Annotated in this window: 48 protein-coding genes (2 of these 48 running past the window's edge); 30 read left to right on the top strand and 18 right to left on the bottom strand. The window is 71.8% G+C overall.

Translation table 11 applies throughout. The annotated features are described in order from the left end of the window. The 3 genes from ACU6WY_RS13290 to arfA all read left to right on the top strand — a co-directional run. Positions 1-4,493 carry the 3' portion of an alpha-L-arabinofuranosidase C-terminal domain-containing protein gene (locus tag ACU6WY_RS13290; protein WP_483820114.1) on the top strand. 1,012 nt of this gene lie to the left of the window's left edge, so 4,493 of the gene's 5,505 nt are visible here — the last part of the coding sequence; the start codon falls outside the window, past its left edge; its stop codon occupies positions 4,491-4,493. A 138-nt stretch (positions 4,494-4,631) separates the two neighbouring features. Next, complete coding sequence (locus ACU6WY_RS13285; protein WP_483820113.1) at positions 4,632-8,261, top strand: aldehyde dehydrogenase family protein; 3,630 nt, start codon at positions 4,632-4,634, stop codon at positions 8,259-8,261. A 247-nt stretch (positions 8,262-8,508) separates the two neighbouring features. Further along, entirely contained in the window at positions 8,509-10,026 is a 1,518-nt protein-coding gene (arfA, locus tag ACU6WY_RS13280; RefSeq protein WP_483820112.1) for an arabinosylfuranosidase ArfA, read from the top strand. 61 nt (positions 10,027-10,087) lie between these two features. Here the strand turns inward: arfA and ACU6WY_RS13275 are convergent, their stop codons facing one another. Continuing rightward, positions 10,088-10,669, bottom strand: a complete 582-nt coding sequence (locus ACU6WY_RS13275; RefSeq protein ID WP_483820111.1) for a 1,2-dihydroxy-3-keto-5-methylthiopentene dioxygenase — start codon at positions 10,667-10,669, stop codon at positions 10,088-10,090. Positions 10,670-10,885: 216 nt separating this feature from the next. Here ACU6WY_RS13275 and ACU6WY_RS13270 point away from each other — a divergent pair, with 216 nt between their 5' ends. From ACU6WY_RS13270 to mtnK, 4 genes are read left to right on the top strand one after another with little or no spacing between them, the layout of a single operon-like run. Then, positions 10,886-11,980: a substrate-binding domain-containing protein gene (locus ACU6WY_RS13270; RefSeq protein ID WP_483820110.1), complete on the top strand. Its 1,095-nt coding sequence runs from the start codon at positions 10,886-10,888 to the stop codon at positions 11,978-11,980. After that, positions 11,977-13,536: a sugar ABC transporter ATP-binding protein gene (locus ACU6WY_RS13265; RefSeq protein WP_483820109.1), complete on the top strand. Its 1,560-nt coding sequence runs from the start codon at positions 11,977-11,979 to the stop codon at positions 13,534-13,536. Before ACU6WY_RS13270 ends, ACU6WY_RS13265 begins: the two co-directional genes overlap by 4 nt. Further along, entirely contained in the window at positions 13,533-14,585 is a 1,053-nt protein-coding gene (locus tag ACU6WY_RS13260) for an ABC transporter permease (RefSeq protein WP_483820108.1), read from the top strand. The genes ACU6WY_RS13265 and ACU6WY_RS13260 overlap by 4 nt, the downstream gene beginning before the upstream one ends. Continuing rightward, the gene (gene mtnK, locus ACU6WY_RS13255; protein ID WP_483820107.1) at positions 14,582-15,784 is read left to right on the top strand and encodes an S-methyl-5-thioribose kinase; all 1,203 of its coding nucleotides are present in this window, start codon (positions 14,582-14,584) and stop codon (positions 15,782-15,784) included. Before ACU6WY_RS13260 ends, mtnK begins: the two co-directional genes overlap by 4 nt. Positions 15,785-15,787: 3 nt before the next feature. Here mtnK and ACU6WY_RS13250 read toward each other — a convergent pair whose 3' ends face one another. Together ACU6WY_RS13250 and ACU6WY_RS13245 are read right to left on the bottom strand one after the other, a co-directional pair. Then, a complete protein-coding gene (locus ACU6WY_RS13250) occupies positions 15,788-16,294 on the bottom strand; it encodes an N-acetyltransferase family protein (RefSeq protein ID WP_483820106.1) in 507 nt (168 codons plus the stop codon). Beyond that, positions 16,291-16,641: an ArsR/SmtB family transcription factor gene (locus ACU6WY_RS13245; RefSeq protein WP_483820105.1), complete on the bottom strand. Its 351-nt coding sequence runs from the start codon at positions 16,639-16,641 to the stop codon at positions 16,291-16,293. Before ACU6WY_RS13245 ends, ACU6WY_RS13250 begins: the two co-directional genes overlap by 4 nt. Before the next feature lie 101 nt (positions 16,642-16,742). Here ACU6WY_RS13245 and ACU6WY_RS13240 point away from each other — a divergent pair, with 101 nt between their 5' ends. Then, the gene (locus ACU6WY_RS13240; protein WP_483820104.1) at positions 16,743-18,056 is read left to right on the top strand and encodes an FAD-dependent oxidoreductase; all 1,314 of its coding nucleotides are present in this window, start codon (positions 16,743-16,745) and stop codon (positions 18,054-18,056) included. Positions 18,057-18,106: 50 nt separating this feature from the next. Here ACU6WY_RS13240 and ACU6WY_RS13235 read toward each other — a convergent pair whose 3' ends face one another. Continuing rightward, the gene (locus ACU6WY_RS13235; protein WP_483820103.1) at positions 18,107-18,508 is read right to left on the bottom strand and encodes an arsenate-mycothiol transferase ArsC; all 402 of its coding nucleotides are present in this window, start codon (positions 18,506-18,508) and stop codon (positions 18,107-18,109) included. A gap of 17 nt (positions 18,509-18,525) precedes the next feature. Then, complete coding sequence (locus tag ACU6WY_RS13230; RefSeq protein WP_483820102.1) at positions 18,526-19,200, bottom strand: arsenate reductase/protein-tyrosine-phosphatase family protein; 675 nt, start codon at positions 19,198-19,200, stop codon at positions 18,526-18,528. Between the two features lie 46 nt (positions 19,201-19,246). Between ACU6WY_RS13230 and ACU6WY_RS13225 the strand changes: the two genes are divergently transcribed. Both ACU6WY_RS13225 and ACU6WY_RS13220 read left to right on the top strand, forming a co-directional pair. Further along, on the top strand, positions 19,247-20,005 hold the full coding sequence (locus ACU6WY_RS13225; RefSeq protein WP_483820101.1) for an aquaporin: 759 nt from the start codon (positions 19,247-19,249) through the stop codon (positions 20,003-20,005). Positions 20,006-20,014: 9 nt separating this feature from the next. Continuing rightward, positions 20,015-21,400: an FAD-dependent oxidoreductase gene (locus tag ACU6WY_RS13220; protein ID WP_483820100.1), complete on the top strand. Its 1,386-nt coding sequence runs from the start codon at positions 20,015-20,017 to the stop codon at positions 21,398-21,400. Positions 21,401-21,622: 222 nt separating this feature from the next. Here the strand turns inward: ACU6WY_RS13220 and mtnB are convergent, their stop codons facing one another. The 5 genes from mtnB to ACU6WY_RS13195 all read right to left on the bottom strand — a co-directional run bounded on the left by mtnB (position 21,623) and on the right by ACU6WY_RS13195 (position 26,190). Continuing rightward, positions 21,623-22,255: a methylthioribulose 1-phosphate dehydratase gene (gene mtnB / locus ACU6WY_RS13215; RefSeq protein WP_483820099.1), complete on the bottom strand. Its 633-nt coding sequence runs from the start codon at positions 22,253-22,255 to the stop codon at positions 21,623-21,625. Further along, positions 22,252-22,953, bottom strand: a complete 702-nt coding sequence (gene mtnC / locus ACU6WY_RS13210; RefSeq protein WP_483820098.1) for an acireductone synthase — start codon at positions 22,951-22,953, stop codon at positions 22,252-22,254. The genes mtnB and mtnC overlap by 4 nt, the downstream gene beginning before the upstream one ends. After that, positions 22,950-24,134 carry a translation initiation factor eIF-2B alpha/beta/delta subunit family protein gene (locus ACU6WY_RS13205; protein WP_483820097.1) on the bottom strand — a complete coding sequence of 395 codons (1,185 nt, stop codon included), beginning with the start codon at positions 24,132-24,134 and terminating at the stop codon, positions 22,950-22,952. Before ACU6WY_RS13205 ends, mtnC begins: the two co-directional genes overlap by 4 nt. Positions 24,135-24,216: 82 nt before the next feature. Continuing rightward, on the bottom strand, positions 24,217-25,068 hold the full coding sequence (locus ACU6WY_RS13200; RefSeq protein ID WP_483820096.1) for a hypothetical protein: 852 nt from the start codon (positions 25,066-25,068) through the stop codon (positions 24,217-24,219). Positions 25,069-25,914: 846 nt separating this feature from the next. Next, entirely contained in the window at positions 25,915-26,190 is a 276-nt protein-coding gene (locus ACU6WY_RS13195; protein WP_483820095.1) for a hypothetical protein, read from the bottom strand. Positions 26,191-26,639: 449 nt separating this feature from the next. Between ACU6WY_RS13195 and ddaH the strand changes: the two genes are divergently transcribed. Further along, a complete protein-coding gene (gene ddaH / locus ACU6WY_RS13190; protein WP_483820094.1) occupies positions 26,640-27,524 on the top strand; it encodes a dimethylargininase in 885 nt (294 codons plus the stop codon). Beyond that, positions 27,521-28,735: an ornithine--oxo-acid transaminase gene (rocD, locus tag ACU6WY_RS13185; RefSeq protein WP_483820093.1), complete on the top strand. Its 1,215-nt coding sequence runs from the start codon at positions 27,521-27,523 to the stop codon at positions 28,733-28,735. Before ddaH ends, rocD begins: the two co-directional genes overlap by 4 nt. Before the next feature lie 60 nt (positions 28,736-28,795). Here rocD and ACU6WY_RS13180 read toward each other — a convergent pair whose 3' ends face one another. Together ACU6WY_RS13180 and ACU6WY_RS13175 are read right to left on the bottom strand one after the other, a co-directional pair. Continuing rightward, positions 28,796-30,346 carry a molybdopterin-dependent oxidoreductase gene (locus ACU6WY_RS13180; RefSeq protein ID WP_483820092.1) on the bottom strand — a complete coding sequence of 517 codons (1,551 nt, stop codon included), beginning with the start codon at positions 30,344-30,346 and terminating at the stop codon, positions 28,796-28,798. Between the two features lie 103 nt (positions 30,347-30,449). Further along, positions 30,450-31,385, bottom strand: coding sequence for an SDR family oxidoreductase (locus tag ACU6WY_RS13175; RefSeq protein ID WP_483820091.1), 936 nt, complete (start codon positions 31,383-31,385; stop codon positions 30,450-30,452). Positions 31,386-31,529: 144 nt separating this feature from the next. Here ACU6WY_RS13175 and ACU6WY_RS13170 point away from each other — a divergent pair, with 144 nt between their 5' ends. From ACU6WY_RS13170 to ACU6WY_RS13145, 6 genes are all read left to right on the top strand, one after another. Beyond that, the gene (locus ACU6WY_RS13170; RefSeq protein ID WP_483820090.1) at positions 31,530-32,369 is read left to right on the top strand and encodes a helix-turn-helix transcriptional regulator; all 840 of its coding nucleotides are present in this window, start codon (positions 31,530-31,532) and stop codon (positions 32,367-32,369) included. A 29-nt stretch (positions 32,370-32,398) separates the two neighbouring features. Further along, positions 32,399-33,556: an alpha/beta fold hydrolase gene (locus ACU6WY_RS13165; RefSeq protein WP_483820089.1), complete on the top strand. Its 1,158-nt coding sequence runs from the start codon at positions 32,399-32,401 to the stop codon at positions 33,554-33,556. A gap of 71 nt (positions 33,557-33,627) precedes the next feature. Continuing rightward, entirely contained in the window at positions 33,628-34,674 is a 1,047-nt protein-coding gene (locus ACU6WY_RS13160; protein ID WP_483820088.1) for an acyl-CoA dehydrogenase, read from the top strand. Beyond that, a complete protein-coding gene (locus tag ACU6WY_RS13155; protein ID WP_483820087.1) occupies positions 34,668-36,041 on the top strand; it encodes a PIG-L family deacetylase in 1,374 nt (457 codons plus the stop codon). The genes ACU6WY_RS13160 and ACU6WY_RS13155 overlap by 7 nt, the downstream gene beginning before the upstream one ends. Then, positions 36,038-36,757, top strand: coding sequence for a glycosyltransferase family 2 protein (locus ACU6WY_RS13150; protein ID WP_483820086.1), 720 nt, complete (start codon positions 36,038-36,040; stop codon positions 36,755-36,757). The genes ACU6WY_RS13155 and ACU6WY_RS13150 overlap by 4 nt, the downstream gene beginning before the upstream one ends. Positions 36,758-36,851: 94 nt before the next feature. Next, entirely contained in the window at positions 36,852-38,027 is a 1,176-nt protein-coding gene (locus ACU6WY_RS13145) for a zinc-dependent alcohol dehydrogenase (protein ID WP_483821928.1), read from the top strand. 72 nt (positions 38,028-38,099) lie between these two features. Here the strand turns inward: ACU6WY_RS13145 and ACU6WY_RS13140 are convergent, their stop codons facing one another. After that, positions 38,100-39,323: an ATP-grasp domain-containing protein gene (locus tag ACU6WY_RS13140; RefSeq protein ID WP_483820085.1), complete on the bottom strand. Its 1,224-nt coding sequence runs from the start codon at positions 39,321-39,323 to the stop codon at positions 38,100-38,102. Between the two features lie 103 nt (positions 39,324-39,426). Here ACU6WY_RS13140 and ACU6WY_RS13135 point away from each other — a divergent pair, with 103 nt between their 5' ends. The 3 genes from ACU6WY_RS13135 to ACU6WY_RS13125 are packed head-to-tail and all read left to right on the top strand — an operon-like array spanning position 39,427 to position 42,919. Further along, positions 39,427-41,151: a circularly permuted type 2 ATP-grasp protein gene (locus ACU6WY_RS13135; RefSeq protein WP_483820084.1), complete on the top strand. Its 1,725-nt coding sequence runs from the start codon at positions 39,427-39,429 to the stop codon at positions 41,149-41,151. Next, positions 41,145-42,077 carry an alpha-E domain-containing protein gene (locus ACU6WY_RS13130; protein ID WP_483820083.1) on the top strand — a complete coding sequence of 311 codons (933 nt, stop codon included), beginning with the start codon at positions 41,145-41,147 and terminating at the stop codon, positions 42,075-42,077. The genes ACU6WY_RS13135 and ACU6WY_RS13130 overlap by 7 nt, the downstream gene beginning before the upstream one ends. Then, positions 42,074-42,919 carry a transglutaminase family protein gene (locus tag ACU6WY_RS13125; RefSeq protein ID WP_483820082.1) on the top strand — a complete coding sequence of 282 codons (846 nt, stop codon included), beginning with the start codon at positions 42,074-42,076 and terminating at the stop codon, positions 42,917-42,919. The genes ACU6WY_RS13130 and ACU6WY_RS13125 overlap by 4 nt, the downstream gene beginning before the upstream one ends. Here ACU6WY_RS13125 and ACU6WY_RS13120 read toward each other — a convergent pair. Beyond that, a complete protein-coding gene (locus tag ACU6WY_RS13120; protein ID WP_483820081.1) occupies positions 42,903-44,522 on the bottom strand; it encodes a DHA2 family efflux MFS transporter permease subunit in 1,620 nt (539 codons plus the stop codon). The two genes, ACU6WY_RS13125 and ACU6WY_RS13120, sit on opposite strands and share 17 nt — an antisense overlap. 124 nt (positions 44,523-44,646) lie before the next feature. On the opposite strand from ACU6WY_RS13120, the gene ACU6WY_RS13115 reads away from it, so the two are divergent. Next, positions 44,647-46,074 carry a helix-turn-helix transcriptional regulator gene (locus tag ACU6WY_RS13115; protein ID WP_483820080.1) on the top strand — a complete coding sequence of 476 codons (1,428 nt, stop codon included), beginning with the start codon at positions 44,647-44,649 and terminating at the stop codon, positions 46,072-46,074. A 15-nt stretch (positions 46,075-46,089) separates the two neighbouring features. Here the strand turns inward: ACU6WY_RS13115 and ACU6WY_RS13110 are convergent, their stop codons facing one another. After that, positions 46,090-47,460 (bottom strand): MFS transporter, encoded by a 1,371-nt coding sequence (locus ACU6WY_RS13110; protein WP_483820079.1) that lies wholly within the window; start codon positions 47,458-47,460, stop codon positions 46,090-46,092. Then, positions 47,457-47,918, bottom strand: a complete 462-nt coding sequence (locus tag ACU6WY_RS13105) for a MarR family winged helix-turn-helix transcriptional regulator (protein ID WP_483820078.1) — start codon at positions 47,916-47,918, stop codon at positions 47,457-47,459. Before ACU6WY_RS13105 ends, ACU6WY_RS13110 begins: the two co-directional genes overlap by 4 nt. Positions 47,919-48,014: 96 nt before the next feature. Between ACU6WY_RS13105 and ACU6WY_RS13100 the strand changes: the two genes are divergently transcribed. Genes ACU6WY_RS13100 through ACU6WY_RS13080 form a run of 5 tightly spaced genes read left to right on the top strand, consistent with a single transcriptional unit; the run spans position 48,015 to position 51,990 of the window. Continuing rightward, positions 48,015-48,863, top strand: a complete 849-nt coding sequence (locus tag ACU6WY_RS13100) for an alpha/beta fold hydrolase (protein ID WP_483820077.1) — start codon at positions 48,015-48,017, stop codon at positions 48,861-48,863. Positions 48,864-48,918: 55 nt separating this feature from the next. Continuing rightward, positions 48,919-49,968, top strand: a complete 1,050-nt coding sequence (lplAB, locus tag ACU6WY_RS13095; RefSeq protein WP_483820076.1) for a lipoate-protein ligase LplAB — start codon at positions 48,919-48,921, stop codon at positions 49,966-49,968. Next, complete coding sequence (locus ACU6WY_RS13090; protein WP_483820075.1) at positions 49,965-50,933, top strand: DNA-methyltransferase; 969 nt, start codon at positions 49,965-49,967, stop codon at positions 50,931-50,933. The genes lplAB and ACU6WY_RS13090 overlap by 4 nt, the downstream gene beginning before the upstream one ends. Before the next feature lie 46 nt (positions 50,934-50,979). Then, complete coding sequence (locus ACU6WY_RS13085) at positions 50,980-51,285, top strand: DUF2470 domain-containing protein (RefSeq protein WP_483820074.1); 306 nt, start codon at positions 50,980-50,982, stop codon at positions 51,283-51,285. 51 nt (positions 51,286-51,336) lie between these two features. Then, entirely contained in the window at positions 51,337-51,990 is a 654-nt protein-coding gene (locus ACU6WY_RS13080; RefSeq protein WP_483820073.1) for a biliverdin-producing heme oxygenase, read from the top strand. Here ACU6WY_RS13080 and ACU6WY_RS13075 read toward each other — a convergent pair. Beyond that, positions 51,978-52,949 carry a WxL protein peptidoglycan domain-containing protein gene (locus tag ACU6WY_RS13075; protein ID WP_483820072.1) on the bottom strand — a complete coding sequence of 324 codons (972 nt, stop codon included), beginning with the start codon at positions 52,947-52,949 and terminating at the stop codon, positions 51,978-51,980. The two genes, ACU6WY_RS13080 and ACU6WY_RS13075, sit on opposite strands and share 13 nt — an antisense overlap. Before the next feature lie 64 nt (positions 52,950-53,013). Next, positions 53,014-54,831: a hypothetical protein gene (locus ACU6WY_RS13070; RefSeq protein ID WP_483820071.1), complete on the bottom strand. Its 1,818-nt coding sequence runs from the start codon at positions 54,829-54,831 to the stop codon at positions 53,014-53,016. 151 nt (positions 54,832-54,982) lie between these two features. On the opposite strand from ACU6WY_RS13070, the gene ACU6WY_RS13065 reads away from it, so the two are divergent. The 3 genes in view from ACU6WY_RS13065 to ACU6WY_RS13055 are tightly spaced (each overlapping or abutting the next) and all read left to right on the top strand, a layout consistent with a single transcriptional unit that may run on beyond the window. Continuing rightward, complete coding sequence (locus tag ACU6WY_RS13065; protein WP_483820070.1) at positions 54,983-56,080, top strand: heme/hemin ABC transporter substrate-binding protein; 1,098 nt, start codon at positions 54,983-54,985, stop codon at positions 56,078-56,080. Then, positions 56,077-57,204 (top strand): FecCD family ABC transporter permease, encoded by a 1,128-nt coding sequence (locus tag ACU6WY_RS13060; protein WP_483820069.1) that lies wholly within the window; start codon positions 56,077-56,079, stop codon positions 57,202-57,204. Before ACU6WY_RS13065 ends, ACU6WY_RS13060 begins: the two co-directional genes overlap by 4 nt. Beyond that, positions 57,201-57,671 carry the 5' portion of a heme ABC transporter ATP-binding protein gene (locus ACU6WY_RS13055; protein ID WP_483820068.1) on the top strand. 336 nt of this gene lie beyond the right edge of the window, so 471 of the gene's 807 nt are visible here — the first part of the coding sequence; its start codon is at positions 57,201-57,203; the stop codon falls past the right edge of the window. Before ACU6WY_RS13060 ends, ACU6WY_RS13055 begins: the two co-directional genes overlap by 4 nt.

The raw sequence follows: 57,671 nt of genomic DNA, 5'->3' as shown, positions 1-57,671 counted from the left end.
TCACCGCGACCGTGAGCAAGGGATCCAGCTCCGCCACGCGCGCTTTCTCCCTCGCGGTGCAGCCACTGCCCGAGGAGCAGGAGCTCGGGGCCTACTTCTTCCCCTTCTTCACCGGCGAGAGCACGACGACCGACGAGGAGATCTCGTTCGCGACGAGCCGCGGCAATGACCCCCGGAGCTGGCTCACGCTCAACGACGGAAAGCCCGTCCTCACCTCCGACCAGGGGGAGGAAGGCATCCGCGACCCGTTCGTGCTGCGCTCGCCCGACGGTGACCGCTTCTACATGCTGTCCACCGACCTGAACATGTTCGACCGCTACAACGGCGACTTCGGCCGCGCGCAGGAGGTGGGGAGCCGCGCGCTCAACGTCTGGCAGTCCGACGACCTGGTGACCTGGAGCCCGCTGCGGCAGATCACGGTCTCCAGCGCCCTCGCGGGCAACACCTGGGCACCCGAGGCCACGTGGGATCCCGACCGCGGCGAGTATGTCGTCTACTGGGCCTCGAACCTGTACCCGAGCGCCTCGACCGACGGGCGTAGCGCGGCCGACAGCTACAACCGCATGATGATGGTCACCACGCGCGACTTCGTCACCTTCAGCGAGCCGACGCCCTGGGTCGATGTGAAGCGCGGCGCGGGCAAGGGCACGATCGACGCCACGATCGTGCGGGACGGCGACGTCTTCTACCGGTTCATCAAGGACGAGGCATCCATGACCGTCCGTCAGGAGAAGTCGACCGACCTCACCGCGACCGTCACCGGCTCGCTTCCGACGACCACCTCGACCCCCGGCTGGCAGCTCGTCAAGGAGCAGATCGGCGTCGGCCAGCCCAACCCCTGGGGCGGCACGTTCACCAACGGCGAAGGCCCCACGGTGTTCGCCGACAACGCCGAGGCCGGTCACTGGTACATGCTCATCGACCAGCCGAGCTACCACGGCGGCCAGGGCTACCTGATGTTCGAGACCCGCGACATCGCGTCGGGGACCTGGACGTCGGTGACGGATGCCGAGCTTCCCAGCCGTCCGCGTCACGGCACGGTGCTGCCGATCACCGCGGAGGAACAGCAGCGGCTGATCGCGGCGTACCCGACCGACGAGACCGCGGACTACTCGATCACCGCCGCTCCCGAGGAGGAGGGGGCGGAGATCTCCGACGAGATGTACGGCGTGTTCTTCGAGGACATCAACAACGCCGCCGACGGCGGGCTCTACGCCGAGCTCGTGCGCAACCGCTCGTTCGAGTTCCTCCCCGTCGACAACCGCGACTTCACCGGCATGACCGCGTGGACGCCCGTGGGCGCCGGGGGCAGCGGCTCGGCGAAGCCCGTCACCGACGCCTCCCGCATGAACGAGCGCAACCGCACGTACCTGCAGCTCGACCTGACGAGCACGGGGGCCGGCACCTACGGCGTGGAGAACGCCGGGTTCGACACCGGCATCGCGCTCACCTCGGGCGCGCTCTACGACGTGTCGTTCTGGGCACGCACGACGGCTCCGGCCGGCACCCCCGTCTCGGTCGTGCTGCGCTCCGCCGACGGGACTCCGCTCTCCGACCCGTTCACCGCCACGGTGGCCGGCGACGGCTGGGTGAAGTACACCGGAACCGTCACGGCGACGGCGACGACCGACCGCGCCCGTCTGCGCGTGCAGGCCGGGGGCGCGGGCAAGCTGCGTCTGGACGAGGTCTCGCTCTTCCCGCGCGACACCTTCCAGGGGCGCCCGAACGGGCTGCGCAAGGACATCGCGCAGAAGATCGCCGACCTGCACCCGAAGTTCGTGCGCTTCCCCGGCGGCTGCATCGTCAACGTCAACAGTCACGAGGACTACTCGGCGGCATCCGGCTACCAGCGTGCGCGGTCGTACCAGTGGAAGGACAGCGTCGGACCGGTGGAGACCCGGGCAACGAACGCCAACTTCTGGGGCTACAACCAGTCGCTCGGCCTCGGCTACTACGAGTACTTCCAGTTCGCCGAGGACATCGGGGCGAAACCCGTGCCCGACGTGCCCGCGCTGCTGAACGGCTGCGGCCAGGCGCTCCAGCCGACCGACCCGGCGCTGCTCGAGCGCCACATCCAGGACACGCTCGACCTCATCGAGTTCGCCAACGGCGGTGTCGACACGACGTGGGGCAAGCTCCGCGCCGACATGGGGCACCCCGCACCGTTCGGTCTCGACCGCATCGAGATCGGCAACGAGGAGAACTACCCCGAGGCGTTCATGGCGAACTTCGTGCAGTTCCGGGATGCCATCAAGGAGAAGTACCCGGCCATGATCCTCATCAGCAACTCGGGGCCCGACGCCGAGGGCGCGACCTTCGAGAAGCACTGGGCGCAGAACCGGGCCGAGAAGGTCGACATGGTCGACGAGCACTACTACCGCGACCCGTCGTGGTTCCTCTCGCACAACGCCCGCTACGACGCGTACGACCGCAACGGACCCGACGTGTGGATCGGCGAGTACGCCTCGCGCGACAACCGCTTCTTCAACGCGCTGTCGGAGGCCGCTTACATGACGGGTCTCGAGCGCAACGCCGACGTGGTGAAGATGGCCTCGTACGCGCCGCTCCTGGCCGACCAGAGCAGCACGCAGTGGCGGCCCGACCTCATCTGGTTCGACCGTGACCAGGTGTGGGGCTCGGCCAACTACGAGGTGCAGAAGCTGTTCATGCGCAACACGGGCGACCGCGTCGTGCCGACCACGGCGGCCGGGGATCTGGCATCCACTGGTCTTGCCGGAGCCGTGGGGCTGTCTACCTGGAGCACCTCCGCGCGCTACGACGACGTGAAGGTCACGACGCCCGACGGTGAGACGCTCTTCGCGGACGACTTCTCGGACACCAACGCCGACGGCTGGACGCCGCTCGCGAACGCGGGCTCGTGGTCGGCGGCGGACGGCAGCTACGTGCAGTCGTCGACGACGGCGAACAACACCCTCGTCGCCGGCCCCGCCCTGGAGGCCACCGACTACGACCTGTCGCTGAAGGCGACCAAGCTCGCCGGGGCCGAGGGCTTCCTCGTCGGATTCGGCGTGCAGGGAGCGGGCGACTACCTATGGTGGAACCTCGGCGGCTGGGGCAACACCCGCAGCGTCGTTGAGAAGGCGGTCGGGGGGACGAAGTCGATCCTGACCGACACCGGGACGCCGCGCGTCACGACCGGCCGCACCTACGACCTGCGCATCCAGGTGCGCGGACCCGAGGTGACGCTGTTCGTCGACGGGCAGCAGGCCGGACGCTTCACGAACACGGCGGTCGAGCCCTTCGCCCAGGTCATGACGAAAGACGACGCGACCGGCGACGTCATCCTCAAGGTCGTCAACGCCCAGGCGAAGGAGGCCGCGACGCGGGTCGATCTCGGCGGCCTCGAGGTGCTGCCGACCGCCCAGATGACGGTTCTGTCGGCCGCGCCGTCGGCGGTGAACACGGCGGATGCCACGCCCGTGGCGCCGCAGACGTCGGAGGTCACCGTGAGCGGGAGCTTCACGCGCACGTTCGCGCCGTATTCGGTGACGTTCCTGCGCATGCACACGCGGACGCCCGACACTCAGGCTCCGACCGTGACGGTGTCCACCTCGCCGGGCGCGCCCGACGGAACGAACGGGTGGTTCGTCTCGCCCGTCTCGGTGTCGGCGACCGCGACCGACGACACCGACGACGCGCCCCGTGTGGAGGTCAGCACCGACGGCGGAACCACGTGGGCGGCGTACACCGGCGCGCTCACCCCGGCCGACGGAACCACGACGCTCGCCTTCCGGGCGACGGATGCCGCCGGCAACGTCTCGGCATCCGTCCCCGCCGTGATCCGCGTCGACCGCACGGCCCCGACCGTGGTGAGCGAGATGGATGCCACGACCCGGACGGTCCGCCTCGCGGGCGCCGACAGCGGGTCGGGGGTGGACCGCCTCGAGTACCGCATCGGCGATGCCGGGGAGTGGACCGCGGTGTCGGGGGCTTCGGCCGACGTGCCCGTCCCGGCCGGGGTGACCACGGTGTCGTACCGAGCCGTCGACGCGGCGGGGAATGTCGGCGGCACCGGCTCGGCATCGGTGGGTGCCGGCGCCGGCGACCCGACGCTGTCGGTGTCGGGCGACCTCGTGGCGGGCGGCGTGATCACCGTGTCGGGCGCGGGGTGGTCGGCGGAGGCCGACGGCCTGCTCGAACTGCACTCGACACCGATCGACCTGGGGGTCGTGCGCACCGACGCCGACGGGGCGTTCCGGGTGAACGTCACGCTGCCGGCGACCGTGCCGGCGGGCGCGCACGAGGTGGTCGCGCTGATCGGTGACGAGCGGGTGGCGGTCTCGGTCGAGATTCGCGCGGCGGCGACCCCGGGCCCGGTGCCCCCGTCGACGGGCGGTCCGGCCGCACCGGACGCCGGTTCGCCGCTGGCTGTCACGGGAGGCGCGGTGTCGACCGTCGCCGCCGCGCTGGGGCTGCTCGCGATCCTCGTCGGACTGACGATCCGTCGTCGCCGCCGCGCCGACGCGCGCTGAGCGGAACGCCGAGGCCCCGGCCGCACGTCGTGCGGAGCCGGGGCCTCGGCCGTCGCGCCCGCCCGGGGCGCACGGGGAGTTCCCCGGTCCGCGGCGGGCCGCCGGGGGCGCGCGCGGTGGGTGCCTAGGCTGGGGAACATGAGCGAGAACGACCCGAACACGCACGGTTCCCGGCTCTCCTCCGATGTGGTCGAGCGGGCGGTCGCTCACGTCGCGGCGTTCGCGGAGAACAGCGACCCCACCCCGCCGGTGGTCGCGGATCCGGCGGCCGCGACCTTCCTCGCCGCCGCTGCCGACGGCATCCTGCGCCCCGAGGGCACCACCGCCCCCGCCGCGGCTCTGCACCGGCTCGCCGGCGATGTTCCGGCGTCGCTGCCGTGGCTCGTGCGCGGTGCCGTGCAGGTCGGGGGCGCGGTCGCCCCCGTGCTCCCCACGCCCGCGGTTCCCCTCGCCCGCCGAGCCCTCGCCGACGCCCTCGCGCCCCTGTTCGTGGACGCCCGTGGTGAGCGCCTCGGCCCCGCGCTCGAGGCCGCGCGCGCCGCGGGCGAGATCCCCGACCTGCTGCTCCTCGGCCCCGCCGTGCGGGGCGAGTCCGCGGCGCGGCGCCGGCTCGATGGCATCCGGACCCTCGTGGAGCGGGCGGACGTCGATCGCGTGTCGGTCGCCGTGGGCGATGTCGTGACGGGGCTGTCGTCGTGGGCCTTCGACGCCGACGTCGAGCACGCGGCCGAGCGTCTGCTGCCCCTGTTCCTCGACGCGGCCGCGGCGGACACCCGCGTGATGCTGGTGGTGGAGGGGCGCGACGATCTCGACCTCACGGTCGCCGTCCTCACGCGCGTGCTCGAGGAAGAACGGCTGCGCTCGGCGGTCGCCGGCATCGCGCTCCCCGTCGCCGTGCCCGAATCGGTGGACGCTCTGCGCGAGCTCTCGGCGTGGGCACGGGTGCGCGTGGCCGAGGGCGGTGGCTCGCTCGCGGTCCGCCTCGACGACGCCCTTCCCGACACCGACGATGCCCTGCGTGCGGCGCGCCACGGATGGGCAGCCCCCGCCGCGACCACGACCGCCGACCTCGACGCCCTCACGGTCGTGGCCGTGCGGGAGGCGCTCGGGCGCCGCGCCGCGCGAGGGCTGACGGTCGAGTTCGCCACCGCCGACCCCGTGCGCGCCGCTCTCGTGCGCGCGCTCGACGACTCGGAGGAGGGGAGCATCGCCCTCGCCGTGCCGCGGGGCGCGACGTGGATTCCCGGCGACGAGTACCCCGCTCTGGTGCCGGTGGTGCACCCCGACGAGGCCGACGCGGTGATCGCCCGGCTCGCCGCGCGCGTCGCGCGCCGCACACCCCCCGAGGACCCCGATCCGGCCGCGCGGCTGACCGCGGCTCTCGACGCCGGTCCGACGTCGCCCGCGGCGGCCCGGACTCCGCAGCGTCGCCCCGTGCCCGATCGGGCGATCCTGCGCGACCCCGCCCTGGACGACCCCGCCGATCCGGGGCTCACCCAGGCCGTCCTGGGAATCGCGCGCGACGCCGCCCCCGGCGACACCTCGGCGCTCGGCCCCGACGTGCAGCAGATGCTCTTCGGCGGGCAGGCGTTCGTCGACACCGCGGTGTTCTCGGCGCGCGAGACGACCGAGCTCTCCGGGTCCGCCCCCGGGTTCCGCAACAGCGCCGGCACCGACCCCACCGTGGCCGAGGACCGCGCCTGGGCGCACAGCGTCCTCGGCGCCGTTGCCGGCTCCACGGCGGGCGATGCCACCGCCGCGGCCGGGCGGGTCGAGGACCAGGCCGGACTCGACGCCGTCATCTCCCGTGTCCGCGACGCGGCCGAGGCGTGGGGAGCGCTGCCCGCCGTCGAACGCGCGAGCGTGCTGCAGGCGGCATCCCGCTCTCTCGACGAGCACCGCGCGGCGCTGGTGGAGGTGCTGGCGTCCGAGGGCGGGGCCCTGTTCGCCGAGGCCGACGGCGAGGTGAGCGTCGCCGTCGACGCGGCGGCCTACTACGCCGCGACCGTGAAGGAGCTGGACCGGGTGGCCGGGGCGGTGTTCGTGCCCGATCGGGTCACGGTCGTCGCGCCGCGCTGGAACTCCTCGGTCGGCCTGTGCGCGGCCGAGACCCTCGCCGCGCTCGCCGCCGGGTCGGGGGTCGTGCTCACCCCGTCGCCGCGCGCGCGCCGTGCGGGCGCGGTCGTGGCCGAGGCGCTGTGGGCGGCCGGGGTGCCCCGCGACGTGCTCGCCTACGTCGACCTGAACGAAGAGGCGTCGGGCCGGGCGCTCGTCGTGCATCCCGGGATCGACCGGGTGCTGCTGTCGGGGGCGCGGACGACGGCCGAACGGTTCCTCGGCTGGCGTCCCGACCTGCCGCTCCAGGCCCTGACCGCCGGCCGCAACGCCGTGATCGTGACCCCGTCGGCCGATGTCGATCGCGCCGTCGCCGACATCGTCGCGGGAGCGTTCGCGCGCGCGGGGCAGGCCGCGACGGCCTCCTCGCTCGTCATCCTCGTGGGGGCCGCCGCGCGCTCGTCGCGGTTCCTCGATCAGCTGAAGGATGCCGTGACCTCGCTGCGGGTCGGACCCTCCGACGACCCGCTCTCCGACGTCGGTCCGCTCGTCGAGGAGCCCGCGGGTGACGTGCGGCGCGCCCTCACCGTGCTCGCCGACGGTGAGCGCTGGCTCGTGCAGCCGCGGGAACTCGACCTCGGACCCGAGACGGCGGGGCGCTACTGGACTCCCGGGGTGCGCGTCGGCGTGCACGCCGGTTCGCACCTGACCCGGGCCGCGGTCGCGGCGCCGGTGCTCGGCATCCTGCACGCTCCCACGCTCGCGCGGGCGATCGAACTGCAGAACCTCGTGGGCTCGGGATTCGTCGCCGGCCTGCACACGCGCGACGTCGCCGACCTCGACCTCTGGCTCGCCACCGTCGACGCCGCCGTGCTGCGGGTGAACCGGCCGACGACCGGGGCGGTCGTGCAGCGCGAACCGCTCGGCGGCTGGGGTGCGGCCGGAGTCGGTCTCGGGGCGATGTCGGGCGGTCCCAACCGGCTCGTCGCCCTCGGCTCGTGGCGGCCGTCGTCGGGGGGCCCGGCGTCGTCGACGCTGCACCTGCGCGGGCTCGACAGCCGGATCTCCTCGCTCATCGAGGCGGCGCAGCCGACGCTCGATTACGCCGCGTTCGAGTGGCTGCGGCGGGCCGCGCTGTCGGATGCCGTGGCCTGGGACCGCGAGTTCGGCCGGGTGAAAGACGTCTCGCGCCTCGGGCTCGAGCGCAATCTGCTGCGGTACCGCCCGGTCGATGTGGCGGTGCGCGCTACCGCCGACGCGCCGTGGCAGGCGCTGCTGCGCGTGCTCGTGGCTGCGGTGCGCTCGGGGTCGACCTTCAGCCTCAGCACCCCGGTGGGCCTTCCCGGGCCCGTGCGGCACCTCCTCGGCGAGAGCAACGTCGCCGTGTCGGTCGAGACCGACGGGGAGTGGTTGCAGCGGATGGCGGGGGGTTCTCCGGATGCCGAGCCCGCCGACGGCACGGCCCCGGTCGCCGCGGCACCGGCGGGACCGCGGGCCGCGCGCGTGCGGTTGGTGGGATCGGCGGCGGCGGTCGAGACCCTGCGCGTGGCGCTGGCGGAAACCGTCGGTGGCGACCCGGCGCTCACGGTGTACACGGGCGAGGTGACCACCGCCGGCCGCCTCGAGCTGCTGACGTTCCTGCGCGAGCAGGCGGTGTCGATCGAGGCGTTCCGTTTCGGCCGCCCCGACCCCTGGAGCGTCGAGGTCATCTGACACCTGCCCCCGGGCCGGGCCCCGGGCCGGCGCCGGCGCCGGCCCCGGCCCCGGCGCGGGCGTTTCGCGCGCGCGGGGTCACACGTTCGGGTCGAACGCACACGGTGCGGTCGGCCGTTGCGTGTGCCTTCGTGCGGATCGTGTGTCTTCGCTGGCGCGACCCGAGCCGCGTCCGGGCGCGGGTTTCGAAAACGTTTTTGCGCGGGCGGGGCAGCGGATACGGTCGAAGCAACACGGAGGAGCAATGATGACCACCGCCCGCTTGACCCTCGACCCCCGCTTCGCGATCGGGGCCGTCCGCCGCCGCCTCTTCGGCGGTTTCGTCGAGCACCTCGGACGCCACGTCTACGACGGCATCTACGAACCCGACCACCCCGAAGCCGACGAGCAGGGCTTCCGCCGCGACGTGCTCGAGCTCGTGCGCGAGCTCGGCGTCTCGATGATCCGCTACCCCGGCGGCAACTTCGTCTCGGGCTTCCGCTGGGAAGACAGCGTCGGGCCGCGCGAGCAGCGCCCTCGCCGCCTCGACCTGGCGTGGCATTCCACCGAGACGAACGAGGTGGGCCTGCACGAGTTCGCCGACTGGCTCGACAAGGCCGGCAGCGAGCTGATGCTCGCGGTGAACCTCGGCACGCGCGGCACGCTCGAGGCCATCGACCTGCTCGAGTACAGCAACCTCCCCGGCGGCACCGCCCTGGCGCAGCAGCGCATCGACAACGGTCGCGCGGCACCGTTCGACGTGCGGGTGTGGTGCCTCGGCAACGAGATGGACGGACCGTGGCAGCTCGGCCACCGCTCCGCCGAGAACTACGGCAAGCTGGCGGCGCAGACGGCCAAGGGCATGCGTCAGCTCGACCCCTCGATCGAACTCGTCGTGTGCGGATCGTCGGGGGCGCAGATGCCGACGTTCGGCGAGTGGGAGCGCGTCGTGCTGACCCACACGTACGACGACGTCGACATGATCTCGTGCCACGCCTACTACCAGGAGCACGACGGCGACATCGACTCGTTCCTGGCATCCTCGGTCGACACCGATCGGTTCATCGAGTCCGTCGTCGCCACGGCCGATCACGTCGGCGCTGTCCGCGGCAGCAGCAAGAAGATCGACATCTCGTTCGACGAGTGGAACGTCTGGTACATCGACCGCGTCGCGTCCGAGAAGCCCTCGGCCATCGACGACTGGCCCGTCGCCCCGCGCCTGCTCGAGGACGTGTATTCGGCGGTGGATGCCGTGGTCTTCGGGAGCCTGATGATCTCACTGTTGAAGCACGCCGACCGGGTGGCATCCGCGTCTCTCGCCCAGCTGGTCAACGTGATCGCCCCGATCATGACCGAGCCGGGCGGACCCGCCTGGCGCCAGACGACGTTCTTCCCGTTCTCGATCACCTCGCGCCTCGCGCAGGGTGACGCGGTGCGCCTGCAGGTGGAGGCGCCCACGATCGACACCGCGAAGCACGGCACGTTGCCGGCGGTGGATGCCGTGGCCACCCACGACGCCGAGACGGGCGCCGCCGCGGTGTTCCTGGTCCACCGAGGGCGTCAGGAGCCGGTCGAGGTCGCGATCGACGTCCGCGGTCTGGGCGAGGTCGAGCTCGTCGAGACGCACCTGCTGCACGACGACGACCCGTACGCCAGCAACACGCTGAACGACCGCGAACGGGTACAGCCCCGCCCGCTCGACGGGGCCCGGGTCGTCGATGGCATCCTGCACGTGACCCTGCCCCCGATCGCGTGGGCGGCCCTGGCGCTGCGACGCGTCGGCTGAGAAAAGCGGAAACGCCCGTTCCTCACCGAGGGAGGAACGGGCGTTTCGGTGCGCGAGAGCGTCAGGCCAGCTGGGCCCGGCGCGCGTGCAGCTGGTCGAACGTCGCGAACGACTCGGCGATGGGGCTGCCGGTGAAGTGACCGACCCAGCCGTCGTCGTCGTGGAAGAAGCGCACGCTCACGTAGTGCGGCGCCGTGCCCATGTCGAACCAGTGCGTGGTGTTCGCCGGCACCGAGATGAGGTCGCCCGCCTCGCAGTACACGGCGTGGACCTTGTCGTTGGCGTGCAGGTAGAACACGCCCGCGCCCTGGGCGAAGTAGCGGTCCTCGTCGTCGTCGTGCTTGTGCTCCGAGAGGAACTTCTGGCGGAACGGCGTCTTGAGCTCGTCGTAGTCGGACTGCGCGGGGTCGAGCGCGACGACGTCGACGAGGGTGTACCCCTCGCGCTGCTTCACCTCGTCGATCTCGGCGGCGTAGAGGGCGAGCACCTCGTCCTGCGAGGCGCCGGCGGGCACCTCCTTGACGTCCCAGCGCGAGAAGCGGGCGCCGAGCTCGGCGAGGGCCGCACGGATCTCGCCCTCGTCGGTGGTCTCGAGCACCGGAGTGTTCGGGTCGGTCTCTTTCCAGACGGTCAGGAGCGTCACGGCTCCTCCTCTCGGACGAATGCGGTCGGGATGCTCCGATTGTCCCGCCCTTCCCGTCCTCTCGGCCACTTCGGGCGTCCACGGACGCCTCTTCCTGTAACAAACCGCAACCTCGACTAACCCGCTCCGGGCGCCCCCTGCTTGACTGCTCGACGGCCGCCGCACCACAGCATCCGCGACGGCCCTCCGCACCCGACCTTGTCCGAAGGGGACCCCGTGTCCGTTCGCTCCCACCGCTGGGCCACGCTGATCGCCACCGCCGGCGTCGCCGCCCTCGCGCTCACCGGCTGCGCGCAGCAGAACACCGCCGCGCCCGCCGCCTCCGCCCCCGCCGTGCAGAAGGCCGAGAACCTTCCGGCCCCGTTCGACGCCGAGCCGCTGAAGGTCGCGCTCGTGCAGCAGTCCGGTGCCGGCGACTACTTCACCGCGTGGACCGCGGGCGCCAAGGCCCAGGCCGCCGCCGTCAACATCGACCTCACCGTCTACGACGCGCGCAACGACAACGCCAAGCACGCCTCCGACCTCGAGCAGGCGATCGCCTCCCAGCCCGACGCGATCATCGTCGACCACGGCCAGACCGACACGATCGAGCCGCGCGTGCACGAGGCGGTGGATGCCGGCATCCCGGTGATCGTCTACGACCTCGGCCTCGAAGACACCGAGGGTGTCATCGTGACCTCGCAGTCCGACGCGTCGATGGCGCAGGGCGTGCTCGACCAGCTCGTGGCCGACAACGGCGACGGGGCGAAGGTCGGACTCGTCAGCGCCGAGGGCTTCGCGCCGCTGGATCGTCGCAAGGCGGTCTGGGACGAGGTCGTCGCCGAGAACGGGCTCGACCAGCTCTTCTTCACCGGTGAGGTCACCGAGTCCACCGCGACCGACAACATCCCGCTCGTCGACGCCGCGCTCAAGGCCAACCCCGGCGTGCAGGCGATCTTCGCCCCGTACGACGAGATCACGAAGGGCGTTGTGCAGGCCGTGCAGCAGAACAACCTGCAGAACGCGGTGAAGGTCTACGGCATCGACATCTCCAACGCCGACATCGAGGTCATGATCGCCGAGGGCAGCCCCTGGGTCGCCACGAGCGCCACCGACCCCTCGGCCATCGGGGCGGCCGTTGTCCGCACGCTCGCGCTGCAGCTGGCCGGCGAGCTGACCGAGACCTCGGTGCAGTTCCCCGCCGTGACGATCACGCGCGCCTTCCTGCTCGAGAACGAGATCACCAACGTCTCCCAGCTGCGCGAGGCCGAGCCCTCGCTGCTGCTGAGCGACACCGTGGTCGCCGACTGGCTCCCCGCCGTCTCGGGATGACCTCACCCCTCTCGCACGCCGCTCCGGCGGATGACACCTCCGTCATCCGCCTGAGCGGCGTCGGCGTGCGCTTCGGCAGCAACCAGGTGTTGCGCGAGGTCTCGCTCGCGCTCGAGCCCGGGAGCATCACGGCGCTGCTCGGCACCAACGGTGCCGGCAAGTCGACCCTCATCGGGGCCGTCTCGGGCGCGAATGCGAGCTACACCGGCGACATCGCGGTGGGCGGTCACGTCCTGCGCCTGACCTCGCCCGCGCGCGCTCGGCGCGCCGGCATCGAGACGGTCCACCAGCGCATCGCCGACGGCATCGTCCCGGGGCTGAGCGTCGCCGACAACCTCGCGCTCACCGATCTCGCCACCGGCGGGCACCGTCTCGTGCGCCGGGCCGAGGCCGAGCGCGTCGCCCGTGCCGCCCTCGACCGGCTCGGTCTGGCGTGGTCCGACGAGGTGCTGAGGGCGGATGCCGCGCGCCTGGGCACCTCCGACGCGCAACTGCTCGTGCTCGCCCGCGCCCTGCGCTCGACGCCGCGCCTGCTCATCCTCGACGAGCCCACGTCGGCGCTCACCGCCGCCGAGGCCGACCGCCTGTTCGCGGTGCTGCGGGTGCTCCGCGACGAGGGGTTGTCGATCCTGTTCGTCAGCCACCGCTTCGGTGAGATCGAACGGCTCGCCGACCGCATCCTCGTGCTCCGCGACGGGCAGCTGGAGCTCGACGCACAGCGCCCCTTCGACTGGCACGCGGCGCTCGAGGCCATGCTCGGTGTCCCCACCGACCTGCAGCAGCACGTCACCGAGCCGCTCCCCGCGGGCGCGGAGGTGCTCCGCGTCGAGGCGGCCGCGCTCCTCCCCGGCCGCGAGTCGCTGTCGCTGAGCGTGTTCGGGGGTCAGGTGACCGGCATCCTGGGTCTGCTCGGGGCCGGCAAGACCGAGCTCGCCGAGATCGTCTCCGGCGTGCGCCCGGTCGGGGAGGCGCGGCTGCAGCTCGACGGCGTCCCGTACCGTCCGGGGTCGCCCGCGGCGGCGAAAGCGGCCGGCGTCGTGCTCGTGCCCGAGGACCGCCAGCGCCAGGGCATCCAGCCGGGATGGTCGATCGGCCGCACCGTGGGGCTCCCGGTGCTGCGCGAGCTGTCGCGCGGGGGCGTGATGTCGACCGGGCGCGAGCGCGCCGCGGCCGACGACGTGATCGATGCGTACGGTGTCGTCGCCGAGTCCGCCGACACCCGCGTCGACGACCTGTCGGGCGGCAACCAGCAGAAGGTCGTCGTCGGGCGCTGGCTGCGCACCGCGCCGCGCCTGGCCGTGCTCGACGAGCCGTTCCGCGGCGTCGACATCGGTGCCCGCCGCCGCATCGGCGACGCCGCCCGCGACCGAGCTGCCGCGGGAGCCGCGGTGGTCGTGCTCTCCAGTGACGTCGACGAGATCCTCGACGTCGCCGACCGCATCGTCGTCCTCGTCTCGGGACGCATCGCTCTGGACACCCCCGCCGGGGTGCTCGACCGCGCGCGCATCGTCGCCGCGCTCCTGGACGACCCCGGCCACCGGAAGGAAACCGCATGACCTCCGTCTCGGCTCCCGCGCCCGTCCGCGCGGGCCTCGGCTCCCGCGCGATCGATATCGTCGCGAAGTGGGGATTCGTGGCGGTGACGGTGCTGCTCATCGTCTTCTTCGCCGTGACCGAACCCGCGTTCGCGACCCCCGAGAACGTATTCGGGATGCTGAAGTACATCGCCCCGATCGGCATCGCCGGGCTCGGGGTCACCCTCGCGATGACCGTTGGCGGTCTCGACCTCTCGGTCGGCGCGAACGCCGGGTTCGCCGTGTCGATCGCGGCGTGGACGCTCGTCATCGCCGGCCAGGTCGGCGGCATCGCGGTGGGTGTCGTGCTCCTCTCGGGCGCGCTCATCGGCGCGCTCAACGCCGCGCTCATCGTCTTCGCGCGCATCCCCGACCTGCTCGCGACCCTCGCGACCATGTTCACCGTCGTCGGGCTGAAGCTCATCATCGTCGACGGCAAATCGATCTCGTCGCAGATGACCCTCGCCGACGGCACGACCGCGCCGGGACGCTTCACCCCCGACTTCCTGTGGTTCGACCGCGGCTCCCTCGGGCCCGTGTCGGTGCCCGTCCTGCTCTTCCTGGGCCTCACGATCGTGCTGTGGTTCGTGCTGGACCGCACCCGTTGGGGTCGCGCGCTCGCCGCCGTGGGCTCGAACCCCGAGGCCGCCCGTCTCGCCGGCATCCGCGTGCGCGCCTACCGGGCCGCGGCGTACATCGGCTGCGGCATCCTGGCCTCGATCGCCGGTCTCGTGCTGGCCGCGCGCATCGGTCAGGGCGACGTCTCCGCGGGCAACAGCCTGCTCCTGGATGCCGTCGCTGTCGCGCTCGTGGGCGTCTCGGTGCTCGGCATCGGCCGACCCAACGCGTGGGGCACGGCGCTCGGCGCCGTCCTCATCGCCGTCATGGTCACCGGGTTCTCGATGATGGGCCTGCCGTACTACATCCAGGACTTCGGAAAGGGCGTCGTGCTGCTGGTCGCCCTGCTGTTCAGCTTCACGTTCCGCCGCCGCAAGACCACCATCGTCGCCGGGAGCACCACCGCATCATGACCGAATCCCTCCTCACCGATCAGCTCACCGTCGAGTCCGTTCCCGCGTACCTGCGCGCGCGCCCGCACCTGGCGGGGCCGCTGGAGGTGGCATCCATCGTCTCGGTCGACGAGGTCGGCGACGGCAATCTGAACCTCGTCTTCATCGTGAAGGATGCCGCCGGGCACGGTGTGGTCGTGAAGCAGTCGCTGCCGCACGTGCGCGTCGACCCGTCGTGGCCGCTCACGCGCGAGCGCGCGGCGCGCGAGGCCGTGGTGCTGGGCGTGCACGAGCGCATCGACCCCGCCCACGTGCCGGCCTTCCACGGGTTCGACGCCGAGGCCCTCGCGCTCTCGATCGAAGACCTGAGCGACCATGCCGTGTGGCGGGGCGAGCTCAACGCCGGACGCCTGCACCCGTACGCGGCGGCCGAGCTCGGCCGGTACGTCGGCGCCGTGGGCTTCGCCACCAGCGTGTTCGGCACACCCGGTCCGGAGCGTCGGCGGGCGATCGCGGAAGCGACCAACCCCGAGCTCAGCGAGATCACCGAAGACCTCGTCTTCACCGAGCCGTACGTCGACCACGAGCACAACGGCTGGCTCGCCGCGAACGAGGACGACGTGCGCGACCTCCGCGCCGACCGCGCGTTCGTACGCGAGATCGGCCTGGCCAAGCAGCGGTTCCAGGAGAGCACGCAGAGCCTGCTGCACGGTGACCTGCACACCGGGTCGGTGTTCGTCCGCGCCGAGGGGGCCTCGGTGCGCGCGTTCGACTCGGAGTTCGGCACGTACGGTCCCACCGGGTTCGACCTCGGCGCGGTGTGGGCGAACCTCCTCATCGCCGCGGCCCGCGCGCACGTTCTCGGGCGAACCGCGGATGCCGAGACGTTGCTGACCCTGCCGGTGTCGCTCCTCGACGCGTTCGAGGCCGAGTTCCGCCGACGGTGGCCCGACCGCGTCGACCCCCGCGTGTACGGCGACGACGTGCTCGCGCACACGCTCGCGCAGATCCGGTCGGATGCCGCGATCTACGGCGCGGCCAAGGCCGTGCGCCGCATCGTGGGGTTCTCGAAGGTCGCCGACATCCAGACGCTCCCGGAGACCGAGCGCGCCGTCGCCGCCCGGCTGGTGCTGCGGGCCGCGCGCACGCTCGGCACCGCGCGCCTCGATGACGCCGACCCTCGCGTGCTCACCGCGCGGACGCTCGAGATTCTGGCCTGACGCTCAGTCGGTTCGTCGCCGCTCGACGAGGATCGTGTCGCGCCAGCGGCCGGCCCACGGCCCGCAGGTCATGAGCGCGATGCGTTCGCGCCGCCCGATGCGTCGGAAGCCGGCGCGGTCGTGGAGCGCGAGGCTGGCGGTGTTCTCGGGGAAGATGCTGGATTGCACGGTCCAGATGCCGGCGTCGTCGGCCGCGCGGAGGAAGGCGTGCAGAAGCATCGCGCCCACGCCGCGCCCCCGCGCCCGATCGGCGACGTAGACGGAGTGCTCGACGACGCCGCGGTAGACGGCGCGGGTCGAGACCGGCGACGCGGCGATCCACCCGATCACCGCCGCGTCGGTGTCGACGGCGACGAGGCGGCCGATCTGCAGCCGGCCGGAATTGAACGTCGCCCAGTCCGGCGTCTCGCACTCGAAGGTCGCGTTGCCGCCCTCGATGCCCTCGCGGAAGATCTCCTCGACCGCCGGCCAATCGTCGGCGGTGAGCGCTCGCACGGCGACGCGGCTCATGGCCGGAGGGCGCGCGCGGCCTGGTCGAGCGCGTCGGTGACGACGCGGTAGTACGCCCACCGGCCGCGCTGCTCGCGCGTGGCGAGACCCGCGTCGACGAGGAGCTTCATGTGGTGCGAGACGGTCGGCTGAGACAGACCGACCGGCTCGGTGAGGTCGCAGATGCAGGCCTCGCCCTCGCCCGACGCGGCGATCAGCGACAGCAGGCGCACCCGCGTGGGGTCGCCGAGCGCCTTGAAGATGCGGGCCGTGTGCTCGGCCTCCTCGGGAGTGAGGACGCCGCCGGTCAGGGGCGTGCAGCACACCGCGGAGTCCGGAGCGGACAGGAGCGGGAGCGTTGTGGGCATGGGGCGATTCTCGCACGTCGTATTGACATCTGTCGATACATCGATGATCCTCTATCCATCGATGGTCGTCGATGCTCGCTGAGAAGGGAAAGAGGATTCCGATGGAGAACGCGTTGCCCGTGGTCGTGATCGGAGCGGGGCCGCAGGGTCTCGCCGCCGCCGCCCATCTGAGGGAGCGGAACGTCCCGGCCGTTGTGCTCGAGGCCGGCTCCGGGCCTGCCGCGGCCGTGGCCGAGTGGGGTCACGTGCGGCTCTTCTCCGAATGGCCCGAACTCATCGACACCGCCGGTGCGCGGATCCTCGCCCCGACCGGGTGGGCTGCCCCGACTTCGGGCTACCCGACCGGCGCGCAGTGGATCGAGAAGTACCTGGAGCCGCTCGCGGGGGCCCTGGCAGACGACATCCGCTACGACAGTCGCGTGATCGGGGTGTCCCGGCTCGGCCGCGATCGCCTCGTCGACGCGGGGCGCGGCGACCAGCCCTTCACCGTTCACGTTCAGCCCGCCGACGGCGCGGAGTACCGTCTCCCGGCCCGCGCGGTGATCGACGCCTCGGGTACCTGGTCGGTACCGAACCCGGCCGGAGCCGACGGGCTTCCGGCCCTGGGTGAGCGCGCGGCCGCCGACCTGCTGTCGTACCGGATCCCCGACTTCCGCGACCGTGAGGGGTTCGAGGGGCGGCACACGGTCGTGATCGGCTCGGGGCACTCCGCGCTGACCGCCGTGCTCGCCCTCGCGCGCATGGCGCGCCGCGACCCGTCCACCACCGTCACGTGGGCGCTGCGTCGCGCCACGGCGGGCACCGCGTTCGGCGGCGGCGAGGCCGACGAACTGCCCGCCCGTGGGGCCCTCGGCATCCGGGCGAAGGAGGCCGTCGAGGCGGGACTCGTCACGCTGGTCACGGGCTTCCGCGTCGAGCGGGTGGCGCGCGACGGGGCGCGTCCGGTTCTGATCGCGGAGGACGGTCGCACGCTGACCGCCGACCGGGTCGTGGTGCTGACGGGCTTCCGTCCCGACCTGTCGTTCCTGTCGGAGCTGCGGCTGGAACTCGACCCGACGCTCCAGGCTCCCGTGCGCATCGCCGCCGAGGTCGACCCGAACGTGCACTCGTGCGGGTCCGTCGCCGCGACCGGGGCGGTCGACCTCGCGCAGCCCGAGCCCGACTTCTACCTCGTGGGCGCGAAGTCGTACGGACGCGCGCCGACCTTCCTCGCCCTCACCGGGTACGAGCAGGTGCGCAGCGTCGTCGCCGAGCTCGCGGGTGATCGCGAGGCGGCCCGCCGGGTCGAGCTCGCGCTGCCCGACACCGGGGTGTGCGGCGGGGCGGGGCTCTTCGATGCCTCCGGCGTCTCGCTCGGCGCCGCCTGCTGCGCGCCCCCGGTCCTGCAGATCGGGCGCGCGCCGGCGACCGTGTGACGCAGAAGAGGGGCGGATCGATGCCGATCCGCCCCTCGGTGCGTTACGCGTCAGCGTGCGAGCAGCGTGCCCTGGATCTTCGCGGACACCGCTTCGCGCAGGGGCCGCACCGCGTCGGCATCCCACGATTCGGGGTTGGGGAACGACCACTCCAGCACCTCACCGCGCGGGGTCGAGGGGAGCGCGAGGCCCGGCTTCATGAGCACCACGACGTCGGCGGTGTCGAGGTCGTCCTCGGTGACGGGGCGGGGGACGCGATCGGTGATGTCCATCCCGAGCTCGGCGACGGTGGCCGCGACCGCGGCGTTCACCTTGTCGGCGGGGGCGAGGCCCGCCGAGGTGGCGGTGAAACGATCGCCGGCGAGGTGCTCGAGGAGGGCGGCGCCCAGCTGGGAGCGACCGGCGTTGTGCTGGCAGATGAAGAGGACGGTGGGGGCGGTGGTGGTGCTCACGGGTGTTCCTTCGGTGATCAGGGGGTGGTGAGTCGAGGGGCGAGTTCGGTGATGCGGCGCTCCAGCTCGTCGTAGGCCGAGTCGAAGGCGTCGGTGGTGCCGGTGCGCACCGGGTCGGGGATCGACCAGTGCAGGTTGCCGGCCACCCCGATCTCCTCGTGCGCCGTGTCGCAGACGGTGATGACGAAATCGGAGTCGGTCAGCACGGAGTCCAGCGCTTGGGGTGATCCGGCGGAGAGGGTGAGCGCGTGGCGCTCGGCGGTGGCGACCGCACCGGGGGCGATCCGCTCGGCGGGATGGGTGCCCCCGGACGCGGCGGGAATGGTGCTGTGTGTGGCCCAGAGGGCGGCCGCGAGCTGGGACCGGGCCGAGTTCGCGGTGCAGACGAAGACCACCCGCTGCGCGCGCTCCGTCCTGCCGGGGGCCAGGTCGGCCAGCGCCGCTTCCGTCAGGCGCACGTAGCTGCGCCGACGGTCGGCCTCCGAGCGGGAGCGCTCGACCATTCCGACCGATTCGAGGACGTTCAGGTGGTGCGCGACGAGGTTCGACGGCAGGCCGAGGGTGGCGCGGATCTCCGAGGGAGACAGGTCGCCCAGGGTGAGCAGATCCACGATCCGCAGGCGCGACGGGTCGCCGAGGGCGGCGTGCCGGGCGGCCCGATCTTCCACGGCCGAAGTTCTCTCAACGTTCATTGCCTCAATATTGACTGATCTATCCCTCACGGGTCAAGATGATGCCGTGACTCCCACCGAATCCGTCTCCGCTCCGCGCCGGCCCCACCTCGCTCGCCGGGTGGCGGCAGAGTTCGTCGGCACAGGTCTGCTGGTCACGGTGGTCGTCGGATCCGGCATCGCCGCGCAGCGCCTTTCGCCGGACGATGTCGGGCTGCAGCTCCTCGAGAACAGTCTGGCCACCGCTCTCGGGCTGGCCGTGATCATCCTCATGCTCGGTCCCGTCTCGGGAGCGCACCTGAACCCCGTGGTGTCCGTCGCCGACTGGGTGCTCGGGCGCCGTTTGGGCACCGGTCTGCCGCTGCGCGACCTCGGTCCGTACCTCGCCGCGCAGATCTTCGGGGGCATCGCCGGGACGCTCCTGTCCGGCGTCATGTTCGACGTCGCCCCCGCCTTCTCCGCGAACGAGCGCGCCACCGGCGGCCACCTGGTGGGAGAAGTGGTGGCCACCGCGGGACTCGTGCTGCTCATCTTCGCCCTCGCCCGCACCTCCAGCGGGGTGACCACCGCGGCCGCGGTGGGCGCCTACATCGGTGCGGCGTACTGGTTCACCAGCTCCACCTCGTTCGCGAACCCGGCCGTGACGATCGCGCGGATGTTCACCGACACCTTCGCCGGCATCGCGCCCGCGGCCGTGCCGCCGTTCATCCTCGCCCAGTTCGCCGGCGCCGCCCTCGGGCTCGCGCTCGTGGTCCTGTTCTATCCGACCGCCGCCCGGACCGCGGGCGAGGTCGTAACCCCCGTGCACCTCGAAACGCGATCCTGAAAGGTCCTCATGCACCTCGTTGCCATCGGCGGAAGTGACGCCGGAATCTCCACCGCCCTACGCGCCCGGGAGCTCGACCCCTCCGTCGACGTCACGGTCGTGGTCGCCGACGCGTACCCGAACTTCTCCATCTGCGGCATCCCGTACTTCTTCTCGCGGGAGGTGCAGCCGTGGCAGTCCCTGGCGCACCGCACCCACGCAGACCTCGAGGCCACCGGCATGACGCTGCGCCTGGACACCCTCGCCACCGGCATCGACGTCACCGGCCAGAAGCTCACCGTGCGCGCCGCCGACGGCACCGAGTCGACCATTCCCTACGACGCGCTCATGGTCGGCACCGGCGCCTCGCCCGCGACCGCCGGCATCGCGGGGCTCGACGAGCTCGGACCCGACGACGGTGTGCATCTGCTCCACTCGATGGGCGACACCTTCGCCCTGGAGCGCTTCCTCGACGAGCGTCAGCCCCAGAGCGCGATCATCGTCGGCGCCGGGTACGTCGGTCTCGAGATGGCGGAGGCCCTCACCGTTCGGGGGCTCCACGTCACGCAGCTCCAGCGCGGACCCGAGGTGCTGTCGACCCTCGACCCCGAGCTCGCATCCCTCGTCCACGACGAGCTCACCCGGCACGGCGTCGACGTTCGCACCGACACCCGCGTGGCCTCGGTCGCCCGCGAGGGTGGGCGTCTCACCGTCACCGGCACGCACCACGGCGAGCCCGTCGCGCACACCGCCGACCTCGTGCTGGTCGTGGTCGGGGTCCGCCCCAACACCGAGCTGCTCACCGCGGCGGGCGCCTCGACCGGGGCCGGCGGGGCGGTCGTCGTTGACGAGCAGATGCGCACGGGTCTGCCGAACGTCTGGGCCGCCGGCGATGGCGTGGTCACCCACCACCGTCTCCTCGGCGTCACCTACCTGCCGCTCGGGACCACCTCCCACAAGCAGGGCCGCGTCGCCGGCGAGAACGCAATCGGCGGCGACGCCCGGTTCGCGGGCAGCCTCGGCACGCAGGTCGTGAAGGTGTTCGACGTCGTCGCCGCGCGCACCGGCCTGCGCGACCACGAGGCCGTCGCCGCGGACTTCGCGCCGCACAGCCACACCGCGATCGCCGACGACCACAAGCGCTACTACCCGGGTGCCACCCCGATCAGCATCCGCGTCACCGGCGACACCCGCGACGGTCGCCTGCTGGGCGCCCAGCTCGTCGGCACGCGCGGCGCGGAAATCTCCAAGCGCGTCGACACCTACGCCGTAGCGCTCCACCACGGCATGACCGTGGCCGAGATGAGCGACCTCGACCTGTCGTACACGCCCCCGCTCGGCTCGCCGTGGGATGCCGTGCAGATGGCGACGCAGGCGTGGGAGCGCGAGGCCCGCGCGCTGGCGCTCACGCGGTAGTCGGCGGGGTCGCCCGCGCTGCGTGCCGCCCCCGGCCCCGGCCCCCGTCCCAGTCCCAGTCCCAGTCCCAGCGATAAACGCTTCCCGCGACGAGAAACGCGCTCAGCAAGCGTGTCTCGGCGTGGGAAGCGTTTATCGCGTGGTGGGGGCGACGCGCGTCGGGGCAGGGGCGTAGGCGTGCGCGGGTGCGGGCGACGCGCGGCGACGCGGGGATGCCAGAGCTCAGCGTGTCGCGACCGCGAAGCGCAGCAGCCACTCGGTGATCTCGAGGTGGCGGCGGGCCGCGGCGACATCGGCGCCCCACGCGTACATGCCGTGGCTTGCGACGATGAGTGCGGGGACCTCGGGAACCTCGGCGGTCGCCGGCCGGTAGACGGCGTCGAAGCGGGCGGCCTCGACTGCCATGTCTTGATCGTTCTCGATGACGGGGATCGTCACGGTCTCGTCGTGGGCGCGGTGGCCGATGCCCTTGAGCATCTCCATGTCGCGGATCTCGACCCCGCCCGGCCAGCGGTGCCCGGCCACGACCGCGTCGAACGCGTGCACGTGGAACACCGCCCCCGCGCCCGTGCGCGCGGCGATGTGGGCGTGCAGGCCGGCCTCGGCCGAGGGCGGACGGGTGTCGGCGGCGTCGAGCGCCGTGCCGTCGGCGCCGATGAGCACGACGTCACGCTCGGTGAGCTCGGACTTGTCCAGGCCCGAGGCGGTGACGGCGAGCACGAGCGGATCGCGGTCGACCACGAGCGAGAGGTTGCCCGAGGTGCCGCGCATCCAGCCGTAGCCCGAGAAGCGCGCGGCCTCGGCGGCGAGGGCCGCCCCGGCGGCGCGCACCCGGTCGGGGTGGGGGAGGGTCACCGGGTGAGCCCGATCTCGTCGAAGGATGCCACCGCCGGGGCCGCGAAGTTCGCGCCGTGCCAGGGCTCCCCCTCGCGGTCGAGCGCCACGACCTGCCACCCGGCGGCGAGGGCGGCGGAGACCTCGTCGGGGTGATCGGTGAGGAACAGCGCCCGCGATGGCTCCACCCCGAGGGCGGCGGCGATCCGGTCGTACGAGCCAGACTCCTTCTTGGGGCCCGCGCTCACGGTGTCGAAGAAGTCCTCGACGAGCACGGTCAGGTCTCCCTGCGGGGCGTGGCGGAACCACGGCACCTGCGAGGCCACCGAGCCCGACGAGTACACGGCCAGACGGATGCCGTTGTCGCTCCACGCCCGCAGCCGGGTGGGCACGTCCTCGAAGAACTGCGAGTGGATCTCGCCCGTGGCGAAGCCCTCGGCCCAGATGATGCCCTGCAGGGTCTTCAGCGGCGTCGACTTGACGTCGGAGGCCATGAGCCCGCGGAGCGCGTCGGCGATCTCGGCGTCGGAGGCATCGGCATCCAGGCCCGTCTCGGCGATCGCGTCGGCACGGGCAGCGCGCACGGTGTCGTCGTCGCGGCCGAGCACCTCGTCGAGGCGCGGGCGGGCGTAGTCGTACAGGTCGCCGAGGATGAACCCTGCGGCGCTGGTGGTGCCCTCGATGTCGAGAACGACGACGTCGGCGGAGATGGCGGTCATTGGGGATCCTCGTCGGGAGAAGGGGACACGGGACGGAAGGCGACGGTGTCGGGCTGCACGGTCGCGGCGATCGGGGCGGGTTCGGCGGGGGAGCGGCGTCGGCGGAGCGCGGGTGCGGCGTCGACGGCGCTCGCGTCGGGGACGGTCGAGAAGTGCTCGCCGACGCGCGCGGGCTCGAACGTGCCGCGGCTGGTGGCGATGCGGGTCACCAGGCGCGGGGGAGTGACGTCGAACGCCGGGTACCACGCGTCGCTCACGAGCGGGCTGGCCGTGCGGTGGCCGAGCACCTCGAGCACCTCGCGCGGATCGCGGTCCTCGATGACGACGTCGGCACCCGTCGGGGCGCCGGGATCGGGCGCTTCGACCATGGCGATGTACGGGATGCCGAATGCCGCCGCCGCGGCCGCGTGCGCGAGCGTGCCAACCTTGTTCACGACCGACCCGTCGAGGGCGACCCGGTCGGCCGCGGTGACGACGGCGTCGATGGGCCCGGTGCCGACGCCCCGGGGAGAGGAGAGGGCGGCGGCGGCCATGCCGTCGGTGATGAGCGTGACCTTCTGCCCGAGCTCGCGCAGCGAGTGGGCGGTCAGGCGCGCGCCCTGCAGGTACGGGCGGGTCTCGGTCGCAATCCACTCGATCTCGCGCCCGGCTTCGCGAGCGGCGGCGACGAGGCCGAACAGGTAGGCGTCGGCCCAGCAGTGCGTGAGGATGCGCGGCGATTCCGGCAGCAGCGACAGCGTCGCCCGGCCCAGGCGCAGACTCGCCTCGCGGTAGCCGCGGTCGACCGCGGCGGCGGTCTCGAGCGTCGTGGCGACGAGGGCGTCGGTGTCGTCGGCGTCGCGGCCGGCGTCGAGGATGCGGGCCACCGCGTCGCGCGGGTGCGCGTTCGTCGGCCGCGCGGTGGCGAGGGCGCGTCCGGCGCGTCCGAGGGCCGTGCGCGCCTCGCCGAGGGGGAGCGTGCGCGCCTGCAGGGCAGCGAGGGCCATGCCCGCGGTCGCGGCGTAGAGGGGGCCCGAGCTCTGGGTCACCATGTCGCGGATCGCCGCGGCGACCTCGTCGGGGGTTGTGGCATCCACCCACTCCACCCGCGCGGGGAACACGCGTCGGTCGAGGATGCGGACGACACCGGCGGCCTCGTCGAAGACGACGGAATGCTCGAGGGTCGCGGTCGTGGCAGACATCGAGGTCATCCTCCCACGGGGCACGGACACGGACCGAGTCGATGACGCCGCGCGACCGGATGCCTGAGCGATTCGGCAGGTGTCAGTTGCTGGCCCTGTGAATGACGTCACGATGCCAGCCGGCGAAGTTCTCTACATACGGTGGCTCGGTAGGGGCGACTTCGTCGAAGAACTTTCTCATATCACCGGTCCACCGGCCTCGACGCTGCAATCCGTCTTGACCAGCGAACATGAACACGGTTCTCGGGAACTCGGACGATTTCTCCGTCACCCTGTCGACGAGGAAGCGATGCATATCGAACGCGATCCGGAACGCCCGAACCGCCTGTTGTCGTTCTGGCTGGTAACCGGCGTGAACGACGCGATTCCGCAACGCAGCCGTTTCTCGGCGATAGGCCTGCCAGGCGGAAGACGCGGACGTCCAATCGCCGCCCAAGCGACCGATCGTGTGCGCTGTAGCTCGTTTCAAGGCCGTGTTGTTAGGTGTAAAGATGTGGGCTGCTGCATCTACGGCAACGCGCCAATTCCTGTCCGCAGAGGTCACACATTCCTCCCACAGCAGGGACGATAGAACTGCGTCCAGGAGGACTTCGGTCGCTGTCGCCGCGGCGACGACGGCGGCTCCATACTCGCCCTCCGCGTGAAGCAATCGCCGCGCCTCTATCATCTGTTCGCGCGCCGCCGTTTCCGGGGAAGCTGCGCCAATGCGTTCTGCCCAGCTGGCGAAGGCGTCCTGATCGAAATCCAAGCTCTCGTCGACTGGGATGTTCGTGTGTTCGAGCATCATCACTCGCGGCCCACTCCACTTGAGATGCGGGAGATCATCCAGATCGAACTCCGCGGATTCGTGCATTGACTCTTCCATCATGATCATGACCGACGTTCGCTCGTAGGTCGGCAAGAGTGGGGAGCGGCCTTTGTCCATCAGCCTCACGGCCCTCACCACCGTGCGAGCAGCGTGAAGGGCTCGCATGAAAGAGTCCTGTCGAGGTTGCAGATCCCGCATTTCGCCGGTCCAATCCGGAGTTGGCCGGTCTGGAGAGTTCGCGGAAGTAGTTACTTCGACGATCGAGTGCCTCTGGAACAGGGGATGGGTCGGAGAGGCATCAGCCCATTGCGACGCGAAGTCAGCCCCGGCAATGCTGAGAACGGCACCAATAGAGAGCATGGTGGAATCTCCGCTTGGCAGGCGCGTGTGTCGAACGGTGACGTGCGCGAACGCGGGCCCGGATGACTCGTCCGCCCCGTGATAGAGCTGAAGGGTGTTGAATCCCTCGGGCACGTCGATCGGATCGGGAAGGCGGAACGAATATCGGATGAAGTGGTGATGAGCCTCAGCGTGTTCACAGCGAGGGGCGCCGCAGACGGGCGCTCTGTTCGTCGCCGAACCCCCGTGGAAGGGTCGAGGTTGGGTCACGCCCGGTACCTCGCTATGCCACGTCAGGGTGCGTCGAGTACCGCCCGATGACCATCGCGATCCCCTCGCGTACGAGTTCGCTCTCGGTTTTACCGGTTGTCGCTCTGATTGCGCTGAGTGTCTCGTAGTCGGTTTGTGGAACTCGCCCTCGCACGGTGGGAGAGGTTCCGGATGCTGCGGCGGAACGGCGCGGGCGTCCCGGCTTGCGCATGGCTTCGCGGATGTTTTGCTCGTCGCCGAACTCGCGGAGAAGGAATGCGCGGCCCGCTGCGGAGGCCGCGTCGCCAGCGCGGACGTCGAAGGGGGGCGCAACAGGGCTGTCGGACTCGGAGATCCGCTCCGCCCGAGTGTCATTGTTTTCGATCATCCGGGGTTCTCCTCTCGATACCGTCTCAGCTTCGGTCCCAGACGCATGGCATGGAAGACCCGGGCTTCTGGGACTCCGCCGAAGTCTTCGACCAGGATCTCGAGTTCACGGGAGGTCTGTGCGTGCTCGGGTCCGATGTAGAGCACCACTCTCCCTCCGCGTTGTCCGGTTTCCGGAAGCGTCGCGACATAGGTCGCGTGCAGGATCGCGTAGACCTGGTCGGATTGGCTGACACCGTGCTTACGACTCGACTCCTCCCAGATCGGGCTCACGATGATCTCGCGCTCCTAGAGAGAAGATCGACCGAAAGAAAATGTAGCACAGTTAGCCCTTCGTGCGTCCGAAGGCTCAGTATCGATCCGTCCGGTTGCTCGCGCACCTGCCGAGCCGGGGGCCATGACCGAGGCACCGCGCAGTTCACGAGTGATTTCGCCCGTACAGGTCCCGCGAGCCAGAAACGCTTGGCATCTGTTCCTGCTGTCGCGCTGCGCATAACCTCAGCGCTTCACGCACCCTCCGCCCGATCCGGCCGGATGCCGCTGACCCGGCGCGCATCGCTGAGGTTGCGCCTGCCGCTCGCGCGCCCGCGCACACGCGTGAGACAATGACGGCGGCGTGCCCGGACCGACCTTTCCCCGCACGGCGCCGCGAGTGCCGACGGGTCGAAGGGCCACCGAGCCCAGAGGACAGCGTCCGCCGCACCTTCTTACGAGGAGCAGAGATGTCCGCGAACCCCACCGCCGCCGCCGTCGAATCCAAGACGAACGAGCGCGTGCAGCAGCACCGCCGGTACCTCATGTGCCGCCCCGAGCACTTCACCGTCAGCTACAGCATCAACCCGTGGATGGAGCCGTCCCGCCCCACCGACACGAACCTGGCGATCCAGCAGTGGCAGGCGCTGTACGACACGTACGTGTCGCTCGGCCACGAGGTCGAGCTCATCGACCCCGTCGAGGGCCTGCCCGACATGGTCTACACCGCCAACGGCGGCTTCGTCATCGACGGTGTCGCCTACGGCCCGAAGTTCCGCTTCCGCGAGCGCGCCGACGAGGCTCCGGCGTTCATCGACTGGTTCGCCGCGAACGGCTTCGAGGTCGCTGCGCCCGTGGAGGTCAACGAGGGTGAGGGCGACTTCCTGCTCGTCGGGAACACGATCCTCGCCGGCACCGGCTTCCGCTCCACCGGAGATAGCCACCGCGAGGTGGGCGAGGTGTTCTCGCGCGAGGTCGTTTCGCTCACCCTCACCGACCCGCGGTTCTACCACCTCGACACCGCGATCGCCGTGCTCGATCCCGTCGAGGGTGCCGGCGGGGTGGAGCGCGCGAACATCGCGTACCTGCCCAACGCGTTCGACGAGCGCAGCCAGGCGATCCTGCGCGAGCGCTACCCCGACGCGATTGAAGTCTCGGATGCCGACGGCTCGGTGTTCGGGCTGAACTCCGCCAGCGACGGCAAGAACGTCATCATCTCGCCCCGCGCGACGGGCTTCGAGGCGCAGCTGCGCGAGCGCGGCTACACCCCGGTGCTCGTCGACCTGTCGGAGCTCCTCCTCGGTGGCGGCGGCATCAAGTGCTGCACGCTCGAGCTGCGCGGGGGCACCCGATGAGCACCGCCGTCGACGACCTCGGCGCCCAGCTCATCGCCGCCGAGAGCGCGCACGTCGCGCACAACTACCACCCGCTGCCGGTCGTCGCCGCGCGCGCCGAGGGGGCGTGGGTGACCGACGTCGAGGGCAAGCGCTACCTCGACCTGCTCTCGGCCTACTCCGCCCTGAACTTCGGTCACGGCCACCCCGCTATCCTCGCCGCCGCCCGCGAGCAGCTGGAGCGGCTGACGCTCACGAGCCGGGCGTTCCACAACGACCGGCTCGGGCCCTTCGCCACCGCGCTTGCGCAGCTGTGCGGCAAAGACCTCGTGCTACCGATGAACACCGGCGCCGAGGCGGTCGAGACCGGCATCAAGGTCGCCCGCGCGTGGGGCTACCGTTCCAAGGGCATCGCCCCCGATGCCGCGACCATCATCGTCGCGAACGGTAACTTCCACGGCCGCACGACCACGATCGTCGGGTTCAGCGACGACCCGGTCGCTCACGACGACTTCGGCCCCTACGCCCCGGGCTTCGTGCACGTGCCGTACGGCGACGCGGAGGCCATCGCCGCGGCGATCGACGAGAACACCGCCGCGGTGCTCCTCGAGCCCATCCAGGGCGAGGCGGGCATCATCGTTCCGCCCGAGGGGTTCCTCCGTCGGGTCCGCGAGATCTGCACCGAGCACACCGTGCTGTTCATCGCCGACGAGATCCAATCGGGCCTCGGCCGCGTCGGCGAGACGTTCGCGTGCGACCGCGAGGGTGTCGTGCCCGACGTGTACCTCCTCGGCAAGGCGCTCGGAGGTGGCGTCCTGCCCCTGTCTGCGGTCGTCGCGAACGAGGACGTGCTCGGGGTCATCCGCCCCGGCGAGCACGGCTCGACCTTCGGCGGTAACCCGCTGGCGGCGGCGGTGGGTCTGCGGGTCGTCGAGATGCTGGCATCCGGAGAGTTCCAGACCCGCGCGAAGGCGCTCGGCGAGCACCTCGCTCAGCGACTCGAGTCCCTCGTCGGTCACGGGGTCACCGCGGTGCGCGTCGCGGGGCTGTGGGCGGGCGTCGACATCGATCCGGCCGCGGGAAGCGGTCGTGAGATCGCCGAGAAGCTCCTGTCGCGCGGTGTGCTCGTGAAGGACACGCACGGGCAGACGATCCGCATCGCCCCGCCCCTGACGATCCGCGCCACCGAGATCGACTGGGCGATCGAGCAGCTGCGCCACGCCCTGTCCTGAGAGCGTGAGTCGCCAGGATTTGTCGCTCCGGCCCGGCCTGAGGCGACAAATCCTGGCGACTCACGCGACCGTGACGGTCAGCTCGTGCCAGCCTGTTGCGCCGTCGGGGGCGGGGGCGTTGCGGGCGGGCGTCTGCGTGTCACCGTCGGCGGACGTCGCGCGGCAGCGGACGGTGTGAGGGCCTTCCGTGGCCTCCCACGGGATGCTCCATTGCACCCATGTGTCGGACGAGATCGCGGTCGCGAGGCGCGCGGGCTGCCACGGCCCGTCGTCGATCTGCACCTCGACGCCCGAGACGCCGACGTGGGTGTGCCAGGCGACACCGGCGATGGTCGTGGGGCCGGCGTCGACGCGGGCTCCGGAGCGGGGGACGTCGATCCGCGAGGCCAGCTTCACCGGCCCGCGCGCCGACCATCCGCGCGAGGTCCAGTACCCCTCGGCGCGGGCGTACTGCGTCACCTCGAGCTCGGAGACCCACTTCGTGGCGGACACGTAGCCGTAGAGACCTGGGACAACCATGCGGACGGGAAAGCCGTGCTCGAGCGGCAGCGGTTCGCCGTTCATCCCGATCGCCAGGAGGGCCTCTCGCTCGTCGGTCAGCGCCTCGATGGGCGTCGACGCGGTGAAACCGTCGACGGAGTGTGACAGCACCATGTCGGCATCCGGGGTCGGTCGCGCCATCGCCAGCACGTCGCGGATCGGAACGCCCAGCCACCGCGCGGTGCCGATCAGATCACCGCCGACGTCGTTCGACACGCAGACGAGGGTGGCGACCGTCTCGCGCTGGGGGAGGGCGACCAGGTCGTCCCACCGCAGCACGACCTCCTGCTCGACGAGACCGTGGATGCGGAGGCTCCACGTGGACGGATCGACCTGGGGCACGACGAGCGCGGTGTCGATGCGGTAGAACTCCGCCGCGGGCGTGATGACCGGGGAGAGTCCGGGGATGCCGAGCTCCGCCGCCGCGGGGATCGTCGCCGTGACGGCGGGCGTCGGCAGCCGGAGCGCCGCGCGGATCGCCGAGGTCGCCTGCGCACCACCGCGCAACGCCGCCGAGCCGACCGCGGCGAGCACGCCGCCGACCACCGCGACGCCGGAGAGCACCAGAACGCTGCGCCGACTGGGGCCCTCGGCGCCGGAACGGTCCGGAGCATCCGCGGCGAGGGGCCGCGGGAGCCGGGCGATGAGCACCGCGCCGACGACCGCGGTGACGGCGCCGGCGACGAGAGAGGGCGCCGGCGACAGGATGCCGGCGTCCGCCCGTGTCATCGACACGATTGCGCCGACGCCGCCGAGAGCTGCGAGAACGACGCGGCCCCACGGGGGGCGGCGGCGCTCGAGCACCCCGGCGACGGCCGCGACCGCGAGGAGCAGGACCGCGATACCGACGAGCAGCGCGGCCTTGTCCGCCGTCCCGAACCAGCTGATCGCCAGCTCCTTGGCCCACGCCGGGGCGATGTCGATCATCCCCCTGCCGATGACGGCGAAAGGACTCGCCGAGGGGGCGACGACGGCCGCGGTGAGCTCGCCGACTCCGGCTCCGAGCGCGGTCGCCGAGATCGCGGCGAGGGCCGCGAGAAGGTCGGGGGTGCGGGACGGAGTGGGGGCCACGATCGGAGCCTAGGGAGCGTGCCGCCCACCGGCGCCGTCGGGATCCGAACTCACAGCCAACCGGCACGATCCCGCCTGCCCGCGCGGTGCCCCGCCAGCCCGGTCACACGCTCAGCGCGACCCCCGCGAGCCGTTCCGACTCGTCCCAGACCCGTGCCGCTTCCTCCGGGTCGCGCAGGGGACGGTACAGCGCGTGCGTGGCCGCCCGGCCGCCGACGTGCAGCGGACCGCGCGGGCCGTAGAGGACGTCGGTGCGCGGCGACGTCGTGGTCGCGGCCAGGAGCGCGGGCTGGGCGGCCGAACGCACCGTGCCGACGAGGATGCCGTGACGCGACATCCAGCGGATGGCGCGGACCTGCGGGGTGTCGGTCGTGCGGCCGATCTCGGGGCGCGCGGCGAGGAGGCTCGTCGGGGCGACGCCGGGGTGCGACAGCACGCTCGTCAGCCCCCAGTTCGCCGCCCGGCTGCGGCGGTCCAGTTCGAGGGCGAACAGGCCCAGGGCGATCTTGGACTGGGAGTACACGCGCTGGCCGTCGTAGGACCGCTCGGCCTGGAGGTCGTCCCAGGCGATGCGGCCGCGCGCGGCCGCGATGCTCACCTGCGTCACGACACGCGCCCGACCGGCGGTCAGGAGCGGCAGCAGGTGGCCGACCAGGGCGACGTGGCCGAGGTGGTTGGTGCCGAACTGGAGTTCGTAACCGTCGGCCGTGGTCTGCCGCTCGGGCGGGGTCATCACCCCGGCGTTGTTGATCAGCAGATGGACCGGGCGGCCGTCGGCCCGCAGGTCCCGGCCGAGAGCGGCGACGCTCGACAGCGACGAGAGGTCGAGGTCGCGCAGCTCGATTCGCGCGCCGGGCACGCGGTCGCGGATCGACCGGACGGCGCGATCGCGCTTCGCGCGATTGCGGACGGGGAGCACGATCTCGGCGCCAGCCGCGGCGAGGCGCTCGGCGATGACGAGGCCCATGCCGTCGCTGCCGCCGGTGAGCACGGCGCGTCGGCCGGTGAGGGAGGGAAGGGGGATGTCGATGTCGGTCACGGTGTCTCCTCGGTCGGTGTCCTGCCAGCGTGCGCGGATCGGTCCTCGCCAACCAGGACCCGTCGATCCCCTGCTGCCCGGTCCCCCGAAAGGGGGATCGCCGCGTCCTGGTTCCGGAGCCGGGCGACGGGTAGACAGGGGAGCATGATCGATCGGTCGGCTCTCGCGGACTTCCTCCGCACCCGTCGCGAAGCGCTCCAGCCCGAGGACGTCGGACTCCCGCGGGGCCCGCGCCGCCGCACGGCCGGACTCCGCCGGGAGGAGGCGGCTGCGCTCGCGCACATGTCCACGGACTACTACGCACGGCTGGAACGCGAACGAGGCCCGCAGCCGTCGCCGCAGATGCTCGGCGCGATCGCGCAGGGGTTCCACCTCACCCGTGCCGAGCGCGACCATCTCTTCCGCGTGGCCGGGCATGTCCCTGACGAACGGGGTTCCACGACGGAGCACATCAGCCCCGGCCTTCAGCGCATCCTCGACCGTCTCGACGACACCCCCGCCGAGATCATCACCGAACTGGGCGAGACGCTCCGACAATCCCCTCTGGGCGCCGCCCTGACCGGGGATGCGTCGGTGCGCACGGGCCCGGAGCGGAGCCTCGGCTACCGATGGTTCAGCGAGCCGGCGTCGAGGGCGCTGTACGCGCCGGAGGAACACGAGTTCCTCAGCCGCCTTTTCGCCGCCGGCCTGCGAGAGCTGGCGGGCCGCCGTGGACCCGGCTCGCGCGCCGCGCTGCTCGCCGACCAGCTGCTCGAACGCAGCGCCGAATTCCGCACGCTGTGGGCCGCGCACGAGGTCGGGCTACGTCCGCGGCAGACCAAGACGTTCGTCCACCCGTCGGTCGGCGTGCTCGAACTGCACTGTCAGACCCTCGTCGATCCCGAGACCTCGCACTCGCTCCTGGTGTACACCGCGGTGCCGGGCAGTGAGAGCGCCGACCGGCTGCGCCTGTTGGCCGTGGTCGGACCGCTCGTCCGCCCCTGACCCTCCCGACGCGCGGTAGCGTGCGTCGCATGGGTGAATCCGTCCGCACCGTCCGGCGGCCGGCGACGGACGGGGCGCCGGCGTTCGACCTGACGTACGTGCGGTCGGGGCCGCGCACGGCCACGCCCGCGCTCGTCATCCCCGGAGGCCCGGGCCTGGTCTCGATGCTGCCGTACCGGGGTCTGCGTCGCTGGGCGGCCGGCGGCGGTCTCGACCTGATCATGGTCGAGCATCGCGGCGTCGGCCGGTCCCGTCGCGACCTCGCCGGCCGTGACCTGCCCCCCGAGGCGATGCGGGTCACCGCCGTGCTCGACGACCTCGCCGCCGTGCTCGACGCCGAGGGGGTCGACCGGGCCTACCTGGTCGGTTCGTCGTACGGCAGCTATCTCACGTCGGGCTTCGGGGCACGGCATCCGGAGCGCGTCGCCGGAATGCTGCTCGACTCGGCCCTCCAGTCCGCCGACGACCTAGGCCTCGAACGCGCGCACCTGCGCGGACTCTTCTGGGACGCCGACGACGAGATCGCGCGCGGCGTGCGCGGACTCGTCGCCGACGGCATCGACGAGCGCGTCGTGCTCGATGTCGTCCGGGCCGCCTACGAGCTCGCGGGCCCCGAGCTGGTGCTGCCGCTCGTGCGGCATCGCCCGGGGTTCGCGTGGCACGCGCTCGCCGCGTACGCCACGCGCGACGGGTCGGTCGCGCGCATCCCCGGGATCTACGAGTTCGACCTCGTCGGCACGATCGCGTTCCGCGAGCTGAACTACGGCGCCGCACCCGACGGCCTTCCCCTCGACCCGGCGCTCACCTACGCCCCGCTGTCGTCGCGGTATCCGGCGTTCGAGGGAGAGCCGTACGACCTCACCGCCGCCGCGCGCGATTTCCGGTGGCCCGTCGTTCTGCTCTCGGGTGACCGCGACCTGCGGACCCCTCCCGCGATCGCCGAGCGGGTCGCCCGGGCGGCTCCGGATGCCACGCTCGTGCGGCTCCACAACGGCCACAGTGCCCTCGAGACCCACCCCCTGGCGCTCCTGAACGCCACCCGGCGGCTCGTGCGCGGCCAGCAACACCGGTTGCCCGGCGACGAGGCGGCGCTCGAACGCCTCCCGCGGAAGGGACCGGCAGCGCGGTTCCCGCAGCTGCTGCGCGTCCTCGCGCGCGCCGACACCCTGCTTCGCGCGCGGCGCTGACGGGTCCCTGCCGCGTCCGGGCGCCGCTGTCAAGCCTCGGCCGTTTCGGCGCGCACCGGAAGAATCGAGGAATGAGCGACGCCGTTCATCCCCCGTTCCCTCTGCTCCTCCCCGACGACACCCCCGATCTCGACGACGTCCGCGCTGCGCTGGCACGGGCGGATGCCGTCGACGGATTCGGCACCGACATCGCCGCCACGCTCGCCTGGGCCGTCGGCGTCGTCCGACCGCGCTCGGTCGCGGCGACGTGGGAGCTGCTCGCCTCGGTCGCCGCGCGCGACGTCACCGCGGCCCGGGTGCTGGAGCCGCACCTCGACGCCCTCGGGATCCTCGACGAGGCCGCCGCCGAGGGGCTGGCGCTCGACGTCGACCGAGACGGCGCCTGGGGTGTCTTCGCGGCCGAGGGGCCGGGCGCGCGCCTCGAGGCGCGACAGGATGCCGGCACCTGGACGCTGCACGGAACGAAGCCCTGGTGCTCGCTCGCCGCCCACCTCACGCACGCGCTCGTCACCGCCTGGGTCGACGACGAGCGCCGGCAGCTCTTCGCCCTGGACCTCCGCGACCCCGCGGTGACGGCGCGAACCGGCCCCTGGCATTCCCGGGGGCTCGAGCGCGTGGTCAGCGCCCCGATCGACGTCGACGGGGCGGTCGCCGTGCCGGTGGGGGAGCCCGGGTGGTACCTGCGGCGTCGCGGCTTCGCCCACGGTGGCGTGGGGGTCGCGGCGTGCTGGTGGGGCGGGGCGGTGCCGCTCTGGTGGGCGCTCGCCGAGGCCGCCCGCGGCGACCGTGCCGATCAGCTCTCCCGCGTGCACCTCGGCCGAGCCGACACCGCCCTGTGGGCGGCGCGCGCCGTGCTCGGGGAGACCGCGACGGTGTTCGGCGCCGGAGGCTCGGCATCCGCGGGTCTGCGGGCTGCTCGCGCGCGCACCGTCGTGGCGGATGCGGTCGAGACGGCGCTCGCGGAGTCCGCGCACGCCCTGGGCCCGCTGCCGCTCGTCGCCGACGAGGCGCACGCCCGGCGCGTCGCCGACCTGCAGGTGTACGTGCGCCAGCATCACGCCGCGCGCGACCTGGCGAAAATCGGCGGCGACGTGGCGACGGAGGCGGGAGCATGGTGAGCTTCGACCACCGCGATCCGGGCACCGACGAGAGCGTGTGGGCGTCGGCCCTCGGAGCGCCGCTCCCGGCGCTCGACCTCGACGTCGACCGCCTCATCGTGGTGGCCGCGCACCCCGACGACGAGAGCCTCGGTGCCGCGGGACTCTTGGCGACCGCGGCGGCCCGGGGGATCGCGATCGACCTGATCGTCGCGACCGACGGCGAGGGGTCGCACCCCGACTCGGCCACGCACAGCCCCGCCACCCTGGGGCTGCTGCGGCGCCGCGAGCTCATCGAGGCGGCGCGCATCGTCGGCGTCACCGCCGATCCGCTCTTCCTGGGCCTTCCCGACGGCGGGACCGACGAGTACCGGGATGCCATCACCGCGGCGCTCCGCCACACTCTCGACCGGGCGGGTGCGGAGCGCGTGCTCGTGCTGTCGACGTGGCGCGGCGACGGGCACCGCGATCACCGCGTCGTGGGCGAGATCGTCGAGGACGTGTGCGCCGCCCGCGGCGTGCGGTCGCGCGCCTTCCCGATCTGGCTGTGGCACTGGGGCGCACCCGACGACGTGCCCTGGCCCCGTGCCGAGGCACTTGAGCTCGACTCCGCCGCGCGAGAGGCCAAGACCCGCGCGCTCGACGCGCACGCGAGCCAGCTCCGGCCGCTGTCGGCCGCTCCCGGCGATGAGCCGATGGTGCACGCGCGCATGCGCGCGCACTTCGAGCGCGCCACGGAGGTGTTCTTCGCCCCCGAGCCGGCCGCGGAGGGGGACGCCGCGGGGACGGTCGGCCAGGACTACTTCGACGACCTGTACGCGCGCCACGACGACCCGTGGGGCTTCGATTCGCGCTGGTACGAGGAGCGCAAGCGTGCGGTCCTCCTGGCGGCGCTGCCCCGGCCCCGGTACCGCGCGGCGTTCGAGGCCGGCTGCTCGACGGGCGCCCTCACCGCGCACCTGGCCGACCGCTGCGACCGCGTGCTCGCCGTCGACCTCGCCCCGGCGGCTCTCGAACGGGCCCGCCGCCGGCTGGACGGGAACGAAAACGTCGAGGTGCGTCGCGCGCAGCTCCCCGACGCGTGGCCGGAGGGGGAGTTCGACCTCGTCGTGCTGTCGGAGGTGGCCTACTACTGGGGCGCCGGTGACCTCGACCGCGGTCTCACGGCGAGCGTCGGCTCGCTCAGCGGCGACGGTCATCTCGTCGCCTGTCACTGGCGGCATCCGGTGGCGGAGTATCCGCGCGGCGGCGACAGCGTCCACGACGCCCTCGCGGCACGGTCCGATCTCGTGCGCCTCGTCCGACACGAGGAGGAGGACTTCGTGCTCGAGGTGTTCGGGCGCCCGGGCGCGCGCTCGGTGGCGGCCGAGGCGGGACTCCTGCCGTGAGGGCCGTCGCCGTCGCGATCCCCGCGCACGACGAGGAGGCGCTCATCGGGCGCTGCCTCGCCTCGGTGACGCGCGCGGTGACCCACGCGCGGGAGCGTGAGCCCGGCCTCGCCGCGGCGGTGGTCGTCGTGCTCGACGCGTGCGGTGACGGCACGGCCGAGCAGGCGCGGCGCTGGCCGGTCGCGACGGTCGAGATCGCCGCGCGTCGCGTCGGCACCGCCCGGCGGGTCGGCGTCGCGCACGCGCTGTCCGCTCTCGAGGCCCCGCCCGAGAACACCTGGATCGCGATGACGGATGCCGACACGGTGGTGCCCCGCGACTGGATCACCCATCAACTCGACCTCATGGATGCCGGGATCGACCTCGTCCTCGGCACGGTGCGCCCCGACTTCGCCGACCTCAGCGCGCGCCACGCCGCCTACTGGCGCGCGACGCACCACCGCGGGCGGCCGCCCGGCAACGTGCACGGGGCCAACCTCGGCGTCCGGGCGAGCACGTACGCCGAGGTCGGTGGCATCCCGGATCTCGTCGAGCACGAAGACGTCGCCCTGGTGCGCGCGGCCCGGTCCGTCGGCGCGCGCGAGCGGGCGAGCGACGTGCACGAGGTCGAGACCTCGGGCCGCTTCACGGGACGCACGCCGGGGGGCTACGCCGCGTTCCTGCGTCGGGTGCACGACTGGATCGACGCGCCGTCGCTCGCCGCACCGGGTGCCTGACGCGTCCTTGGGGTCTCGGCATCCATTCGTCAACCACCTCCGTCGCGGGGGTGCCCACGGCACAGACTGGGCGTCCGCGACGAGAGGCATGACGATGAAGGCACTGACCTGGCAGGGCAAGCGCAACGTGAGCGTCGAGGAAGTTCCCGACCCCACGATTCTTGAACCGACGGATGCGATCGTGAAGATCACGTCGTCGGCGATCTGCGGCTCCGACCTGCACCTGTACGAACTGTTCGGCCCCTTCCTCGACAAGGGCGACGTGCTCGGCCACGAGCCGATGGGCGTTGTGGTCGAGGTGGGCTCCGCCGTCACGACGCTCGCCGTGGGCGACCGCGTCGTCGTGCCCTTCAACATCTCGTGCGGGCACTGCTTCATGTGCCTGCGCGGACTGCAGTCGCAGTGCGAGACGACGCAGGTGCACGAGTACAACAGCGGCGCGTCGCTGTTCGGCTTCACCAAGCTGTACGGGCAGGTGCCCGGCGGGCAGGCGGAGTACCTGCGGGTGCCGCTCGCGGACTACAACCACATCCGCGTCGGCGACGACCTGCCCGATGACCGGTATCTGTTCCTCAGCGACATCGTGCCGACGGCCTGGCAGGGCGTGCAGTACGCCAACGTCCCCGACGGCGGCACGCTTGCCGTCATGGGTCTCGGCCCGGTCGGACAGTTCGCCGCGCGCATCGGTGTGCACCTGGGCTACCGCGTGCTCGCGGTCGAGCCGGTGGCCGAGCGCCGTGCGATGGCCGAGCGCCACGGGGTGCAGACCTTCGACCTCAGCGACTCCGTGGTGGACGAGCTCCGCGATCTGACCGACGGTCGCGGCGCCGACGGCGTGGTCGACGCGGTCGGCATGGAGGCCCACGGTAACGGGGGCATCAAGTTCGCGCAGGATGCCATTGGGCTGCTGCCGGACGGCATTGCGCAGAAGCTCATGGACACCGCGGGTCTAGACCGCCTCGCCGCGATGCACGCCGCGATCGACCTCGTCCGCCGCGGCGGGACGGTGTCACTGAGTGGCGTGTACGCCGGTGATGCCGACGTGCTCCCCATGAAGACGATGTTCGACAAGCAGATCAGCATGCGCATGGGGCAGTGCAACGTCAAGCGCTGGATCGACGACCTGCTCCCGCTGGTGGAGGATGCCGCCGACCCGCTCGGCGTCATGGATCTGGTGACCCACCACGCCCCCCTCGAGGACGCCCCCGCCCTCTACGAGGCGTTCCAGAAGAAGGAAGACGGCTGCATCAAGGTGGTCCTGCGCCCCTGACCCCGTTGCGTGAGGGGCCAATATCTGTCGCTGCGCGGCTCGCCAGGCGACAGTTCTTGACCCCTCACGCGGTTAGATGCGGCCGGCGTGGACCGACTCCAGGGACTCCGCGTCGGCGGGGCTCATGCCGGGGATGGGCTCGCCGTTCCAGACGATGTCGTCGCCGAGGGCGGCGAGAACCTCTTTGCGGTCGCCGTGCGAGATCTTCGCCCCGTGCACGATGGTCGCCGGGCTCCACAGCATCGCCGCGCCGTCCCACCAGCCCGCTCCGACGTCGCGCACGTGCAGGAGGTCGTGAAGCGTCTTCGGCAGGTGCTGCAGCGGCTCGGTGAAGGCGTCGGCGAGCACCGCGAGCGTGATCTGGCGCTCCGTCCCCGGAACCGCGACGACCGTGTGATCCACGGCTCCCTCGATCGCGCGTGAGACATCGTCGGCCTCGAGCAGGATGACGCCGTTGGTCGGCCGCGGGTTGCACTCGATGATCTTGTAGTCGGGCGCGGCCTCAGTGCCGTGGTCGACGAAGTCGAACGAGATCTGCCCGGTGAAGCCAGGGTCGAGGGCATCGACGAGCTGCTGCGTGTACCGCAAGGTGTCGGTGCTGTCGACGGCGACGAACGCGATCGCGGTGCTGTGGGCCCACTGCTCGGCGGCCTTGTACGTGGTGTGGGCGGTCACGCGGCCGTCGACGACGACGCTGTACGTGCACACCATGGGACCGTCGACGAACGGCTGCACCAGCCACGGCTGCTCGGGCGTGGGAACGCACTCCTCGACGGGCATCTTCCCCGCGAGCGGGCCCGTGTTGGTGAGGAGGCCCACGCCGCCGCGCGAGAACGCCGCGCGGGCGAAGTAGCGGGGGAAGCGGTCGATCGCCTCGCGCAGCTCCGCGGGCGAGGTGACCACGACGGTCTCGGGGATGGGGACGCCCGCCCCCTGCGCCAGCCGCTGGAAGCTCGCCTTGTCGTGCAGACGGGCGAGGTCGGCGAAGCTCCCCGCGTACAGTTCGACGCCCTCGGGAAGGTCGGCGACGCGGGCGGCGAGGTAGAAGACCTCCTCGAACGTCGGGATGATCACGTCGATGTCGTGCGCGCGCACGTAGGCGTTCACGGTGGCGATGAAGGCATCCGTCTCGAACCGGGGGGACGGCGTCACCAGGTGCCCGGCGAGGAAGCGCGAGTGATTGCCGACGGCACCGTCGTAGGTGTCGCTCGCGAACACGGTGTGGCCGACGCTCCCGAGCTTGCGGATCAGATCGAGGGCGAACGTGTTGCGGGAACTGGTGACGAGCACGCGCATGGCGGCACCCCTTCGAGTGGGCGGATGGTGGGGTCAGCCTAGCCAGCGCCGACCCCCGGCCCGGGAAACACCTCCGCAACACGGGCGTGGGTAGGCTCAGGGCATGGGTGACCTGTTCGACGGTTACGGCTCCACGCTGGCGCCGCGCAAGACCGCATCCGGCATCCCGGCGTACGACGAGATGTTCGGTGTCCCGGCCACCCCCGGAGATGCTGCGCCCTCGCGAGAGGCGTATCGGGAGCTGTACCAGGCGTTGGCGAAGATGACGCAGGAGGAGTTGCGCGGGCGCACCGATTCGCTCGCGAGCTCGTACCTCGCGCAGGGCGTCACGTTCGACTTCGCCGGCGAGGAACGGCCGTTCCCCCTGGATGCCGTGCCCCGGGTGATCGCGTACGACGAGTGGTCGCGCATCGAGGCGGGCGTGAAGCAGCGCGTCCGCGCGCTCGAGGCGTTCCTCGACGACGCCTACGGCAACCAGCACTGCGTGCGCGACGGCATCCTCCCGGCGCGTCTGATCTCGTCGTCGCAGTACTTCTACCGCCAGGCCGCCGGCATCCGCAGCGCCAACGGCGTGCGCATCCAGGTGTCGGGCATCGACCTCATCCGCGACGAGCACGGAGAGATGCGCGTGCTCGAAGACAACGTGCGTGTGCCCTCCGGCGTCTCGTACGTCATCTCGAACCGGCGGGTCATGGCGCAGACCCTGCCCGAGCTGTTCGTCTCGATGCGGGTGCGCCCGGTCGGCGACTACCCGAACAAGCTGCTCGCGGCGCTGCGTGCCTCGGCCCCGCCCGGCATCGACGACCCGAACATCGTCGTGCTCACCCCGGGCGTCTACAACTCGGCGTACTTCGAGCACACGCTGCTCGCGCGGCTCATGGGCGTCGAGCTCGTCGAGGGGCGCGATCTGCTGTGCATCGGCGGCAAGGTGTTCATGCGCACCACCCGCGGTCCGCAGCGCGTCGACGTCATCTACCGCCGCGTCGACGACGACTTCCTCGACCCGCTGCAGTTCCGCGCCGACTCCATGCTCGGAGCTCCCGGGCTCATGCTCGCCGCGCGGCTGGGCAACGTCACGATCGCGAACGCGGTGGGTAACGGCGTCGCCGACGACAAGCTGCTCTACACCTACGTGCCCGACCTGATCCGGTACTACCTCGCCGAAGAGCCGATCCTGAAGAACGTCGACACGTGGCGGCTGGAAGACCCGGGCGCGCTCGAGGAGGTGCTGGATCGGCTCGACGAGCTCGTGGTCAAGCCCGTCGACGGCTCCGGCGGCAAGGGGCTCGTCGTGGGCCCGGATGCCTCGCCCGCCGAGCTCGACACGCTGCGGCAGCGGCTTCTCGCCGACCCCCGCGGGTGGATCGCGCAGCCGGTCGTCATGCTCTCGACCATCCCGACCCTCGTCGAGGACGGGATGCGGCCCCGCCACGCCGACCTGCGGCCCTTCGCCGTCAACGACGGGGACGACATCTGGGTGCTCCCCGGCGGCCTCACCCGCGTCGCCCTCCCCGAGGGGCAGCTCGTGGTCAACTCCAGCCAGGGCGGTGGCTCGAAAGACACGTGGGTGGTCGGCGGCTCCGCCCCCTCGCACGTCGAGTACGGCCAGGGCACCGGCGTTTCGGGGCTCGTGGCCGACCAGGCCGCGGTGACCGAGGCGATCCCGATCATCTACGACGGCCAGCCCGCCCCGGCCACGGCACCGCGCGATGCCCGCGCGGGCCGCGATCAGCAGGAGCAGCAGCAGCAGGCCGACGCCGGAGTCCAGCACGGCCCGCAGGCCGAGCAGCAACAGCAGCAGTCGTCGACGGAGGTGCCCCCGTGCTGAGCCGGATCGCCGAGTCGCTGTTCTGGATCGGCCGCTACGTCGAGCGGTCCGACGGCACCGCCCGCATTCTCGACGTGCACCTCCAGCTGCTGTTGGAAGACCCGTGGATCGACGAGGACACCGCGTGCCGCTCGCTCCTGAGCGTCATGGGATCCGCGCTGCCCGAGAACGTCGACAGCGTGCGCCGCGACGACGTGCTCGCCCGGCTCGCGGTCGACCGCATGAACCCGGCGAGCATCGCCTACTCGCTCACCGCAGCGCGAGAGAACGCCCGCCGCGCGCGCGAGATCGTCTCGACCGAGCTGTGGGAGGTCCTCAACACCACGAACTCCCGGATGCCGCGGCGCCTGCAGACCGACAAGGTGCACGAGTTCTTCCAGTGGGTGCGCGAGCGTGCGGCCCTGGCCATCGGCATCGTCGACTCCTCGACGAACCGCGACGAGGCGTGGCAGTTCTTTACTCTCGGGCGCAGCATCGAGCGCACCGACATGACCGCGCGCCTGCTGGCGACGCGGTCGCTGACCGAGGTTTCGGGACCGTCGTGGACGACGATCCTCCGCTCCTGCGGGGCGTACGAGGCCTACCTGCGCACGTATCGCGGGATGCCGAGCGCGCGCAACGCCGCGGAATTCCTGCTGCTGGACCGCCTGTTCCCCCGGTCGATCATTTACTCCATCCAGCGCGCCGAGGACTGCATGAGCGCCATCGATCCCCGGGCCGACCGCGTCGGCCACTCCAACACCGTGCTGCGGGCCCTGGGCCAGATCCGCAACGATCTGGAGTACCGCCCGATCAGCGACATCCTGGCCGAACTGCCCGAGCACATGCAGCGCGTGCAGACGGTGACGCGGGAGGCCTCCGAGGCGATCCGCTCGCGATTCTTCCCGACGCAGGCGGAGCCCGCGTGGATCGGAGAGATCTCGTGAAGCGCCTCCGCGTCGAGCACCAGACCGGGTTCGCCTACCCGGGCGACGTCGTGGCGTCGTACAACGAGGCACGGATGCTCCCCGTCTCGACCGACAGTCAGTTCGTGCTGAGCTCGTCGCTCGACATCGAGCCCTCGACCTCGGTCAACCAGTACGTCGACTACTTCGGCACGCGCGTCGCGGCGTTCGACGTGCTCTCGCCGCACTCGGCGCTGACGATCACGGCGCGCTCTCTCGTCGAGGTGCGTCCGCGCCCGATCGAGCACACCGACATCACGTGGGAGGCCCTGCGCGACGAGGCGGGCCGGTCGATCGCGACCGTGGAGCAGCTGACCCAGACGCGGCGCACGATCGCGCACCCCGAGATGGCGGAGCTCGCCCGGTCGATCGCCGCGCAGCACGAGCGCCCCGGTCACGCCGCGCACGCGATCGCAGAGGCCGTCGGCGACGCGATCGAGTACATGCAGGGCGTGACCGGCGTGCACTCCACCGCCGTCGACGCCTGGGAGGCGCGCAAGGGCGTCTGCCAAGACATTGCGCACATCACCCTCGGAGCACTGCGCGAGGTCGGCATCCCGGCCCGTTACGTCTCGGGCTACCTGCACCCGAAGCCGTCCGCCGAGGTCGGCGAGGCGGTGACGGGGGAGTCGCACGCGTGGGTGGAGTGGTTCGCCGGCGACTGGCAGGGCTTCGACCCGACCAACAACATCGAGATCGGCGACCGGCACGTGCTGGTCGGCCGGGGTCGCGACTACAACGACGTTCCGCCGCTGCGCGGCGTGTACGCGGGTCCGGGCAAGAGCCACCTCAAGGTCAAGGTCACGATCACGCGCGAGACCTGAGTCTCCCGGCGGGCGAGCGCGTGCCGACAGGTGCACTCGCCGCCGCGCCGAGCGTGAGAGTGGATGCCAGACCAAGGGTCAGGAACCCCGCCGCGGTGAAGGCTGCCGCACGCGTGCCGTCGCTGAACGCCGCTCGGGCGTCGGCGGCGATGTCCTGCGTCTGCGGAGACTGCTCGAGGCCCAGGATCGCGGCTCCCGCGCTGTCGACGACCTGCGTCACCACCTGGTCGCGCTGGTCGCCCGGGAGACCTCGAGCGTCGAGGGCGGTGGCCAGCGCGCCCGCGGTCGTGGAGAACAGCACCGTGCCCAGAATGGCCACGCCCAGGGCCGCGCCCAGCTGCCGTGAGGTCGATTGCGTTCCCGAGGCGGCACCGCTCTCGGCGGGCGGCACCTCCGCGAGGACGACGCCGGTGAGCTGCGCCGTGGCCAGACCCACGCCCACGCCGTAGACGAACAGGAAGGGGATGAGCGGCCCCCACGTGGCATCCGGTCCGATCGTGAACGCCACGCCGGCGACGCCCACGATCTCGGCCAGCAGACCCGCGCGCACGATCCACACCGGGGCGACGCGTCCGCTCAACACCCCCGCGATGCCGCTGGCCACGAACGAGCCGACCGCGAGGGACAGCAGCAGCAGCCCGGTCTGGAGGGCGTCGAACCCCACGACGAACTGCAGCCACAGCGGCAGGGCGAGGATGATGCCGAATTCGCCGAGCGAGACCACGGCGGCGGCGATGTTGCCGTTGCGGAACGAGGCGATCCGGAACAGCCCGAGCGCGAGCAGTGTCGAGCGTCCGGTGCGCTGGCGGTGCAGCCCCCAGGCGATGAACGCCACGAGGGCCGCGAGCGCCACGGCGAAGGCGAGGGGGACGGGGGAGAGGGAGAACGGCCACTGCGCACCACCGATGGTCGGCGTCTCCTGAACCGTCCACCACCCGTAGGTGCGTCCCTCGATGAGTCCGAACACGAGCGGGGCCATCGTCAGCACCGATAGCAGCGCCCCGACACCGTCGATCGCCTCGCGGCGGTCGCTGCGCGATTCGGACACCGTGAGCAGGACGCCGATGACGATCAGGATGCCGAGGGGGATGTTGATCCCGAATGCCCAGCGCCACGAGAACGCGGTGGTCAGCCAGCCTCCGAGCAGGGGGCCCACTGCCGCCATGCCGCCGATGGTGGAGCCCCAGACGGCGAAGGCGATGCCGCGCTCGCGCCCGCGGAAGGTGGCGTTGATGAGGGAGAGGGTCGTGGGAAGGATCATCGATCCGCCGATGCCCTGCACCAGGCGTGCCAGGATCAACAGCTCCCCGGTCGGGGCGAGCGCTGCGGCGATCGACGCGACGGCGAAGATCGCCACACCCAGCAGCATGAGCCGTCGGCGTCCGAACCGGTCGGCGAGGCTGCCGAACACCAGGAGAAGCGAGGCGAAAACGAGCGTGTACGCCTCCTGCACCCACTGAACCTCGGTGGAAGAGATGCCGAGGTCTTCCACGATGGAGGGGACGGCGACGTTGACGATCGTCGAGTCGACGATGATCAGTGAGACGGCGATGCTGATGAAGACGAGCCCCGCCCAGCGGCGCCCGGCCCTACGGTCGGTCATATAGCTAGCTTATCTAGGGAAGCATCCGTCGGGAAGTCTCTCGACGACCACCTCCGACCGAGCTCGCCTGGCCGTTCTGCGCAATCCGTGTCCTAGCATCGAGGCGGGGGAGGCTGCCGTGGACGTGACGTCTTCTTTGCAGGGCATCACCGCCGCGGTAGCGCGCGTCGTGCGCGGCGCGCGTCCGGACGCCCCCGCCCCCGACATCGCTGATCTGCGGTTCCTCGCCGACATCGAGGCGGGCCCGGCGCCACGGGTGTGGGTGGATGCCAGTGCGCGCACGCTCGAGGCCATGCTGATCGCCCGCTCCCGCGTGGACCGGGTGGAATCGGGGGTGCGTCTGGTCGACGAGCACTTCGTCGACGGGCGCATGAGGGGGCCGGCGGTCCTCGATGCCACCGTCCGTTCGTCCCTGTACTCGGCCGTCGCCGAGGTCTATGCGGCGGCGGGATCACCGCGCCGGGCGGGCGAGTACGCCGCCGCGGCGATCGCCGACGCCGGCGACGCGGCCGCACTCTCCCGCGCCCACGCGGTGCGCAGCCTCGCCGCCGCGCTGAACGGCGAGTACGTGATCGCCGCCGAGAGCGTGACGGAGTGCCGTTCCCTCGCGTCTACCTCCGGGTGGGACGACCACCACGCGGACTACGACCTCCTCCTCGCGCAGATCCTCCTCGCCGCGGCCGCCCTCGACGCGGTGGCGCTGGACCGGATCGCCGAGGCGCTGCGTGCGGGCTCTCCCGCCGACCCGTTCTGGCAGTACTCCGCGCGCGCAGCCGAGGCGATGTGCGCCCTGATCCGTCGGGACTACGCCGAGGGGGTGGTGCGGGTGGCCACGCTCGCTGCCGGTACCGAGGCGCACAACAGTCACGCGATGGTGCGCGGCTTCGCCCAGGGCGTTTACGCCGATCTCCTCCTGGCCCGCGGAGAACCGCGTCGCGCCCTGGCCGTGCTCGAGGGGGCGCTGTCGTCGCCGGGGCACGCGCTGTGCTTCGACATGCAGCGTGGCGCGGCGCTGATCGCGCTCGGCCGGGAGCGTGAGGTGCTGGAGTCCACCGACGGCTGCATCCGGATGGGGGCGAACCACTGCGTGCGCACTCTCAGTCCGCTCCTGCTCCGCCGCGCCGTCGCGCACGCGCGCCTGGGCAATCACGCGGCCGCCGACGCCGCTTTCGCCGAGGGCTTCACCCTGGCGGAGAGCCTCGGGGGATCGCTCACGCCCTATCTCACGCTCCCCGAGGCGGAGGTGCACGAGCTCCTCGCCCGGCTGGCGGACCGTCGTCCCGCCTCCGCCCCGGCGGTGCACCGTGTGGCGGGAATGCTCGCCCTGGTGCCAATGCCCGAGCCCCGCCCGCCGATGCCGAACCTCAGTCCGCGGGAGGAGCGACTCGCCCTCCTCCTGCGCGGCCCCCGCACCCTGGCCCAGATCGCGGTCGACCTCGGTGTGTCACCCAACACCGTGAAGTCCCAGTTACGTTCGATCTACGCCAAGCTCGAGGTGACCGGTCGCGACGCGGCGGTGGCGGTGCTCGAAGCGCACGGCTTCTATATCTGAGCCGCGCGGGATCTCTCAGGACGAGGGTCGCGCGTGCGGTGTTGCCCGTGGCATCCGCTCGCTCGGAGGGATCGGGATCGGGGTCGTCCCGGCGATTTCGTCGCTGAAGTCTTCGGGCTCGGGGGAGACGGTGGTCAGCGGCCGTGTCTCGTCGAGCGTCAAGCGGAAACGCTTGGTCTCGTGGCGGTGCACGCGGCCGGAAGCCAGGGTCCAGGCCACCCCGATGCCGCACGCCACAAAGGCCATCACGGCGGCGAGGCCGATCGCGGCGCGCGGGCCGAATTCCCCGGCCACCCATCCCACGACCGGGGCGCCCACGGGCGTTCCGCCGAGCAGGATCGCCATGTACAGCGCCAGGACGCGCCCGCGGAGGGCCGGATCGGTCGTCGTCTGCACGTAGCCGTTGGCGGTGGTGAGCATGGTCACGACGCAGAAACCCGTGAGCACCAGGGTGGCGGCGTAGGCGGCGTAGCTGGGGGCCACGACCGAGAGGGCGGATGCCACGGCGAAGCCGCCCGCGCCCAGGATGACCAGGCGCATCCGGGCGCGTTCGCGACGCGCGGCGAGCAGTGCCCCGGCGAGCGAGCCGATGGCGACGAAGGAGCTGAGCAGGCCGAAGCCGTCGGCGCCGCGCCCGAACTCCAGCGCCATCGTCGACGCGAAGATCGGGAAGTTCATGCCGAAGGCGCCGAGGAGGAAGACCATCGAGAAGATCACGACGAGGTCGGGGCGCTTCGCCACGTAGCGGAAGCCGTCGGCCAGGCGCGCGGGACCGCCGCGGCGGTGGTGGACGACCAGCTCGTGCGGGCGCATGAGCAACAGGGCGGCGATCATCCCGAGGAACGTGACCGCATTGGTGAGGAACACCCAGCCGGTGCCGACGACGACGATCATGAGACCGGCCACCGCCGGGCCGATCAGCCGGGCGGTGTTGAACGAGGCGGCGTTGAGCGCGACCGCGTTGGAGGCATTCTCTTGCGCGACGAGGTCGGAGACGAAGGCCTGGCGCGCGGGGTTGTCGAACGCGGTGATCACGCCCAGGGCGAGGGCGAACCCGAACATCAGCGGCAGCGTCATGACGCCGGTGACGAGCAGCACGCCCAGGGTCACGGCCAGGGCGAGCATGGCCCCCTGCGTGCACATGATCAGCCGGCGGCGGTCGAAGCGGTCGGCCACCCAGCCCGTCACCCCCACGAGTAGGAGCGGCGGGGCGAATTGCAGGGCCATCGTCACGCCCATCGCCGCGGCGTCGTTGGGGGTCAGCTCGGTGAGCACCACCCAGTTCTGCGCGGTCGCCTGCATCCACGCGCCGATGTTCGACACGAGAGCGCCGATGAACCAGACCCGGTAGTTGTAGACCGAGAACGAGCGGAACATCGCACTCATCGCTCCGCCACCTTTCGCATGATCTCGGCTGCCGCGGCGAGGGTCTGCCGCTCGTCGTCGCTGAGCGCTCCCAGGGCCTCTTCGAGCCACGCATCGCGCCGGCGGACGGTCTCGTCGACCACGACCCGCCCGGCCTCGGTGAGGGCGATGGTCACCTTGCGGCGATCCTCGTCGTCGGGGGTGCGCGAGACGTAGCCGGCCTCTTCGAGCAGCGACACCGTGCGGTTCATCGAGGGGGCGGTGACCCGCTCGCGGTCGGCGAGCTGTCCGAGGGTGTGCTCGCCGTGCACCGTGAGCGCGGCGAGCACGGCGAACTGTCCGTCGCTCATGGTGTCGACCGCGCGCTGCGCGCGGAGGCGACGAGCGAGCCGGAACGTCGCCATCCGCAGGTCGGAGGCAGCGGTGTGCAGGGCGGCACGCGACTCGGAGTGGGGGGATTCGTCGACGCGTTCAGTCATGGCTCTCTTTAGTTAGCATAGCTCATTAGTTCGGCTAAGGGTTTCCGGTACGCGCGGCGGGGAGGGGCCTCCCTCGCGCCGCCCTAGACTCTGCCCATGCCCGAGTTCATCGACGCCTACGGCATCCCGATCGTGTACGACGTGTACGAGGCCGAGGCGCCGCGGGCCGTCGTGCAGCTGCTGCACGGGGTCGGTGAGCACGCGGGGCGCTACGCGGCCCTCATCGAGGTGCTCGTCGCCGACGGCTACACCGTCTACGCCGACGATCACCGCGGGCACGGCCGTACGGGCCTCCGGCAGTGGGGCGGCGACCGCACCAAGCTCGGACGCCTCGGACCCGGCGGGCTCGGCGCGGCACGGGACGCCGTGTGGACCCTCGCCCAGCTCATCCGTCAGGCCCATCCCGACCTGCCGCTCGTGCTCCTCGGGCACTCGTGGGGCTCGTTCCTCGCGCAGATGCTGCTGGACCGGCATCCGGATGCCATCGACGCGGTCGTCCTGAGCGGATCGGCGTTGCGCTGGCCCGGTGCGCTGAACTCCGGCGACCTCAACGCCCCGTGGAAGCACCTGCACGGCTCGGGCATGGAGTGGCTCTCGAGCGACGAGCAGGTCGGCCGCGATTTCGTCGCCGACCCGCTGACCACGACCACGCCGCTGCTGCGCCTGTTCGGACCCATCGAGACGGCGAAGATGCTCGGCCGACCCCGGCGCGACCTGGGCCACGACGTGCCCATGCTGCTCATGGTCGGGCGCGACGACACCGTCGGCGGCCCCCGGAGCGTTCATCGGCTCGCCGACGCCTACCGCTCCCGCTCGGGGCTCACCGACGTGACGACCCTGGTCTATCCCGGCGCGCGGCACGAGATCTTCGCCGAAGTGCAGCAGGCCGAGGTGCGCGCCGACCTGCTCGCGTGGCTCGACGCGCGGTTCCCCGCGCGCGGCTGAGGCGGGGGAGAGCCCGCGGCATCTCGGCGCGACCCGCCCGCCGTAGGCTGGGATCATGCACGGCGAGTACAAGGTTCCCGGGGGCAAGCTGGTCGTCGTCGACCTCGAGGAGCGTGACGGCCGGATCTCCGGGTTCCACCTCGCGGGCGACTTCTTCCTCGAGCCCGACGACGCCCTCGATGACATCGACGCGGCGGTGAACGGGCTGCCCGTCGAGGCCGACGTGCCCACGATCGCCGCGGCGATCCGCGCCGCGCTGCCCGAAGGCGCGCAGCTGCTGGGCTTCACCCCCGAATCGGTGGCGACCGCCATCCGGCGCGCGCTCGTGACCGCCCCCGGCTGGGGCGACTTCGAGTGGGAGGTCGTGCACGACGCCCCGGTCTCTCCGCGCATGAACCTCGCGCTCGACGAGGTGCTCACGACCCGTGTCGGCGCGGGCCTGCGTACGCCCACGCTGCGCCTGTGGGAGTGGAACGAGAACGCCGTCGTGATCGGCTCGTTCCAGTCGCTGCGCAACGAGGTCGACCCCGAGGGGGCGCAGAAGCATGGCTTCGACGTCGTGCGTCGCATCTCGGGCGGCGGCGCCATGCTCATGGCCGCGAACTCGATCGTGACCTACTCGCTGTACGTGCCCGCGTCGCTCGTGGCGGGCATGACGTTCGCGGATTCGTACGCGTTCCTCGACGACTGGGTGCTCGAGGCGCTGCGCTCGCTCGGCATCGACGCGGTGTATCAGCCGCTCAACGACATCGCGGGGCCCCACGGCAAGATCGGCGGGGCCGCGCAGAAGCGTCTCGCCAACGGCGGGGTGCTCCACCACGCCACCCTCAGCTACGACATGGACGGCCAGGTGCTCACCGAGGTGCTGCGCATCGGGCGCGAGAAGCTCAGCGACAAGGGCACCGTCTCGGCCGCGAAGCGCGTCGACCCGCTGCGCAGTCAGACGGGTCTTGCCCGGGATGCCGTCATCCAGCGGTTCATCGACACGTTCACGACCCGTTACGGGGCGACCACCGGGCATATCACCGAAGAGGAATATGCCGAGGCTGAGGCTCTCGTCGCCGCCAAGTTCGCCACTGACGCGTGGCTGCAGCGCGTTCCGTGAGCGGCGAGACCCTGGCGGGCGTGTGGGATCACGGCTCCGTCGAGATCCACCACGCCGACAACCTCGCCGTGACCCCTTCCCTCCCCGACGGCTCCTTCACCCTGGTGTACCTCGACCCGCCGTTCAACACCGGTCGCACGCGGTCCAAGGCGGTCGAATCGGCACGGTGGACGCCGCCGGTCGACGAGACCCCGGATGCCGAGGAGCCGGTGATCGTGGCATCCGAACCGCCCTCCGACCCGGGGATGCTCGTCTTTCCCGACGAGGAGGAACCGGCTCCGGCGCCGGTCGTACAGCGCGGATTCCACGGTCGCGAGTACGCGCGGCTGCGGGGCGACCTGCGCACCTACGACGACCGGTTCGACGACTACTGGGCGTTCCTCGAGCCCCGGCTCGTCGAGGCCTGGCGGCTGTTGGCCGACGATGGAACCCTCTACCTGCACCTCGACTACCGCGAGGTGCACTACGCCAAGGTCATGTGCGACGCGCTGTTCGGGCGGGAGCGCTTCCTCAACGAGCTCATCTGGGCGTACGACTACGGCGCGAAGACCCGGCGCCGCTGGCCGACGAAGCACGAAACGATCCTGGTGTACGTGAAGAATCCGTCGCGGTACTTCTTCGATTCCGAGGCGGTCGACCGCGAGCCGTATATGGCGCCGAGCCTCGTGACCGCCGAGAAGGCCGCGCGGGGCAAGCTCCCCACCGACGTGTGGTGGCACACCATCGTGCCGACGACGGGGCGCGAGAAGACGGGATACCCGACGCAGAAGCCCGAGGGAGTGCTGCGACGCATCGTGCAGGCGTCGAGCCGCCCCGGCGATCGCGTGCTCGACATGTTCGCCGGCAGTGGCACGCTCGGTGCGGTCGCGGCTCCCCTCGGGCGTCACGCGGTGCTGATCGACGACAACGCCGACGCCGTCGCCGTCATGCGCAAGCGGCTGCCCGACGCGGCCGTGCGCGGCTGATCGGGGCTCGGTGCGTCGCCGATCCCGGCAAAGTTAGGGTGACCTTATGACCCATGAATTCGACCCCGAGACGCGCCGAGCCGTGCTGGCGCACATGAATGCCGATCACCGCGACGACAATCTGTTGATCGCGCGCGCCTTCGGCGAGGACCCGGAGATCGCGACGGCCGAGATGACGGGGTTCGACGGCGACGGCGGCGACTGGGTGGTCCGTCGCGGTGGTGAGTCGTCTGCGTTGCGCGTCGCCTGGCCCGGCGGGGCGATCGCGGACCGCCCGGAGGTGCGCCGCGAGATCGTCGCCCTCTACGACGAGGCGTGCCGGCGCCTGGGGGTCACTCCCCGACCGCACTGATCGCAGAAAAAAGAACTTAGGGTGACCTAACCTTCTGCGTATGATGGCCTCATGAGCGACGTCGTCTCCTTCTCTGCCGCCCTCCGCGAGCGCTCCCGCAGCGCCCACTCCGCGAGTGAGCACGCCGGCTTCATGGCCGACCTCATGAGCGGTGCCGGCACGCGCGACGACTACGTCGCCCTCGTCGTCCAGCACTGGTTCATCTACGCCGCTCTCGAGGAGGCGACGGCCCGGATGCGGGTCGACCCCGTGGCATCCCTGTTCCTCAGCGACAAGCTCACGCGCCTGCCCGCCATCGAGGCCGATCTCGCGTTCCTTCTCGGTCCCGACTGGCGCACGGTCGTCTCGCCGCTGCCCACGACCCAGGCCTACGTCGCGCGCATCCGCCGGGTCGCGGCGACCTGGCCCGGCGGCTTCGTCGCCCATCACTACACGCGCTACCTCGGCGACCTCTCGGGCGGGCAGTTCATCGGTCGTCTCATGCAGCGGCGGTTCGGCTTCGACACCAACGGCATCGGCTTCTACCTCTTCGGCGACATCGCCGACCCGGAGGAGTTCAAGAACGTCTATCGCGAGAAGCTCGACGCCGCTCCGTGGAGCGAGGACGAGAAGGCGCGCGTCATCGACGAGGTGCCCGTGGCCTATCGCTTCAACACCGAGCTGTTCGAAGACCTCGCCCGCGCGAAGGCGGCTCAGACCGCCTGAGCCGCGGGTCGCGCCCCGCGGCGGCGCACGAGCAGCACGACGGCGAGGACGCTCGCGGTGACGAGCAGGAGGAGGCCGTACAGGCTCCAGGGCACCGCCGCGATGGAGAAGTCGGTGACCACCGGTGCCCTGGCTCCCGCGCCGAGGCCGACGCCCTCGGGGGCGACGGTGACCTGGCCGCTCAGCCAGCCGAGCGAGAAGGCCGGCACCTCGCGGGTGATCTCGACCGTCGAGCCGGTCACGACCTCGGGGAGCTGCGTCGGCGCGGTCGCCGTGGCGAAGAGTCCGGTGGTGGCGATGGTCTCGAGGCCCGTGAGCCGGGTATTGCCGGTGTTCTCGAGTCGGTACTGCACCGTCAGGCGGCCGGATTCGAACGGGTTCCACGAGCCGTCGTAGCGCGCGGTCACGCCCGTCACCGCGGCCGAGGGGGCGAGTGCTCCGGCGACCCGGAGATTGATCCGCGTCCCCAGACGGCGGTCGACCGACAGGGCGCTCGAGGCATCCGTGCTCGTCAGCGACGTCACGATCCCCGCGGAGTGGTCGCCCGGGCGGGCGTCGGCGGGCACGGTGACGGTGAACGGGACGTCGGCGGTCTGGCCCGGCGCCAGCTCCAGCGAGGTCTGTGCGACCGAGACCCACGTCCCCGCGCCGGTCGAGGCCGCGCCGGTGACGAGCACGTCGATCTCACCGCTCGGGGCGGTGAACGCGTCGGCCGCGTACACGGTGAGGGGGAGGGGCTCGGTGCCGGTGTTGACGACGATCATGGTGTCCGACACCGTCTCGCCCGGGTCGACCTCGTACGCGAAGTTGGCGCGGCCGGTGCCATTGCCGTTGTCGGCGGTCTGCACGCTCCACGCGATCCCGCCGGCGTCGGCGAGGGCCGCCGGGGGCGACGCGGCGAGGCCGAGGGCGAGCGCCCCGATGAGGGCGAGGAGGCGGAGGCGCGGCTGAGCGGTCACGGGCGGCTTTCGGGTCGCAAGTCGGACGGGGCCCCGGCGGACGCCGGGGCCCCGGGTGGGGTGGTTACTGCAGGGCGGTGATGGTGAGCTTGCTCGCGTAGTCACCGGCGGGGGTGGTTCCCGGAATGACGAGCGAGAGGTCGGCGCCCACCGTGGCGCTCGCGGCCGCGGTCGACGACGCCAGGACGCGCGACGAGCCGAGGCCGGTGCCGCCGAGGCGCGTCGAGGTGACCTCGGTGCCTCCGGTGACGCTCGACCCCGCCGAGACCACCTCGGGCTTCCAGCCGAGGAGGCCTCCCGAGAACGACTCGCCCGTCGACGAGGTGAAGTCGCCGACCTGCCCCGAGATGCTCCACGTGTACGGCGCGGTGCCGCCGGCGCGGGTGTCGGTGACGACCACGGGGGTGAGGGAACCGGATGCCACGAAGTTCGCGCCGTCCTGCACGGCGGTGCCGAGGTTGGCGGGCGAGGTCCCCTCGAACGCCCACCCGAACGAGCCGGTCGGGGGGTCGACCCAGGCGGGCACGTCGACGATCACGTCGGACGCGGAGGCGAAGGAGATCGGGGTGAACGTCTCGAAGGGGGTGTAGACCGCCCCGCTCGCGGTGTACGTGGCGATGCCGAAGGTGCCGGCGGCGAGGTTCTGCGCTTCGGTGGTCGTCAGCGCCAGATCGACCGAGAAACTGCCGTCGGGCTTCAGCTCGATCGCGCCACTGGGGGCACCCCCGATGGTCGACATGCTCTCCGCCGGTACGGCCCACTTCTGGGCGATCACCGACCGCGCCGAGGACGGAGCGCCGGCCGACGGCTTCCAGACGTCGGCGAACTTGCCGAACACCACGTAGGCGCCGCTGAATTTTCCGGCCAGCGGCGGGCGGGCGCCGTTGGTGGCGGTCCCCGAGGGCAGGAACCCGCTACCGGTCACGGTGACAGTCTCACCCTGCGCGAGGCCGCTGGTCTTGGACACGGTGACGGCGGGTCCGGCCGTGGTCGCCGCCGTGTAGGCGATCGACAGGGGGCTCGCGGGCTTCCGCGCGTCGGCCGCACCTCCGGAGGAGTACCAGTACGGGCCCTGCCCCGTCTTGATCTGGAAGTCCACGAAGGACTGCGGGAACGCGCCGGAGGTGGCTCCGCCGGTGACCTGGGCCACGGAACCCTCGGGCACGGTCACCGTGCGTCCGAGGTACTCCGGGGTCACGGTGAACCCGGTGGGGGTCACGTCGACACCGGTCAGGGTCGCGACGACGACATCGGTCTCGGGGGTGAGGCTCTCGAACCTGTCGGGGTCGTCCATCGAGGTGCCGTACCCGCCGAGCGTCGCCGTCACGGTGCCGGTGCCGTCGGCGGCGACCGTCAGCTTCGGATCGGTGATCCACGACCGCGTCATGCCCGAGTAGAACGCCGATGTGAACGAACCCGTCCACTGGATGACGGCCGTATTGGCGTCGACGTCGACCGTCCCGGTTCCGCCGACGATCTCGGCGATGTGGCCCGAGTTCAGCCCGTTGCCGGTGGTGAGGGTCGTGCCCGCGGCATCCGTGCGCAATCCCGCGAAGGTCGCGGCGGCGTAGCTGCCGTCGGACTGACGCTTGAGGATCGAGGTGTTGCCGTCGGTCTGCTTCCAGTTCGCCTGGGTGACGCGGTCCGCCGACGACGCGGCCGTGACGATGCCGGCCGAGAGCAGGTTGACGGTCCCCGGGGCGAAGGACGCGGCGTTCGCCTCGGCGTTGATGCCCCAGCGGAAGACGGCCCCGTCGATCGTGGATGCCGCCGCCTGGGCGGGGGCGGCGACGAGTGCGCCGCCCAGCGCGAGCGCCGCGGTGGTCAGCGCCGCGGCGGCGACGAGCCCCGGTCGGGGGCGGCGTCTGGATGTGGAGTCCACGTTCATTCCTTTCTCCGCCCTCGGAGGCCTCCGACGGCGTGCGTCGGCCGCACCCGATGTCGGGCGCAGGAGGGCAGGTTAGGCTTACCTAAGCATGAAGGGCCAACCTCTGGCAATGTTAAGGATAGGCTTGCCTAACTCGGAGCTTCGCATGACTCATCGATCGGTGCGCGGTCTCACCGCGTTCGCTCTGGCCGTGACCGTCGCCCTGACCTCGGCCTCGTGCGCGGCCGTCGGCTCGGCACACGGCGGGGCCGGAGCGGCCACGCCGCCGCTCGCCGACGTGACCCCCGTGGCCGACCCGCTGACGTGGGAGGGGCCGTCCACCGCCGTCGCGGCATCCACACCCCTCGATCCCGTGACCGACGGCGTCCCGGCGTTGCCCGCCACGGTGACCGATGCGCAGGGCACGGTCGTCACGGTCGCCGACACATCGCGCATCCTGACACTCGACATCTACGGCTCGCTCTCGCGCATCGTGTTCGAGCTGGGCCTGGGCGACGCGGTCGTCGCCCGCGACGTCTCGACCGCGTTCCCCGAGGCGGAGCACCTCCCCGTCGTCACCGAGAACGGACACGACCTCAACGCCGAGGCGATCCTCGACGCCGCGCCCACCGTCATCCTCACCGACACGAGCCTCGGTCCGTGGGACACCATCCTGCAGATGAGGGATGCCGGGATCCCGGTCGTCGTGGTCGACTCCCACCGCTCGCTGGACTCTGTCGCCTCTCTCGTGCAGCAGGTGGGGGAGGCGCTCGGCGTGCCGGAGCGCGCCGCCGCGCTCGCTGCCCGCAGCACCGCGGCCGTGGAGGCCCAGATCGCCCAGATCGCCGCGATCGCCCCGGCCGACCCGGCGCAGAAACTGCGGATGATGTTCCTGTACGTGCGCGGGCAGTCCGGCGTGTACTACCTGTTCGGGGAGGAATCCGGGGCCGACAGTCTGATCGAGGCCCTGGGCGGCATCGACGTCGCGGGGGAGATCGGGTGGACCGGCATGCGGCCGATCACCGACGAAGCGCTCGTCGACGCCAACCCGGATCTGCTGATCATGATGACGAAAGGCCTCGAGTCGGTCGGAGGGGTCGACGGGCTCGTCGAGCATCTCCCCGCCGTCGCCCAGACCGACGCGGGGCGCCACCGCCGGATCGTGGACATGTCGGACACGACCGTGCTGAGCTTCGGTCCCGCCTCGGCCGAGGTGCTCGACGCGCTCGCCGTCGCGGTGTACGCCCCCGGGGCCACGGGGTGAGCGCGACCGTCACCGAGCGGCGGCCGGTGCGGGTCTCGTCGCCGACACCGCGCGCGGGGCGTCGCGCGCCCGCGGTGTTCATCGCCCTCGCGGTGTCTCTCGTGGCGCTCGTGATCGTGTCGGCCGGGAGTGGTCAGCTCGCGATCCCACCCGACCAGGTCGTCGGGGCGTTCGCGCGCGCGTGGAACGACGGTGTGCGCGCGATCGGCTTCGGCGTGCTCTCCGTCCCTCCCGGCGCGGCCGTGGAGCATGTCAACGGCGAGGCGACGCTGTGGCTCATCCGGATGCCCCGTCTGCTCATGGCCGTGCTCGTCGGCGCGACGCTGGCGACCGCGGGTGTCGTCATGCAGGGCGTCTTCCGGAACCCCCTGGCCGAGCCCGGCGTGATCGGCATCTCCTCGGGCGCGGCGGTGGGCGCATCGGCATCCATCGTCTTCGGGCTCGGGTTTCTCGGTCCCCTCACCCTTCCCGTCCTGGCCTTCGTCGGCGGGCTCGTCGCGACCGTGATCGTGTACGCGTCGGCGCGCGCCGACGGACGCACCGAGGTCGTGACCCTGGTGCTGACCGGCATCGCCGTCAACGCCGTCGGGGGCGCGGCGATCGCCCTGTTCACCTACCTCGGGTCGACGCAGCAGCGTGAGCAGATCGTGTTCTGGCAGTTGGGGTCGCTCAACGGCACCCGCTGGGGCGATCTCGCGATCGTCGCGCCGCTCGCGGTCGTCGGCATCACGGTGTGCCTGTTCCTGTCGGGACCCCTCGATCTGCTGTCGCTGGGTGAGCGCCAGGCGGAGCACCTCGGCGTCCGGGTCGAGCGGCTCCGGGTGGTCGCCATCGTCGTCATCGCGGCGCTGACGTGCGCGGCCGTGGCGTTCTGCGGGATCATCGGCTTCGTCGGCCTGGTCGTCCCCCACCTCATGCGGATGCTGCTCGGCCCCGGTCATCGCCTTCTCCTTCCCGCCAGTGCGCTCGGCGGTGCCGTGCTGCTCGTGGCCGGCGATCTCGTGGCGCGCACCGCGGTGCCGGGATCGGAACTGCCGATCGGGATGCTGACCGCGCTCATCGGCGGTCCCTTCTTCTTCTGGCTGTTGCGGCGCACGCGGCGTCGATCGGGGGGATGGGGATGACGGCTGTGCTGCGCGCCCGGGGGATCTCGGTCGACGTGGGCGGGCGGCGCGTGCTCGACGGCGTCGACCTCGATCTGTTCGCCGGGGAGATGCTCGTGCTGGTCGGTCCCAACGGCGCCGGCAAATCGACGCTGCTGTCGGTGCTGGCCGGCGACCGTGTCCCCGCGGCGGGGTCTGTCGAGCTCGACGGCGCGGTCCTGGAGTCGTGGCCCGTCGCCGAACGCGCGCGACGCCGGTCGGTGCTCACGCAGAGCAACGAGGTGTCGTTCCCCTTCCTCGTCCGCGACGTCGTTCGGATGGGGCGGGCACCGTGGCGGCGGCATCCGTCCGCATCGCGCGACGATGCCGCCGTGGCCGACGCGATGACGGCCGGTGAAGTGATCGCGTTCGCCGAGCGACCCGTCACCGGGCTGTCGGGCGGGGAGCGCGCTCGCGCGGCCTTCGCCCGCTCGTACGCGCAGGAATGC

The sequence above is a fragment of the Microbacterium sp. ZW3a genome, assembly GCF_057167165.1.
This window is presented reverse-complemented; position numbering and strand designations above follow the sequence as displayed.

Excerpts from the sequence above, each read along its gene's own strand:
- ACU6WY_RS13285 (WP_483820113.1), top strand. The coding sequence starts at position 4,632 with ATGAGCGAGAACGACCCGAACACGCACGGTTCCCGGCTCTCCTCCGAT.
- arfA (WP_483820112.1), top strand. The coding sequence starts at position 8,509 with ATGACCACCGCCCGCTTGACCCTCGACCCCCGCTTCGCGATCGGGGCC.
- ACU6WY_RS13265 (WP_483820109.1), top strand. The coding sequence starts at position 11,977 with ATGACCTCACCCCTCTCGCACGCCGCTCCGGCGGATGACACCTCCGTC.
- ACU6WY_RS13260 (WP_483820108.1), top strand. The coding sequence starts at position 13,533 with ATGACCTCCGTCTCGGCTCCCGCGCCCGTCCGCGCGGGCCTCGGCTCC.
- mtnK (WP_483820107.1), top strand. The coding sequence starts at position 14,582 with ATGACCGAATCCCTCCTCACCGATCAGCTCACCGTCGAGTCCGTTCCC.
- ACU6WY_RS13250 (WP_483820106.1), bottom strand. The coding sequence starts at position 16,294 with ATGAGCCGCGTCGCCGTGCGAGCGCTCACCGCCGACGATTGGCCGGCG.
- ACU6WY_RS13245 (WP_483820105.1), bottom strand. The coding sequence starts at position 16,641 with ATGCCCACAACGCTCCCGCTCCTGTCCGCTCCGGACTCCGCGGTGTGC.
- ACU6WY_RS13240 (WP_483820104.1), top strand. The coding sequence starts at position 16,743 with ATGGAGAACGCGTTGCCCGTGGTCGTGATCGGAGCGGGGCCGCAGGGT.
- ACU6WY_RS13230 (WP_483820102.1), bottom strand. The coding sequence starts at position 19,200 with ATGAACGTTGAGAGAACTTCGGCCGTGGAAGATCGGGCCGCCCGGCAC.
- ACU6WY_RS13220 (WP_483820100.1), top strand. The coding sequence starts at position 20,015 with ATGCACCTCGTTGCCATCGGCGGAAGTGACGCCGGAATCTCCACCGCC.
- mtnC (WP_483820098.1), bottom strand. The coding sequence starts at position 22,953 with ATGACCGCCATCTCCGCCGACGTCGTCGTTCTCGACATCGAGGGCACC.
- ACU6WY_RS13205 (WP_483820097.1), bottom strand. The coding sequence starts at position 24,134 with ATGTCTGCCACGACCGCGACCCTCGAGCATTCCGTCGTCTTCGACGAG.
- ddaH (WP_483820094.1), top strand. The coding sequence starts at position 26,640 with ATGTCCGCGAACCCCACCGCCGCCGCCGTCGAATCCAAGACGAACGAG.
- rocD (WP_483820093.1), top strand. The coding sequence starts at position 27,521 with ATGAGCACCGCCGTCGACGACCTCGGCGCCCAGCTCATCGCCGCCGAG.
- ACU6WY_RS13170 (WP_483820090.1), top strand. The coding sequence starts at position 31,530 with ATGATCGATCGGTCGGCTCTCGCGGACTTCCTCCGCACCCGTCGCGAA.
- ACU6WY_RS13165 (WP_483820089.1), top strand. The coding sequence starts at position 32,399 with ATGGGTGAATCCGTCCGCACCGTCCGGCGGCCGGCGACGGACGGGGCG.
- ACU6WY_RS13160 (WP_483820088.1), top strand. The coding sequence starts at position 33,628 with ATGAGCGACGCCGTTCATCCCCCGTTCCCTCTGCTCCTCCCCGACGAC.
- ACU6WY_RS13155 (WP_483820087.1), top strand. The coding sequence starts at position 34,668 with ATGGTGAGCTTCGACCACCGCGATCCGGGCACCGACGAGAGCGTGTGG.
- ACU6WY_RS13145 (WP_483821928.1), top strand. The coding sequence starts at position 36,852 with ATGAAGGCACTGACCTGGCAGGGCAAGCGCAACGTGAGCGTCGAGGAA.
- ACU6WY_RS13140 (WP_483820085.1), bottom strand. The coding sequence starts at position 39,323 with ATGCGCGTGCTCGTCACCAGTTCCCGCAACACGTTCGCCCTCGATCTG.
- ACU6WY_RS13135 (WP_483820084.1), top strand. The coding sequence starts at position 39,427 with ATGGGTGACCTGTTCGACGGTTACGGCTCCACGCTGGCGCCGCGCAAG.
- ACU6WY_RS13120 (WP_483820081.1), bottom strand. The coding sequence starts at position 44,522 with ATGACCGACCGTAGGGCCGGGCGCCGCTGGGCGGGGCTCGTCTTCATC.
- ACU6WY_RS13110 (WP_483820079.1), bottom strand. The coding sequence starts at position 47,460 with ATGAGTGCGATGTTCCGCTCGTTCTCGGTCTACAACTACCGGGTCTGG.
- ACU6WY_RS13105 (WP_483820078.1), bottom strand. The coding sequence starts at position 47,918 with ATGACTGAACGCGTCGACGAATCCCCCCACTCCGAGTCGCGTGCCGCC.
- ACU6WY_RS13100 (WP_483820077.1), top strand. The coding sequence starts at position 48,015 with ATGCCCGAGTTCATCGACGCCTACGGCATCCCGATCGTGTACGACGTG.
- lplAB (WP_483820076.1), top strand. The coding sequence starts at position 48,919 with ATGCACGGCGAGTACAAGGTTCCCGGGGGCAAGCTGGTCGTCGTCGAC.
- ACU6WY_RS13085 (WP_483820074.1), top strand. The coding sequence starts at position 50,980 with ATGACCCATGAATTCGACCCCGAGACGCGCCGAGCCGTGCTGGCGCAC.
- ACU6WY_RS13080 (WP_483820073.1), top strand. The coding sequence starts at position 51,337 with ATGAGCGACGTCGTCTCCTTCTCTGCCGCCCTCCGCGAGCGCTCCCGC.
- ACU6WY_RS13065 (WP_483820070.1), top strand. The coding sequence starts at position 54,983 with ATGACTCATCGATCGGTGCGCGGTCTCACCGCGTTCGCTCTGGCCGTG.